General features: G+C 61.0%; 65 protein-coding genes and 1 tRNA gene (2 of these 66 running past the window's edge). 26 read left to right on the forward strand and 40 right to left on the reverse strand.

The window, feature by feature from the left end:
* The 3 genes from HY247_00335 to HY247_00345 form a co-directional block, all read right to left on the reverse strand.
* Positions 1–154: the 5' end (the start) of a hypothetical protein gene (locus HY247_00335; protein ID QQG48807.1), read on the reverse strand. 644 nt of this gene lie to the left of the window's left edge; only the first 154 of its 798 coding nucleotides appear in the window; the start codon lies at positions 152–154; its stop codon lies off the left edge, out of view.
* A 37-nt stretch (positions 155–191) separates the two neighbouring features.
* Positions 192–677, reverse strand: coding sequence for a GNAT family N-acetyltransferase (locus HY247_00340; protein QQG48808.1), 486 nt, complete (start codon positions 675–677; stop codon positions 192–194).
* A 74-nt stretch (positions 678–751) separates the two neighbouring features.
* On the reverse strand, positions 752–973 hold the full coding sequence (locus tag HY247_00345; GenBank protein ID QQG49500.1) for an SHOCT domain-containing protein: 222 nt from the start codon (positions 971–973) through the stop codon (positions 752–754).
* A gap of 272 nt (positions 974–1,245) precedes the next feature.
* Between HY247_00345 and HY247_00350 the strand changes: the two genes are divergently transcribed.
* The 3 genes from HY247_00350 to HY247_00360 are packed head-to-tail and all read left to right on the forward strand — an operon-like array spanning position 1,246 to position 3,376.
* Positions 1,246–1,680 carry a PadR family transcriptional regulator gene (locus HY247_00350; GenBank protein ID QQG48809.1) on the forward strand — a complete coding sequence of 145 codons (435 nt, stop codon included), beginning with the start codon at positions 1,246–1,248 and terminating at the stop codon, positions 1,678–1,680.
* Positions 1,681–1,699: 19 nt separating this feature from the next.
* A complete protein-coding gene (locus HY247_00355) occupies positions 1,700–2,374 on the forward strand; it encodes a DUF47 family protein (protein QQG48810.1) in 675 nt (224 codons plus the stop codon).
* 9 nt (positions 2,375–2,383) lie between these two features.
* Positions 2,384–3,376 (forward strand): inorganic phosphate transporter, encoded by a 993-nt coding sequence (locus tag HY247_00360; GenBank protein ID QQG48811.1) that lies wholly within the window; start codon positions 2,384–2,386, stop codon positions 3,374–3,376.
* A 9-nt stretch (positions 3,377–3,385) separates the two neighbouring features.
* Here HY247_00360 and HY247_00365 read toward each other — a convergent pair whose 3' ends face one another.
* Positions 3,386–3,787: an acyl-CoA thioesterase gene (locus tag HY247_00365; protein ID QQG48812.1), complete on the reverse strand. Its 402-nt coding sequence runs from the start codon at positions 3,785–3,787 to the stop codon at positions 3,386–3,388.
* Between the two features lie 104 nt (positions 3,788–3,891).
* Between HY247_00365 and HY247_00370 the strand changes: the two genes are divergently transcribed.
* Positions 3,892–4,377 (forward strand): flavin reductase family protein, encoded by a 486-nt coding sequence (locus HY247_00370; GenBank protein ID QQG49501.1) that lies wholly within the window; start codon positions 3,892–3,894, stop codon positions 4,375–4,377.
* Positions 4,378–4,380: 3 nt separating this feature from the next.
* Here HY247_00370 and hpaD read toward each other — a convergent pair whose 3' ends face one another.
* From hpaD to HY247_00385, 3 genes are read right to left on the reverse strand one after another with little or no spacing between them, the layout of a single operon-like run.
* Positions 4,381–5,388 (reverse strand): 3,4-dihydroxyphenylacetate 2,3-dioxygenase, encoded by a 1,008-nt coding sequence (gene hpaD / locus HY247_00375; GenBank protein ID QQG48813.1) that lies wholly within the window; start codon positions 5,386–5,388, stop codon positions 4,381–4,383.
* A 2-nt stretch (positions 5,389–5,390) separates the two neighbouring features.
* The gene (gene hpaB, locus HY247_00380) at positions 5,391–6,842 is read right to left on the reverse strand and encodes a 4-hydroxyphenylacetate 3-monooxygenase, oxygenase component (GenBank protein QQG48814.1); all 1,452 of its coding nucleotides are present in this window, start codon (positions 6,840–6,842) and stop codon (positions 5,391–5,393) included.
* A gap of 43 nt (positions 6,843–6,885) precedes the next feature.
* The gene (locus HY247_00385; GenBank protein QQG48815.1) at positions 6,886–7,737 is read right to left on the reverse strand and encodes a fumarylacetoacetate hydrolase family protein; all 852 of its coding nucleotides are present in this window, start codon (positions 7,735–7,737) and stop codon (positions 6,886–6,888) included.
* Between the two features lie 130 nt (positions 7,738–7,867).
* Between HY247_00385 and HY247_00390 the strand changes: the two genes are divergently transcribed.
* Complete coding sequence (locus HY247_00390) at positions 7,868–8,629, forward strand: acetoacetate decarboxylase family protein (GenBank protein ID QQG48816.1); 762 nt, start codon at positions 7,868–7,870, stop codon at positions 8,627–8,629.
* A gap of 24 nt (positions 8,630–8,653) precedes the next feature.
* Entirely contained in the window at positions 8,654–10,141 is a 1,488-nt protein-coding gene (locus tag HY247_00395; protein ID QQG48817.1) for an aldehyde dehydrogenase, read from the forward strand.
* Positions 10,142–10,148: 7 nt separating this feature from the next.
* Here the strand turns inward: HY247_00395 and HY247_00400 are convergent, their stop codons facing one another.
* Positions 10,149–11,276 (reverse strand): saccharopine dehydrogenase NADP-binding domain-containing protein, encoded by a 1,128-nt coding sequence (locus HY247_00400; protein QQG48818.1) that lies wholly within the window; start codon positions 11,274–11,276, stop codon positions 10,149–10,151.
* Between the two features lie 74 nt (positions 11,277–11,350).
* On the opposite strand from HY247_00400, the gene HY247_00405 reads away from it, so the two are divergent.
* On the forward strand, positions 11,351–11,896 hold the full coding sequence (locus HY247_00405) for a CBS domain-containing protein (protein ID QQG48819.1): 546 nt from the start codon (positions 11,351–11,353) through the stop codon (positions 11,894–11,896).
* On the opposite strand, the gene HY247_00410 is transcribed toward HY247_00405, so the two are convergent.
* Together HY247_00410 and HY247_00415 are read right to left on the reverse strand one after the other, a co-directional pair.
* Positions 11,897–13,252, reverse strand: a complete 1,356-nt coding sequence (locus HY247_00410) for a M20/M25/M40 family metallo-hydrolase (GenBank protein ID QQG48820.1) — start codon at positions 13,250–13,252, stop codon at positions 11,897–11,899. It lies immediately after the preceding gene.
* A gap of 76 nt (positions 13,253–13,328) precedes the next feature.
* A complete protein-coding gene (locus tag HY247_00415; protein QQG48821.1) occupies positions 13,329–13,478 on the reverse strand; it encodes a YHS domain-containing protein in 150 nt (49 codons plus the stop codon).
* Between the two features lie 61 nt (positions 13,479–13,539).
* Here HY247_00415 and HY247_00420 point away from each other — a divergent pair, with 61 nt between their 5' ends.
* From HY247_00420 to HY247_00430, 3 genes are all read left to right on the forward strand, one after another.
* On the forward strand, positions 13,540–15,618 hold the full coding sequence (locus tag HY247_00420; protein QQG48822.1) for a heavy metal translocating P-type ATPase: 2,079 nt from the start codon (positions 13,540–13,542) through the stop codon (positions 15,616–15,618).
* Positions 15,619–15,682: 64 nt separating this feature from the next.
* Positions 15,683–17,014, forward strand: coding sequence for an NADP-dependent malic enzyme (locus HY247_00425; GenBank protein QQG48823.1), 1,332 nt, complete (start codon positions 15,683–15,685; stop codon positions 17,012–17,014).
* A 34-nt stretch (positions 17,015–17,048) separates the two neighbouring features.
* Positions 17,049–17,513, forward strand: a complete 465-nt coding sequence (locus tag HY247_00430) for a GNAT family N-acetyltransferase (protein QQG48824.1) — start codon at positions 17,049–17,051, stop codon at positions 17,511–17,513.
* Here the strand turns inward: HY247_00430 and HY247_00435 are convergent.
* From HY247_00435 to HY247_00445, 3 genes are all read right to left on the reverse strand, one after another.
* Positions 17,507–17,659 (reverse strand): hypothetical protein, encoded by a 153-nt coding sequence (locus HY247_00435; GenBank protein QQG48825.1) that lies wholly within the window; start codon positions 17,657–17,659, stop codon positions 17,507–17,509. The two genes, HY247_00430 and HY247_00435, sit on opposite strands and share 7 nt — an antisense overlap.
* A gap of 70 nt (positions 17,660–17,729) precedes the next feature.
* Positions 17,730–18,461 (reverse strand): hypothetical protein, encoded by a 732-nt coding sequence (locus tag HY247_00440; GenBank protein ID QQG48826.1) that lies wholly within the window; start codon positions 18,459–18,461, stop codon positions 17,730–17,732.
* A 12-nt stretch (positions 18,462–18,473) separates the two neighbouring features.
* Complete coding sequence (locus tag HY247_00445; protein ID QQG48827.1) at positions 18,474–18,947, reverse strand: peroxiredoxin; 474 nt, start codon at positions 18,945–18,947, stop codon at positions 18,474–18,476.
* A gap of 62 nt (positions 18,948–19,009) precedes the next feature.
* On the opposite strand from HY247_00445, the gene HY247_00450 reads away from it, so the two are divergent.
* Positions 19,010–19,855, forward strand: coding sequence for an amidohydrolase (locus tag HY247_00450; GenBank protein QQG48828.1), 846 nt, complete (start codon positions 19,010–19,012; stop codon positions 19,853–19,855).
* On the opposite strand, the gene HY247_00455 is transcribed toward HY247_00450, so the two are convergent.
* Positions 19,852–20,286, reverse strand: a complete 435-nt coding sequence (locus HY247_00455) for a DUF2203 domain-containing protein (protein ID QQG49502.1) — start codon at positions 20,284–20,286, stop codon at positions 19,852–19,854. The two genes, HY247_00450 and HY247_00455, sit on opposite strands and share 4 nt — an antisense overlap.
* A 118-nt stretch (positions 20,287–20,404) precedes the next feature.
* On the opposite strand from HY247_00455, the gene HY247_00460 reads away from it, so the two are divergent.
* Positions 20,405–20,935 carry a cob(I)yrinic acid a,c-diamide adenosyltransferase gene (locus tag HY247_00460; protein ID QQG48829.1) on the forward strand — a complete coding sequence of 177 codons (531 nt, stop codon included), beginning with the start codon at positions 20,405–20,407 and terminating at the stop codon, positions 20,933–20,935.
* Here the strand turns inward: HY247_00460 and HY247_00465 are convergent, their stop codons facing one another.
* Together HY247_00465 and HY247_00470 are read right to left on the reverse strand one after the other, a co-directional pair.
* A complete protein-coding gene (locus HY247_00465) occupies positions 20,936–22,396 on the reverse strand; it encodes an aldehyde dehydrogenase family protein (GenBank protein QQG48830.1) in 1,461 nt (486 codons plus the stop codon). It abuts the gene before it with no gap.
* Between the two features lie 33 nt (positions 22,397–22,429).
* A complete protein-coding gene (locus tag HY247_00470) occupies positions 22,430–23,629 on the reverse strand; it encodes a thiolase family protein (GenBank protein ID QQG48831.1) in 1,200 nt (399 codons plus the stop codon).
* A 142-nt stretch (positions 23,630–23,771) separates the two neighbouring features.
* Here HY247_00470 and HY247_00475 point away from each other — a divergent pair, with 142 nt between their 5' ends.
* On the forward strand, positions 23,772–25,076 hold the full coding sequence (locus HY247_00475; protein ID QQG48832.1) for an MFS transporter: 1,305 nt from the start codon (positions 23,772–23,774) through the stop codon (positions 25,074–25,076).
* A 9-nt stretch (positions 25,077–25,085) separates the two neighbouring features.
* Here the strand turns inward: HY247_00475 and HY247_00480 are convergent, their stop codons facing one another.
* From HY247_00480 to HY247_00500, 5 genes are read right to left on the reverse strand one after another with little or no spacing between them, the layout of a single operon-like run.
* A complete protein-coding gene (locus HY247_00480) occupies positions 25,086–25,598 on the reverse strand; it encodes a hypothetical protein (GenBank protein ID QQG48833.1) in 513 nt (170 codons plus the stop codon).
* A gap of 16 nt (positions 25,599–25,614) precedes the next feature.
* Positions 25,615–25,890: a hypothetical protein gene (locus tag HY247_00485; protein QQG48834.1), complete on the reverse strand. Its 276-nt coding sequence runs from the start codon at positions 25,888–25,890 to the stop codon at positions 25,615–25,617.
* 10 nt (positions 25,891–25,900) lie between these two features.
* The gene (locus tag HY247_00490; protein QQG48835.1) at positions 25,901–26,701 is read right to left on the reverse strand and encodes an enoyl-CoA hydratase/isomerase family protein; all 801 of its coding nucleotides are present in this window, start codon (positions 26,699–26,701) and stop codon (positions 25,901–25,903) included.
* Positions 26,698–27,474, reverse strand: coding sequence for an enoyl-CoA hydratase/isomerase family protein (locus tag HY247_00495; GenBank protein QQG48836.1), 777 nt, complete (start codon positions 27,472–27,474; stop codon positions 26,698–26,700). The genes HY247_00490 and HY247_00495 overlap by 4 nt, the downstream gene beginning before the upstream one ends.
* Positions 27,475–27,513: 39 nt before the next feature.
* Positions 27,514–27,966, reverse strand: coding sequence for a GNAT family acetyltransferase (locus HY247_00500; GenBank protein QQG48837.1), 453 nt, complete (start codon positions 27,964–27,966; stop codon positions 27,514–27,516).
* Between the two features lie 55 nt (positions 27,967–28,021).
* Between HY247_00500 and HY247_00505 the strand changes: the two genes are divergently transcribed.
* The gene (locus HY247_00505) at positions 28,022–28,426 is read left to right on the forward strand and encodes an acyl-CoA thioesterase (GenBank protein ID QQG48838.1); all 405 of its coding nucleotides are present in this window, start codon (positions 28,022–28,024) and stop codon (positions 28,424–28,426) included.
* Here HY247_00505 and HY247_00510 read toward each other — a convergent pair.
* The 3 genes from HY247_00510 to HY247_00520 are packed head-to-tail and all read right to left on the reverse strand — an operon-like array spanning position 28,413 to position 31,408.
* A complete protein-coding gene (locus tag HY247_00510; GenBank protein ID QQG48839.1) occupies positions 28,413–29,300 on the reverse strand; it encodes a 3-hydroxyacyl-CoA dehydrogenase family protein in 888 nt (295 codons plus the stop codon). The genes HY247_00505 and HY247_00510 overlap by 14 nt on opposite strands.
* 24 nt (positions 29,301–29,324) lie before the next feature.
* Entirely contained in the window at positions 29,325–30,179 is an 855-nt protein-coding gene (locus HY247_00515; GenBank protein ID QQG48840.1) for a GNAT family N-acetyltransferase, read from the reverse strand.
* Between the two features lie 8 nt (positions 30,180–30,187).
* Positions 30,188–31,408 carry an MFS transporter gene (locus HY247_00520; protein ID QQG48841.1) on the reverse strand — a complete coding sequence of 407 codons (1,221 nt, stop codon included), beginning with the start codon at positions 31,406–31,408 and terminating at the stop codon, positions 30,188–30,190.
* 104 nt (positions 31,409–31,512) lie between these two features.
* Here HY247_00520 and HY247_00525 point away from each other — a divergent pair.
* Positions 31,513–31,607: transfer RNA gene (locus tag HY247_00525), tRNA-Ser, on the forward strand.
* Positions 31,608–31,622: 15 nt separating this feature from the next.
* Here HY247_00525 and HY247_00530 read toward each other — a convergent pair.
* The 5 genes from HY247_00530 to HY247_00550 all read right to left on the reverse strand — a co-directional run bounded on the left by HY247_00530 (position 31,623) and on the right by HY247_00550 (position 36,291).
* Positions 31,623–32,462: a hypothetical protein gene (locus HY247_00530; GenBank protein ID QQG48842.1), complete on the reverse strand. Its 840-nt coding sequence runs from the start codon at positions 32,460–32,462 to the stop codon at positions 31,623–31,625.
* Between the two features lie 5 nt (positions 32,463–32,467).
* Positions 32,468–33,637, reverse strand: coding sequence for a hypothetical protein (locus HY247_00535; protein QQG48843.1), 1,170 nt, complete (start codon positions 33,635–33,637; stop codon positions 32,468–32,470).
* Positions 33,638–33,720: 83 nt separating this feature from the next.
* Positions 33,721–34,572 (reverse strand): metal ABC transporter permease, encoded by an 852-nt coding sequence (locus HY247_00540; GenBank protein ID QQG48844.1) that lies wholly within the window; start codon positions 34,570–34,572, stop codon positions 33,721–33,723.
* On the reverse strand, positions 34,565–35,338 hold the full coding sequence (locus HY247_00545) for a metal ABC transporter ATP-binding protein (GenBank protein QQG48845.1): 774 nt from the start codon (positions 35,336–35,338) through the stop codon (positions 34,565–34,567). The genes HY247_00540 and HY247_00545 overlap by 8 nt, the downstream gene beginning before the upstream one ends.
* Entirely contained in the window at positions 35,338–36,291 is a 954-nt protein-coding gene (locus HY247_00550; GenBank protein ID QQG48846.1) for a zinc ABC transporter substrate-binding protein, read from the reverse strand. Before HY247_00550 ends, HY247_00545 begins: the two co-directional genes overlap by 1 nt.
* A 158-nt stretch (positions 36,292–36,449) precedes the next feature.
* Here HY247_00550 and HY247_00555 point away from each other — a divergent pair, with 158 nt between their 5' ends.
* Positions 36,450–36,833: a CopG family ribbon-helix-helix protein gene (locus HY247_00555; GenBank protein QQG48847.1), complete on the forward strand. Its 384-nt coding sequence runs from the start codon at positions 36,450–36,452 to the stop codon at positions 36,831–36,833.
* 24 nt (positions 36,834–36,857) lie between these two features.
* Here the strand turns inward: HY247_00555 and HY247_00560 are convergent, their stop codons facing one another.
* The 5 genes from HY247_00560 to HY247_00580 all read right to left on the reverse strand — a co-directional run bounded on the left by HY247_00560 (position 36,858) and on the right by HY247_00580 (position 40,438).
* The gene (locus HY247_00560) at positions 36,858–37,790 is read right to left on the reverse strand and encodes a magnesium transporter CorA family protein (protein QQG48848.1); all 933 of its coding nucleotides are present in this window, start codon (positions 37,788–37,790) and stop codon (positions 36,858–36,860) included.
* Positions 37,791–37,869: 79 nt separating this feature from the next.
* Complete coding sequence (locus HY247_00565) at positions 37,870–38,163, reverse strand: hypothetical protein (GenBank protein QQG48849.1); 294 nt, start codon at positions 38,161–38,163, stop codon at positions 37,870–37,872.
* A gap of 3 nt (positions 38,164–38,166) precedes the next feature.
* Entirely contained in the window at positions 38,167–38,466 is a 300-nt protein-coding gene (locus tag HY247_00570; protein QQG48850.1) for a hypothetical protein, read from the reverse strand.
* A gap of 9 nt (positions 38,467–38,475) precedes the next feature.
* Positions 38,476–38,760: a hypothetical protein gene (locus HY247_00575; protein QQG48851.1), complete on the reverse strand. Its 285-nt coding sequence runs from the start codon at positions 38,758–38,760 to the stop codon at positions 38,476–38,478.
* A gap of 85 nt (positions 38,761–38,845) precedes the next feature.
* Positions 38,846–40,438 carry a DUF87 domain-containing protein gene (locus tag HY247_00580; GenBank protein QQG48852.1) on the reverse strand — a complete coding sequence of 531 codons (1,593 nt, stop codon included), beginning with the start codon at positions 40,436–40,438 and terminating at the stop codon, positions 38,846–38,848.
* 113 nt (positions 40,439–40,551) lie between these two features.
* On the opposite strand from HY247_00580, the gene HY247_00585 reads away from it, so the two are divergent.
* Genes HY247_00585 through HY247_00595 form a run of 3 tightly spaced genes read left to right on the forward strand, consistent with a single transcriptional unit; the run spans position 40,552 to position 42,862 of the window.
* Entirely contained in the window at positions 40,552–41,010 is a 459-nt protein-coding gene (locus HY247_00585; protein ID QQG48853.1) for a PaaI family thioesterase, read from the forward strand.
* Between the two features lie 48 nt (positions 41,011–41,058).
* Positions 41,059–42,444: an Asp-tRNA(Asn)/Glu-tRNA(Gln) amidotransferase subunit GatA gene (gatA, locus tag HY247_00590; GenBank protein QQG48854.1), complete on the forward strand. Its 1,386-nt coding sequence runs from the start codon at positions 41,059–41,061 to the stop codon at positions 42,442–42,444.
* Positions 42,445–42,496: 52 nt separating this feature from the next.
* Positions 42,497–42,862: a hypothetical protein gene (locus HY247_00595; GenBank protein QQG48855.1), complete on the forward strand. Its 366-nt coding sequence runs from the start codon at positions 42,497–42,499 to the stop codon at positions 42,860–42,862.
* Here the strand turns inward: HY247_00595 and HY247_00600 are convergent.
* From HY247_00600 to pyrB, 3 genes are read right to left on the reverse strand one after another with little or no spacing between them, the layout of a single operon-like run.
* Positions 42,855–44,123 carry a dihydroorotase family protein gene (locus HY247_00600; GenBank protein ID QQG48856.1) on the reverse strand — a complete coding sequence of 423 codons (1,269 nt, stop codon included), beginning with the start codon at positions 44,121–44,123 and terminating at the stop codon, positions 42,855–42,857. The two genes, HY247_00595 and HY247_00600, sit on opposite strands and share 8 nt — an antisense overlap.
* Positions 44,124–44,130: 7 nt before the next feature.
* The gene (locus tag HY247_00605) at positions 44,131–44,619 is read right to left on the reverse strand and encodes an aspartate carbamoyltransferase regulatory subunit (GenBank protein ID QQG48857.1); all 489 of its coding nucleotides are present in this window, start codon (positions 44,617–44,619) and stop codon (positions 44,131–44,133) included.
* Positions 44,620–45,558, reverse strand: coding sequence for an aspartate carbamoyltransferase (pyrB, locus tag HY247_00610; protein ID QQG48858.1), 939 nt, complete (start codon positions 45,556–45,558; stop codon positions 44,620–44,622).
* Between the two features lie 175 nt (positions 45,559–45,733).
* Here pyrB and carA point away from each other — a divergent pair, with 175 nt between their 5' ends.
* The 5 genes from carA (at position 45,734) to HY247_00635 (ending at position 51,920) form a co-directional block, all read left to right on the forward strand.
* Positions 45,734–46,906, forward strand: a complete 1,173-nt coding sequence (gene carA / locus HY247_00615) for a glutamine-hydrolyzing carbamoyl-phosphate synthase small subunit (protein QQG49503.1) — start codon at positions 45,734–45,736, stop codon at positions 46,904–46,906.
* 108 nt (positions 46,907–47,014) lie between these two features.
* Complete coding sequence (gene carB / locus HY247_00620; GenBank protein ID QQG49504.1) at positions 47,015–50,029, forward strand: carbamoyl-phosphate synthase (glutamine-hydrolyzing) large subunit; 3,015 nt, start codon at positions 47,015–47,017, stop codon at positions 50,027–50,029.
* A 7-nt stretch (positions 50,030–50,036) separates the two neighbouring features.
* On the forward strand, positions 50,037–50,567 hold the full coding sequence (locus HY247_00625) for an NUDIX domain-containing protein (GenBank protein ID QQG48859.1): 531 nt from the start codon (positions 50,037–50,039) through the stop codon (positions 50,565–50,567).
* A 32-nt stretch (positions 50,568–50,599) separates the two neighbouring features.
* Positions 50,600–50,995, forward strand: coding sequence for a hypothetical protein (locus HY247_00630; protein QQG48860.1), 396 nt, complete (start codon positions 50,600–50,602; stop codon positions 50,993–50,995).
* A gap of 31 nt (positions 50,996–51,026) precedes the next feature.
* Complete coding sequence (locus HY247_00635; protein ID QQG48861.1) at positions 51,027–51,920, forward strand: NAD-dependent epimerase/dehydratase family protein; 894 nt, start codon at positions 51,027–51,029, stop codon at positions 51,918–51,920.
* Positions 51,921–51,922: 2 nt separating this feature from the next.
* On the opposite strand, the gene HY247_00640 is transcribed toward HY247_00635, so the two are convergent.
* Positions 51,923–52,717, reverse strand: coding sequence for a DUF2182 domain-containing protein (locus tag HY247_00640; protein ID QQG48862.1), 795 nt, complete (start codon positions 52,715–52,717; stop codon positions 51,923–51,925).
* Positions 52,718–52,844: 127 nt separating this feature from the next.
* Here HY247_00640 and HY247_00645 point away from each other — a divergent pair, with 127 nt between their 5' ends.
* Positions 52,845–53,495, forward strand: coding sequence for a DUF1326 domain-containing protein (locus HY247_00645; protein QQG48863.1), 651 nt, complete (start codon positions 52,845–52,847; stop codon positions 53,493–53,495).
* Here the strand turns inward: HY247_00645 and tfb are convergent, their stop codons facing one another.
* Positions 53,496–54,434 carry a transcription initiation factor IIB gene (gene tfb, locus HY247_00650; GenBank protein ID QQG48864.1) on the reverse strand — a complete coding sequence of 313 codons (939 nt, stop codon included), beginning with the start codon at positions 54,432–54,434 and terminating at the stop codon, positions 53,496–53,498.
* Positions 54,435–54,527: 93 nt separating this feature from the next.
* On the reverse strand, positions 54,528–55,019 hold the full coding sequence (locus HY247_00655) for a hypothetical protein (GenBank protein QQG48865.1): 492 nt from the start codon (positions 55,017–55,019) through the stop codon (positions 54,528–54,530).
* A 106-nt stretch (positions 55,020–55,125) separates the two neighbouring features.
* Here HY247_00655 and HY247_00660 point away from each other — a divergent pair, with 106 nt between their 5' ends.
* Positions 55,126–55,862 carry the 5' portion of an IS6 family transposase gene (locus HY247_00660; protein QQG48866.1) on the forward strand. Its footprint extends 163 nt past the window's final position, so only the first 737 of its 900 coding nucleotides appear in the window; it begins with the start codon at positions 55,126–55,128; its stop codon lies beyond the right edge, outside the window.

Consider the following 55,862-nt stretch of genomic DNA (forward strand, 5'->3'; position numbering starts at 1 on the left):
TCGGGCACGAGACATTCCTCAGTCTCGAAGAGGCCACAATCGCGCTGCTGGACGCTGCGAAGGTGAATGCGGGAGCCACCGCGAGGGCAGCAAACGCCCCGATTAGGACGAGAGTGGCTAAGCGCTTCGCAACTGATTGCCTGTTCGTGCGCAATCTGGAGCTGGAAGAATAAATAAAGCTTCAGGTAGTGTCAGTCGCTTCGTCTCACCAGAGCACCTAGCCTCTCTTCATCCAGCCTGAAGACCTCCCATTCATCGAGCTTTCTGGCTCCAAGGCTCTCATAGAACTTCGCCGCCTTCTGGTTCCATCGGAGGACAGCCCACTCCATCCGTCCGCACCTCTCGGCCAAGGCTTCCCTGGCACACCACGAAAAGAGGGCCATCCCGGCCCCCTCTCTCCTGTGCCCCTCCTTGACGTAGAGGTCCTCTAGGTACAAGGTAGGTCTCGCGAGGAACGACGAGTATGTGTAAAAGTACAGCGCGTAGCCAACTGGCTCTTCTCCCACTTCGGCGATGACCAGCCTCAGTTTGTCCTTGTCGAAAACGTCCCGAAGGATCCTCGACTTCGCCTCTTCCGACGGCGGCTCGAGCTTCTCGAACCTGGCCAGCTCTCCAAGAAGGCTCAAGAATTGTTCCGAGTCTCCTCTCCTAGCCCTCCTGACTTTGACCTTGGCCAATACAGGAAGGGCGCACACTCGGCGAAATAAGGAAATCACCTTAGCGCAAGTGAAAAACAGAAGGGAGACCTGGATTAGTGATGCTGTTCCAGGTCCTTCGACATCTGTTCGAACTGGTCCTTCGTGATTTCGCCCCTCGCGTACCTCTCCCTGAGGATCTCACCGGCCTCGTCTCGGTGGTGCCAGCGTCCACTCCGGTACCCCCATCCCCACGGGAAGAAAGCGAATCTAGCGATCAGGAAGATGAAGAACACGAAGAAGAAGAACCCGAATGGGAAGAAGTATGGGTACCGCATTCCTCCGACGTACCCGAAGCCTGCTGTTGGATAGAGCGCGTTCACAACTATCGCCGCGATGAAGATTAACAGGACGAATGCAATGAACGCTCCGAAGAGGGGAATGAGTGCCCTTCTCGACCTGGGACTGAGCTCGAACTTGGTAGTCTCTTGCGTATTTCTCGCCTCCTGGTCGTGCCATGCCGGACGGGGATTCTTAAGAATATCGGAAAAACGATATTGCTTCTCACCCATCCCCCAAGGATAAATATCGAATATCCGAATGACCCAACGTGTGGTCCTTTCGTTTCGCCATGCACAGGAAGCGGGGGCTCCGCATGATGATCATGTCTCTCCTCTCGTCCTCGCCCAAGAACGGGGTAGAGCTCATGGACGGGATTGAAGCGATGACCAGGGGCTGGTGGCGTCCTTCTCCTGGGTCCATCTACCCCCTCCTCAAGAGCCTCAAGCAAGAAGGCCTCGTCAAGCCTAGGGACGATGGAAGGTACGAGCTGACAGGAAAGGCACGCGTCGAGATCGAGGTCGCCTTCGGCCCATCCATGCGGGCACCCAAGAACCTTGAGGGCATGACCGACGAGGTCGAGAGCTTCGTCACCTACGTCGAGGAGCTGGCTGCTTCGAACAGACCCGAGCTTGGACCATCGGCCGACAGAATCAGGTCTCTCGCGCAGCGCCTCCAGTCTGCGGTCGAAGGACCTTCGTCCTGAGGTAGGCCGAGACCTAGGCATGTACGCCGGGAAAGGATATTACGACGCCGAACTCGACGAACCTTACATGGGCTTCAAGGAATGGATTATCCCGCAGGACAAGGCCTTCTTCGACCTGCTGTCCGAAGAATCGGCCAACGTCCTCGAAGGGTCCAAGAAGCTTGAGGAGGCCGTCCGTTCCTTCGACAGGATGGAGGAAAGGAGGAAGGAATTCAAGGAGATTGAGCACAAGGGCGACGAGATAGTCCACCAGATCTACGAGCGCGTCAACAGGAGCTTCATCACGCCGATCGACCAGGAGGACCTCACGAAGCTGGCATCGCTCTATGACGACGTCCTCGACTACATGTACGCCGTCATGAACAGGCTGATTCTCTACGAGATTGCAGGCCCTACCGAGTCTATGATGAGGTTCGCAGGGATAGTCAGGGCCTCCGTCGAGGAGATACACCAGGCCTTCATCTCGATGAGGAAGCTCGACAAGACGGAGATAGACAAGCGGTGCATCGAGGTGGACAGGCTCGAAAACGAGGCAGACGCCCTTCTTAACGACGCCGTAGCCTCCCTGTTCAAGAGCCCGGACGTGATCAGCATCTTGAAGCTGAAGGAGATATACGAGCACCTCGAGACAGTGACCGACCGCTGCGAGGATCTGAGCTTCGTCCTTCGCGACATCCTGATCAAGCACACCTAGGTGGGGCCAATGGACGCCCAGACGCTCTACGTCTTCGGAATAATCCTAGTGGCCTACTCCTTCGATTTCATCAACGGCTTTCACGATGCAGCCAACTCCGTCTCGACGGTCATCTCCACTAGAGTCCTTCCGCCTTGGGCTGCGGTCTCAATGGCGGCCGTCTTCAACTTCATCGCCTTCGGAGTCCTCGGGGTCGGGGTGGCGACGACTGTCGGGAAGGGGATAATCAGCTCGAGCGTCGTGGGTCCCAACCTCATCCTCTCCGCCTTAATTGGGGCGATCACCTGGGACCTCTTCACCTGGTACCTTGGCCTTCCCTCCAGCTCATCTCATGCACTCATCGGAGGATTGGTCGGTTCTGCAGTCATGAAGGCGGGCACTGGGTCTCTGGTCTGGGCCGGGCTCCAGAAGGTCCTCACATTCATGGTCGTGTCCCCTCTGGTCGGTTTCTTGCTTGCGTTCGGGCTGATGTCCTTGTTGATCAGAGTCTTCTTCAAGAGGCCCCTCGCGGTCGTAAACAGGTACTTCCGCAGGCTGCAACTGGTCTCGTCCGCCCTCGTGAGCTTGAGCCACGGAAGCAACGACGCCCAGAAGACCATGGGAGTGGTGACAGCACTGCTCTTCTCCGTCGGGTGGATCGGCACCTTCGAGGTCCCGTTCGTCGTGGCCGTCCTTGCTGCATCCTCCATCGCTCTCGGGACCCTCTTCGGGGGCTGGCGGATCATCAGGACCCTAGGATTCAGGATGACCAAGCTGGACCCCGTCCACGGATTCTCGATCGAGACTGCGTCTGCGGCAACCATCATAGCGTCGACAATCTACCAAATACCCGTCAGCACCACTCACGTTGTCAGCGGAGGAGTCATCGGGTCTGGAGCGACCATGGGTGCGTCTATGGTGAAGTGGGGAATCGCGAGGCGTATTGTGTGGGCATGGATCATCACGATCCCTGCTGCAGCAATCGTCGCGGCCGCGTCCTACCTAGTCATCAGCCTGGTCTAGGGAACATCGTCATCCGAACCTCAGCAGACGCTTCCTGATGTCCTCGGGAATCTTGGCCGCTCCTCCAACATCCTTGACCATGACGTCGGTCACCTCCCCCTCGGCGATCCTCTTCCTCCCCTTGGTAATCGTGTGCCTGTATTCGACGCTTGCGTTTCCCAGGCGGGCCACCTCCACACGCACTGTGAACTTGTCGTCGAATTTCAGGGACGAGAGGTACCGGCACGCCGCCTTCGCAGCCACGAACCCGAGCTTGCGCCTCCGGAGGAACTCGAGGGTTATCCCGGCCTTCCTCAGCATCTCGAGCCTGGCCAGGTCAAAGTAGGAGAAGTACTGGCCATAGTAGACCACGCCGAGGGCATCGGTCTCCGAGAGCCTCACGCGAATCGCCATACCGAACCCCCGCGCCATCCCCTTCGACGCCGTCCGAACAATCTTTTAACAGGTTCGAGGCTCGATGAAGGAGCCACCGGTTGAAGTCTGTCGATCCTCTGCAGGACGGGTTGAAGCGCGCGATGCGGATCTACCCGCAGGGCGTTACGGTCGTTACCACCCTATCCGCGGACGGGCCTAAAGGAATCACGGTCTCCTCTTTCACGAGCGTTTCACTCGACCCTCCACTGGTGCTCATCTCAATTGCGAAGGGCTCCGCCCTCCACGACTTGTTCCGGGGCGCCGAAGCGTTCGCAGTCAACTTCCTCGCGGACGACCAGAAGTCGGTCTCCGACAGGTTCGCCGGTCGCGTGGAGCTGGAGGACCGGTTCCAGGGCCTCAAGTTCACCAGCGGAAAGGCAGGCTCTCCGATAATTGACGGCGCGCGCGCGTCAATCGAGTGCCGGAGGTGGCAGGTCTACGATGGTGGCGACCACTCGATCATCGTAGGGGAGGTGGTCGACGCAAAGTCGCTAAATTCGAAGAGGCCGCTGGTCTACTATACGCAACTGTACACCACGACTGAGAAGACCGAGTATCCGGCCCCGCCCTCGGACATCGTCTGGTAGCCTTCAGCGGGCCGACATCAGGTAGTCGGGCCTGTCCTGGATCTTTGGAGAGCTCAGCTCCGCGAACCGACCGCTCCTACGCGACCTGACAAGCATCGCATCGTTGAACCAACTGGCTGGGGTGGGCGCTCCCCAGAAGGTCTGCCTCTGGGGGTCGTTGAGCTTCCATCGGACCGGCTTCCAGTCCGGGTCTGCGCTGAGATAGTCGCCCGTGTACAGCTCTATGCGGTTCCCGTCAGGGTCCCTAAGGTAGAGGAAGAAGGCGTTCGATACGCCATGTCTCCCAGGGCCTCTCTCCATGCTCTCGAGATACCCCGCCGACGCGAGCAGGTCTGCGCAGTCCATGATCGCGGCCCTGTCCGGCACTGTGAACCCGGCGTGGTGCACCCTCGGTCCATTTCCAGTCGTGAGCGCGAGGTCGTGGCAGGTGTGCTTCCTTCTCAGCCAGGCGGCCCACATCTCAGGCTGCGGTCCTTCAGTCTCGGTCGTTTCAGTGCAACCGAAGCCGAGCGACTCCGTGTACCATTCGTAGGCCGATGCCACGTCTGGAAGCATTATGTTGAAGTGGTCCAGCCTCATCACCTTGGCACCACGGTAGTCTGTGTACTTCTGCAGCTTCCATTCGACTTCATCCATCTTTGAGTAGAACTCCACCGGGAACCCGAACTGGTCCTCCACCAGCACTGCCCTGCCCTGCCCCTTCTCCTCTCCCTCAGACACCCAAGCAGTGCTCCCACCCTTCGACTTCGCCAGCCTCTCGATCGCTTCCAGCCCTCCCTCCTCCGAGATCCTGAACGCAAGGTGTCCCACTCCAGGGGCCTCCGACTTTGTGAGGAGGAGCGAGTGATGACGCCTGTCCTCCAGACCCCTCAAGTAGATTCGAGTGCTGTCCTCCTCAGTCACCACGAACCCGAGCGCCTCTGCGTAGAACCTCCTCGCCCTATCCAGGTCGGTAACCAGGAATTCTATGTGCCCCGCCTTGACGATCTCGAACCCCGGACTCTCCGTCAAAGTCAATCCTTCCTGTGGAGCAGGTCCCTGACCCTCTGTTTGTACGGCTCGCGGTCGTACCAGTTGTAGTAGGCGCTGGCCATCCTCACCGGGTCGCCGAAGAAGAACCTCTCATAGAGCTCTTGCCTTCCGCCGAACGAGCTCCCGGCGACGTCCCAGGCCAGCTTGAAGAGCCGGATCCTCTCCTCCGCATCAGCGAGCTTTGCCTGATAGTACCTGTCTACATCCGGCCTGACGTCGGACTTCAGGACCTCCTCGGGCGGGATGGCCATCAGCCCGCTGGCTCCTATCTGCTTTATGACCACCGCGAGGTTCGGCGCAACGCGCGGCCAGAGGTTCCTGGCAGTGTTGATTGGCACGTAGTCTGGGGTGAGCAGGCCCCACTTGTTCTGTTTGGCGTTCGCTTCGCTCCAGTTCAAGAGCGCTTTCATGGATTCCACCGTGATGAGGACATCGGCCACCTTCTCTTGGACGTGTGGGAACTGATCTGCCCCGATCGTCTCGGCGACAAGGGAGACGAGTCCCGCCACGAACTCCGCCTTCGCGACCTCTCGTACGGTCGCCTGATGGGCCATGAAGACGATCGCGTCGGTGGCCTCGCTGACCTTGTTAGCCTTCTCAGGGTCCTCGAGGATGAAGACCCTGTCCCACGGCACGAGCACGTCGTCGAAGACTACGACCGCATCCTGCTCGTCGAACCTGGCTGCGAGTGGATGGTCGTACTTCGACTCGGCAGCGAACGACTCCCTGCAAATGAACTTCAGGCCTCTTGCGCTGACGGGCAGGGCGAACGCGATGGAGTACGGCATGTCGTCCTGGCCCGACCTCACCACCGTCGAAGGGAAGACCATGATCTCGTCCGCGATGGGCAGGGTCGCGAGCATCCTTGCCCCCCTGATCACCACCCCCTCTGACTTCTTTTCCAGCACCCTGGCAGCCGTGAAGGGGTCGGCCTGCTTCGAAGGCCCAACACCCCTGTTGTTCTGAGGGTTGATCAGGGTGTGGGTCAGAACGAGGTCGTTTTCCCTGATGAATTCGTAGTAGTTCCTGATGTTCTGGCCGTAGTCGCGCCCGTCCGCGGCTCCGAAGAAGTCCGAGGCGGCGGCCATAGCCATTATCGAGCTGTTGAGGTAGTCGGCAGTCCGTCCAAGCATGCCCCCCGAAAAGTCGGCCCACCTCTTCATCGCTCCCCTCCTCTTAGCGAGGTCTCCGACACTTTTCGGCTGCAGGAAGCTCGCGCCCACCCTCTTTCCGCTGGTAGGCGACCCGTAGGTCATCTCCTCTCTCGTCGCCTCGTCGACCTGCATGTCGTAAAGGGCAGCGAGAGACTTTGCTACGCTCGCGAACGCCTTGTGCTTCGAAACCTCCCCCGTAACCCTCTCATTGCCATACCACAGCTCTCTCCTGGTCGAGTCAAGCCTCTGGATGAATTCCTTCCCGCTCTTCGCGCCCAAATCTCCAACGCCTACCTTCGACTTCTATCCGACCGCCCGGACTCTACTTTAGCTTTCCCAGAAGTCCTTCCTCCCTGACCACCGGATTGGTGAGCGTTCCAATCCCTTCGATAGACAGGTCCAACGTCCCCAGGGCCATTGGAAGTATGTATTCGGTCGGGTCGAGGTCCCCGATTGCCTCCCTGGTCCACCCGACGCTCCCGCACGAGACCACATCACCCGGCTCCAGAGTCAAGAAACCACTCACGTACGACGCAATCTCGGCCGGCCCGAAGATGTACTCAGACGTGTTGCCTTCCTGGACCTTCTTCCCTGCGAAACTCGTCGACATCGCCTTGCCCAAAGGATCCCCAAACTCATCCTGCGTGACTATCCAGGGTCCTATGGGGCAGAAGGTGTCGTGATTCTTAGACCTGAACAACGGACCCCTGAGGGTTCTTCTGGAGATGACTCCAGTACTGGGGTCCCTCCTGTAGGCCTCGTAGGCGTCCTCCTTCGAGTCTTTCGGCGCGGTCACGTCGTTGAGGATGGTGTATCCGAGGATCCTCCTTCTCGCCTCTCCGGGGCTGACGCGCGAAATCCTTTCGCCGATGACGGCGGCCAGCTCAACCTCCGGCCTGATGCCAGACTCGGGTGCGACGATTGCCTCTCCGGGCCCTGTCACCGAGTTGGGAGCCTTCATGTCGAGCCTAGGTCTCTCTAGCCTGACCTCTGGGCCGCCGAGCATGCCTATGGTGTTCACTATCGCGGCTACAATCTTCCCAGGTCTGCCAACTGGGGGCCCCAATACCACTTCCCCAAGTGAGAACTGCCGACCCCGACCCAGCTTGGTCGCACCGTCCATCCCTGATTCGAGAGCCTCGACGAGGCTGACCCCCCGACCCAGTTCAAACACACTCCCGCCCTCTACCGAACCCAGAGAGGTCTCTGCCCCAGGCTCAGAGCGGGGACGGAAGGCGCAGAGCTTCACGATGACCAGCGAATCATGAAGCCTTTTTACCTTTGGCGAATGTCGACACGAAGGATTGCTCGAGCATCCACTAACCCCAGGAGAGACTTCTGCGATTGAGAAAGGGCCCTGGCACTACGGCGCTGACTACGTCACGGTCTACTTCCGTGGCGACCGAAACAAACTGAGCGACCTCATCCCTGAGCCGTTCGAGGTTGCGGACGGCCAGTGCATGGCATACGCCTGCGAAATAATCTCAGTCGCAGAGGGGAGGTCTGCAATGGTGTGGACTGACCCGGACAGGACAACCTACCAGGAGGCTGCGCTCGGCGTCAAAGTAAGACACTCAGGCACATCCGGGGTCTTCTTCCCTGTGATGTGGGTCACGACCGAGTGGTCTCTTCTCCGAGGCCTCCTGAACGGATACCAAAAGCGCCTCGCAGACAAGATCCGCCTGACCAAACTTCACCCTCTGAACCCCGGCCTCTCCCCAGCTGGTCCAGGGAGAAGTTTCTCCGGGTTCTGCGTGAAGGGCTCTGAGAAGCTGCTCTCGGTCAGGGTAGACGTCGATAGAGCAGGCACATCCGGGGACCTCCCGGCCTTCGGCCCCACCTACGGCCTCAGGTCCTTTCCCAGGACCAGTGACACCCAGTCCTTGGTCAAAGAGCCAGTGGAAATACTGAAGTCCAACTCGAGGGTCTCCGACGTCTGGCTGGGCAGGGGCTCAGTGGAGCTCAGAATGGACGTAGGGCCCATCGAGGAAGCTACTGGTGCAGTCTACAGATCAGGCTTCACGATCTCTGGCTCGAAGTCCCTCTCATCTCGACACACTTTATAACGACTCGAGCCTTCGAGAGCCAAGATGCAGGCCAAACACGCGGTCCGCACCTACTCTAACTTCATCGGCGGCCGCTGGCTAGAGTCCCAGGGGGGGACCCTCTCCACCAGCGACCCGGCGACCGGCCGCACGGTCTCCAAGGCTGCCCAGTCGACGCAGGACGACGCGGCCCAGGCGGTCGAAGAGGCGAGGAAGGCCTTCGACTCTGGGGTCTGGAGTTCTAAGCGGCCCGGCGACAGGGCCAAGGCGATCAGAGAAATCTCGGAGCTCCTCAGGAGGGAGGTCGAATCGCTCGCGGTGCTCCTCACCCTTGAGACCGGCAAGCCTCTGGCAGACTCAAGGGGGGAGCTCTCCAACGCGGCCAATGTCCTCGAATACTACGCCTCCGCCGCGAGGCACATCGTCGGCAGGGTTCCAAGATACACGGGGTCAGACGTCAGCCTGGTCGTGCACGAACCCGTTGGTGTCTGCGGACTCATTGTCCCATGGAACTCTCCCATCTCCTTGCTCTCGTGGAAGCTGGGGCCTGCCCTTGCTGCCGGGTGCACGGTCGTGATCAAGCCCGCGACCTACACCTCCGGGGTCTCGATGGAATTTGTGAAGCTCCTCAGCTCGATAGAGGGCATACCCGCGGGCGTCGTCAACGCGGTAACGGGTCCAGGAGAGTCCGTCGGTTCCGAGATTGTGAGAAGCCCGCACGTCGACAAGGTCTCCTTCACCGGCTCCACTGAGACTGGAAAGAAGATCATGGAGATCGCCTCCTCGAACCTCAAGAAGGTCAACCTCGAGTGTGGCGGAAAGTCCGCCGATATCGTCTTCGACGACGCCAACCTCGAAGCTGCTTTGCCGAGCGCAGTCTGGTCCATCTTCAGGAGCGCCGGGCAGTCTTGCAATGCCGGCTCCCGACTCCTCGTCCAGGACACCATCTACGATTCGTTCATGAAGGAATACAGGCGGGCGGCCGAGGCGATCAGGGTCGGCAACGGGATGGATCCCCAGACCGAGATGGGACCAATCATCTCAGAGTCTCAGATGAAGCGCGTCCTCTCCTACATCCAGTCCGGGCAGGACGACAGCGCACGCCTGACCTCGGGTGGGAGCCGGATAGTCGAAGGCGACTACGCAAAGGGCTTCTTCGTCCAGCCCACGGTCTTCGAAGGTGTTGAAAGGCACATGCGCATCTTCCAGGAGGAGATCTTCGGCCCGGTCGTCTGCGTACTCCCCTTCAGGGACGAGGAAGACGCGATCTCAATCGCCAACGACACCAAGTTCGGCCTCGCCGGCGACATCTGGTCGAAGAGCCTGGTCAGGACAATGAAGGTCTCCCAAGGAGTCAGGGCTGGTACTCTGTGGGTCAACAGGCACCTTAACCCAGGCCCCGAGGTCCCCTTCGGGGGCTACAAGCAGAGCGGAGTAGGGAGGGAGACGGGCATGGAGGGCCTCAGGGAGTTCCTCCAGACCAAGCACATCAGCCTACAGCTTACGGATTCCTTCGAAAGGGTCCGCAGGTAATCGCTCTTCAGCCCCGGGTGGTCTCGATCTGCACGCCCCTCCGCCTCAACTCCGCCAACAGATGCCCGACGCTCTCTCCCCTTACCAGGGTCTCGGGCGGCACGACTCCTCTCCCTTCCAACTTGCCCGAACCGACCATCTGGGCTACGATCGAGGCAGTGTAGCCCGTCGTCTTGCCCATCGAAGTCACTCCAGTCGACTCGTCATACCTGTCGACCATGTCGTACCTCATCCACTTCTCACCCGACTTGGCCTCGACTCTCATGACCGTCAAGTCTCTCGGGTCGCCCTCCGAGAGCTTCTTTCCCAGCACGCTCCACGACATCTCTAGCGGGGAGAGGTTCGCCCCTCCGAACTTGACCGCCTCCTTCGAGAAGAACCCCGACTCGATGAACAGGTTCATCCGCTCAGCGTGCCCCGGATACCTCAGTGTCTTCTCGTCGAGAACCCTCATCCCCTTCATGGTGTAAACTAGTGACGCGAGGCCGTCTGTGCAGAAGGCCTCGAGCCTTCCGACGGGGTCGGGGAACTCGACCGGCTCAACCGTGTCGAAGGGCTTGACCCTGACCAACTTCCCCTCCCTGTAGACCCTCGCTTCGTCGATGTACTCCCTCAGCAGGCCTACGATTGAGAAGACAAGACGGTACCCGAACGGGGGGACCGGCTTCTGCGGCAGCCCTCCCACCATGATGTGCCCTTCATCGCCTCCACCGAGCTCTTCGAGGCCCCGCGCCAGCAAGATCCCGCCGAGTCCCGGCGCGACCCCGCAACCCGGCACCAAGAGCGCCCCAGACTTCTGTGCCGCCTCGCCCAGCTCCATCTGCTCGTCCTCGAAGGCTATGTTGACCATCTTCGCCCCCGCCCTGACCGCGGCCAGGTCAGAAGAGTGCACGACACCGTGGGGCAGGGCAGACACCGCGACGTCGAACGCCCCCAGGAACTTCGCGACCCCGCCCACGTCCTTCAAGTCGAGCACTCGGGTCGACAGGCTTCCTCCTTTAGAACGGGCCTTCACGGCTTCGAGCTTCGAAGGGTCGATGTCGGCGACCACGACTTCACTTATGCCCCCAGAGCGGGACAGGTCGAGAGCCACGACCGAGCCCATCATGCCGGCCCCTAAGACGGCTGCCTTCACGCGGCTAGTTCGGCTCCTCGGGTTTATGAATTGAGCCGCAACATCTTAAGTAGAGGCAGAGGCGTGTGAATCCTGTGGGCCTCCGAGAGTCCCTCGACGATCCAATCTCAAAGTACACCTCCACATCCTACACGAAAGTGAGCGTTGAAGACTCGGTCATGACCGCTGCCAAGGTCATGATGAAGGCCGGAAGCACCGAGGCCATAGTGGTCCGCGACGGGTCCCCCGCCGGGGTCGTGACAGAGCGCGACATCCTCTACAAGGTCGTGGCAGTCGGCTCGGATGCCTCAGTCGTAGACGTTGAGCAAGTGATGAGCTCCCCCATCCAGTCCATCGAGGAGTCCTCCAAGGTCGGAGACGCGATAGCAAAGATGACCAAGCTGGGCCTGCGCAGGCTCGGCGTCACGAGAGAGGGCATGCTGGTCGGATTGGTCACTCAGAAGGCTCTCGTCGCCGGCGGCCTCAACAAGAGCGTCGGCCTCCCCGAGCTGGTCTCGCCCACCCAGATCTCCTGTCCATACTGCGACGCGGTCATGAAGGACCGGGCAGAACTCTCCAAACACATCGACCAGGTCCATCTGGGCCTCGGCCTCCTCGAAGGAAACCTGAGCAACTGGTAGCTAATTCGCGAACTGTTCTACCGTCTCTGCGATCCACAGGATCCCTTTGTGGAGCAGGTCCAGCCTCAAGTTCTCGTTGGGGGCATGTATCGCGCTGTCCTCAGCTGAGACCCCGATGTCCACCGAAGGCATCCCATAGGTCCTCGTGAAGATATAGAGGGGGCCCGTGCCGGGAGAGCTCAGCTCCACCACCGGCTCCTTGCCGTAGACCTTTGACGCGGCCCTTATCGCGGCCTGTGCGAACGGGTCCTTGTACGAAGTCCTCGCCGCAGGCTCCATGCTCTCCAGCTGCATCTCGACGTCGGAGAAGCCCTTGTCGTCGATGTACTTCCTCATCTTCTTCCACAGGTCGGCCGGGTCCTGGTTCGGCACCAGGCGGAAGTCCATCTTGGCGTGTATCTCCTTGGGGAGGACCGTCTTGGACCCTGGCCCTGTGTACCCCGCCCAGATTCCGGCTATGTTCCCGGTCGGCCTCTGGACGAGGGCTTTCTTGGCCACGTCCGCGGTCATCTTCCCTACGAATTCCTTGGCCCCGTATGTCTTCTTGAACTCCTCACCTTCGAACGGCATCTTCTGCAGCACCCCGACCTCGTCCTCAGACAGGGTCTCGACCCCGTCGTACCAGCCCGGCACAAGGACCCTCTCGTTCTCGTCCTTGAGCAGGTTGAGCATCCTGACCAGCCTCCAGGGGGCGCTGGGGAGCGCAGCGGCGTAGCTGCTATGGGCGTCCTGGGAGAGCGAGCTGAGCACGAACTCCAAGTAGATCATCCCCTTGACCCCGAGGATCACCTTCGGGCGGTCCTGGAGGTCCACGGTCCCGAACTCCCACACGACCGCGTCGGCCTTGAAGAGCTCGCTATTCTTCGAAATGTACTCCTCCAGGTGCACGCTGCCCGTCTCCTCCTCGCCTTCGAAGCAGAACTTGATGTTGCAGGGAGGCTCTCCCGACGTCTTCAGATACGACTCGACCAGCTTGAGCCTCGATACGAGCTCTCCCTTGTCGTCCGACACTCCTCGCCCGTATATCCTCCCGTCCCTGATCTCAGGCTTGAAGGGAGGGGACTTCCAGAGCTCGAGCGGCTCCTCTGGCTGGACGTCGTAGTGGTTGTAGAACAAGACCGTCTTCTTGGATTTCGTCGACTTCACTTCGCCGTAAACGAGAGGTGCGACCCCCTCCTGCTTCAGGACCTTGGTGGTCGCTCCGATCTCACTGAGCATCTTTTCGACCAAGACCGCGCACTCCTCGACTCCTTCCTTCCTCGCCGAGACGCTCCTCTGAGATGCGAGGGCGATGATCTGCTTCGCGAACGAGTTCAGGTTGCTCTTGACATACTCCTGATACTTCGCGTCTACCAAGGTCTCAGCTCGAACCCTGCCCCGCGCGCCTCAGGAAATAAAGATGAGTCTATGCGGGGGAGAGAGTGCCAGCCAACTAGGCGTGGTGCGCGTACCGGTGCGGGTCCTTGTCGAAGGTGTTCTTACACCCAGGCGAACAGAAGTAGAACTTGACGCCGTCGTGCTCTGAGGTGAACCTCGCCTTGGATTCGTCCACGAACATCCCACATATAGGGTCCTTTGCCAACCAAGGGCCGTCTTCCTCTCATATTATATGAGGGTTTGAGCGCGGGGTTCATCAGATTCCGATGGCCAAAGACCCCATCTGCGGGATGTATGTCGAAGAGGGCCCCGACGCCCTCAGCTCCGTCCAGAGAGGGTCCACTTTCTACTTCTGCAGTGACACCTGCCTCCAGACCTTCGTCGCCCCGGGAGAGGAGCTCTCTCTCCTCAAGAAACTGACGATCCTCAGCTTCGCCCTCGGCACGCCCACGCTCCTGCTCACTTGGTTCCAATTTCTCCCCCTCGGCTCTCTGAACGGGCTGGTCCTCCTCGCCCTCGCCACTCCCGTCCAGTTCGTCGCGGGCTGGATGTTCTACCGCGGGGCTTGGCACGCGATAAGGGCCCGAGCCGCCAACATGGACACGCTCACCGCGATAGGCACGAGCGCGGCCTGGCTCTACAGCGCGATCGTCGTCCTTGCGCCGGGGCTACTGCCTGACGGGACGTACTTCGACGTTTCCGCGTTAATCATCGGGTTCATCTTACTGGGCAAGGTCCTCGAGAACACGATGAGGGGAAGGGCCTCAGAGTCGGTGAGGAGGCTCTTGGACCTCAGGCCCAAGACCGCCACCGTCGTATCGGGCGCCACGGAGAAGCAGGTGCCTGTCGAAGAGGTAGTCGTCGGCGACCTCGTGAGGGTGAAGCCTGGTGAAAGCATTCCTACCGACGGGGAGATCGTGGACGGCTCTGGGTCGCTCGATGAGAAGATGCTGACCGGCGAAAGTATGCCGGTGGACAAGAGGCAGGGGGAGGGGGTCTTCGGCGGGACCGTCAACCTCACCGGCTTGCTGACCATAAGGGCGACTAAGGTCGGGAGCGACACAGCCCTCGCTCAGATTGTGAAGCTGGTCGAGGACGCCCAGGCTGGCCAGGCTCCCGTCCAGCGACTGGCCGACCGGATATCGGCCTACTTCGTGCCTCTAGTGGTCTTCGTGGCTGTGGCCTCGATGGCGGCCTGGTACTTCACGGGCGCCGGCCTTCTTCGGGGATTCACCGCCTTCGTCGCCGTCCTGATCATCGCGTGTCCGTGCGCCCTCGGACTGGCCACACCGGCCGCGCTTGTCGTCGGGACCGGAAAGGGGGCTTCGAACGGAATCCTGATCAAGGGCGGAGAGACACTCGAGAGAGCGAACGGGGTCGACACTGTGGTCTTCGACAAGACCGGGACCCTCACGCTGGGGAGGCCCGAACTGACGGACGCAGAAGCGGTCGGCGACGTCACCGAGGAGGAGCTCCTCGGGCTCGCAGCTTCAGCCGAGTCGGGCTCGGAGCACCCCATAGGAAGGGCCCTCATTGAATCCGCGAAGGCACACAAGCTCAGGATAGAGAGGCCGACCTCATTCGAGGCAGTGCCCGGAAAGGGGGTCAGGGCGACGGTCGGCAAGGCCAGGGTCTCCGTGGGTAACAGGGCCCTCCTCCGGGACGACGGGGTCGAGGCGGGGCTTGCAGAGACGTCAGCCTCTGAACTTGAGGGGGCAGGGAAGACCGCCATGTTCGTAGTGATCAACGGGAAGGTCGCCGGCATTCTGGCCGTCGCGGACACCGTCAAGCCCGACGCTGCCGCCACTGTCTCGGCTCTGAGACGGATGGGTCTCAGGGTCATGATGGTCACGGGGGACAATGAGAAGACCGCCCGCTCCATAGGTTCCCAGGTTGGCATCGAGGAGGTCCTCTCGGGGGTCCTGCCTGGTCAGAAGGCGGAGACCATAGCCAAGCTCAAGCAGGAAGGGAGGGTCGTCGCAATGGTGGGCGACGGAATCAACGACGCACCGGCGCTCGCCAAGGCAGACCTGGGCATCGCAATAGGAAGCGGGACCGACGTCGCGATCGAGACAGCCGGCATCGTCCTGATCAAGGACTCCCTCAGCGGCGTTGCGGGGGCCCTGAAGCTCAGCAGGGCCACGATGCGCAAGATCAAGCAGAACCTGTTCTGGGCCTTCGCCTACAACGCCGTGCTGGTCCCGGTGGCCGCCACCGGGTTCCTGAACCCGATCCTGGCCGGCGTAGCGATGGCTTTCAGCTCGGTGAGCGTCGTCGGTAACTCCCTCGCCCTGAACTCGGTCAAGCTCGCCGTCCCCGACTCTGGCGCCGGCAAACAGACTTGATCGAACGGGGCGCTCGCTCCGGCCACTGAGAGAGCACAAATAACTCCGCCCTGCGGCGCTTCTTATGCCCAGGCGGAAGCGAGTGGGAGACCCCTCCAAAGAGGCCCTGAAGCTCTCCAAGTTCTACGGGGCAAAGGTCACCTCTGCTCCAAACGTCCCCGTGCGGTCGCTGAGCGACTTCTCGATCTGGTACACCCCTGGGGTCGCCGCCGTCTCTCGGGCCATCGCCTCGGACCCCGACCTCGCCTTCGAGTACACGGGCCGCTGGAACACTGTCGCAATCCTCACCGACGGAAGCCGGGTCCTGGGGCTGGGGAAGATCGGGCCGGTGGCCGCACTCCCGGTCATGGAAGGGAAGGCCCTGATCTACAACTACCTCGGGGGCGTCAACGCAGTCCCCCTTCCTGTCCAGACTGGCTCGGAGGAGGAGCTCATCGCGTTCGCCAGGGCCCTCGAGCCTGCGGTGGGAGGCATCAACCTCGAGGACATCGAGTCTCCGAAGTGTTTCGAAGTCCTGGACACGCTGAGGGGGAAGATGGCCGTCCCCGTATGGCACGACGACCAGCAGGGAACAGCGGGGGTCGTGCTGGCTGGCCTCTTCAACGCCCTCGAGCTAACGGACAGGAAGCTGAGGGGGTCAAGGATAGTCCTTCTTGGAGCGGGTGCGGCGAACGTTGCTGCGGTCAGGCTCCTCACCGAGGCCGGGGCCGACCCTCACGACATCATCGTCCTCGACTCCAAGGGCATCCTACAGTTAGAGAGGGAGGACGTCGACCAGCTTTCTCTGCGGAACCGATGGAAGTACGACATAGCCCTGACCACCAACGGCGACCGCAGGACCGGCGGGGTCGACGACGCGCTGGCAGGCGCTGACGTCCTCGTGGCCGCCGCGGGGCAGGGACCTCATCTCGTCCGCCGCTCCGACGTCTCGCTCATGAACAAACGGGCGATCGCTTTCTTCCTGGCCAACCCTGTCCCGGAGATGCTCCCCTCAGACGCCATCGCAGCTGGCGTCGAGATAGTCGCGACGGGGCGCTCGGACTTTCCCAACCAGGTCAACAACAGCCTCCTCTTCCCTGCCATCTTCCGCGGGGCCCTCGATGTCAGGGCGAGGACGATCACGGACGCGATGGTCATCGCAGCCGCCAACGAGCTCGCCGCCTTCGCCAGGAGACGCGGAATCGACTCGACGCACATCCTCCCTACGATGGTCGAATGGGAAGTCTATCCTCGGGTTGCTGCTACCGTTGGCCAAGCAGCGGTCAAAGGCGGTCAGGCCAGGAAGAAACTGACCTGGAAGGAGTCGCTGCGGAGCGCGACCGACACGATAGACCGCGCCCGGCAGACGATGGCGGTACTCAGAAGGAGCGGAGTCATACGTGAGCCCCCTGCGTAAGCCTAAATCCGCTCGACCCTCACCTCGGGGAAGCATGAAGGTCAGGCGCGCCAGGAGGTCGGACGTCCCGGCTGTCGCAGAGCTGATCGTCAGGACCAAGCGGCTCAACAACGAGTTCGACCCACTCTTCGCCCTAGTCCCAGACGCCAAGGCAAGAGCGCGGAAGTACGCTACCTCGTCACTCACCTCGCCCCAGGACCTCCTGCTTGTCGCCACCGACGGAGAGAAGGTCGTCGGGGTCATCAGGGCCGAACTCAGGGAGCGGATCTTCTACAAGCCCCACAGAGAGGGCCTGATCACCGACTTCTACATCCTCCCAGAGTTCAGACGGAAGGCCCTCGGGGCAGAGATGCTCCAGGCGGCTTCCAGGGCCCTGAAGAAGATGGGCGCAGAGATCATAGTCGGAGAGGTCCCATCCCGGAACGAGATAGCGATGAAATTCTACGCCAAGCGCGGCTTCCGGCCGCTCGTCCAGCTCTTCGGGACCAGCCCTCAGTAGTCCAATAGACTGCCCAGGCTTGGGCTCGAACAGGCCCCCATGATCAGCCCGCACCTATAGCAGACTAGCCTGCCCCCGTCGCACCTGGGTGCGTGCTCATGTGTCCTGACGCAGTTTGCCTCGGCTTCGACAGCAAAGAGGCGCATCTAGTCGAGCGCGACGGCGGGTTCCGTATTTAACCTTAGGCGATAGGGTAACTCGCATTCGTCGTTTGCCTTAGTGCTTCCTTCCGCCCATGGCCGCCACCCTCCCGTGGCCCTCTATCTCGAGGACTGTGTCAAACGACCTTGGGTCCTCCAGCTTGACCCCTCCGGAGGTCCCCCACTCGCGGAAGGAGCCGTCGTCTGCGACATCCGCCCTGAGAGTGTGGACCGAGTTGTTGGCCATGGTCCTCGTCTTGCCTGTAAAGTCCTTCCCGTCCACGAGCACCTTGATGGCCTCTGGGTCTTCGCTGGTGAACTCTATTCTCCTCGTGTACCTCGAGTAGAACCTCCCCATCAGCAGCCCGAAGAGGATGGTCCATGCGGGGTAGAAGAAAGCGAACTCGAGGTCGACCGGCGGACCTTGGTAGACGAGAGCCAGATTGAACGGCACGAGCAGGGCGGCCCCGACGAGAACCGCGACTACTGCTGACTTGATGGAGCTCCTTCTCCCGGGCAGCCCGTCGTAGGCAGCGCCGAAGATGCCCGCAAAGGCCAGGACCACGAAGAACCCCAGGAATGCCGCGTATGGTACGTAGAGGGAGAGCACGGACGTGTAGCAGTCGTCGAGGCTGGTGGCGTTGGCGCCGGCTCCTGCCACGCAGGTCTGCGGGAAGGACTTTGAGATCTGAGCCAGCACATCCGGCTTGTACGCGACCAGGGTCGCAACATTGAACGCGGCGAGCCCAGCTACGTAGACAATCCCCGCGACCGTCCCGGACTTTATCCCTGCGAAGAACGAGCCCAACCAGGCCCGGACCTACGCTGAGATTGCTTGCAGGACCTCCGCCTCGTGTCCGTCTACCTTGACGCGCCTGAAGATCTTCTTGATCCTTCCGTCCGCACCGATCACGAACGTGGACCTCTCTGTGCCCCAGTAGGTCTTCCCGTAGTTGTTCTTGAGCCTCCAGGTGTCATAGAGCTTGTGCGCGACCAGGTCGACGTCGCTCAGGAGCGTGAAGTTGAGAGAGTACTTGTCGGTGAACTTCTTGTGAGACTCGAGCGAGTCCTTGCTCACCCCAAGGATGACCGCGTCCAGCCCCTCGAACTTCGGAAGGTTGTCCCTGAAGGCGCACGCCTCCCTGACGCACCCCGGCGTGTCGTCCTCGGGGTAGAAGTAGAGGACCACTTCCTTACCTCTCAGGGCGCTCAGCCTGACCGCTTCGCCCGACGTGCTTGGAAGCGAGATGTCCGGCGCCAAGTCCCCTTCCGAGAGCCCCTTCTGTTCCTCCATGGGAGCCCGGCAATCGGGGGCGCAAAAAAACTTAATGATTGTCGCCCGAACGGCGCAGAACCGTGCCCTTCGACTGCCACGTCCATCCTTGGACCCTGGAATTCATGAAGAAGAACGGCCCGATCATGAAGGCATGCGACTTCTTCAAAGTCGACACGGCCAAGCTCCCCAGAACCACCGGGCAGCTGCTCGAGGAGATGGAGGCAGCCGGCGTCGAGAAAGCCATAATCCTCGGACAGGACACCCACGCGACCCAGAACAAGAACTTCAAGAACTACACTATCCGCAACGACGAGCTCTCGGCTCTCGCGAGGAAGTCGGGCGAGAAGCTCGTCGCATTCGCTGGGGTCGACCCTAACGCGGGCAGGGACGCTGTAAGAGAGCTCCGCCGGGCCTTCAAGGACCTCGCTATGAGGGGACTGAAGATCCACAGCAGCGCCAACTCTGTGTATCCAAACGATGAAAGGCTGATGTTCCCGATCTACGACCTCTGCCAGGAAGTAGGGGCCCCGATCCTCTTCCACACCGGGACCACGGGCCTTGGGGACTGCGAGATCAAGTATAGCAAGCCCGAGTTCCTCGACGAGGTCTGCCAGCGCTTCCCTGACCTGAGGGTCGTGATGGCCCACATGGGCTGGCCCTGGGCCGACGTTGCCATAGCCATCGCGCTGAGGAACCCCAACGTCTTCATCGACGTATCTGGGTGGAAGCCGAGGTACATCCCCTCCGGGGTCCTTCCCTACCTGAACGGGATTCTGAAGGACCGCTTCATGTTCGGCACCGACTACCCAATGCTGAGACAGAAGGAGTGGATGGAGGACTTCGACGCCAACCTGCGTCCTAGACTCAAGCCCGGGGTCTCGGATCTTCTGCTCCAGCGCAACGCGGAGAGGCTCCTTGCCCGCTAGGGCTGAATGAGCTGGATCTTCAGGGACCTACGGCCGTTGTACCCCTCAGTGGGCTTGTGCCAGTATGAGACCAACGACTCCCCGTACCTCCAGCAGAGCAGGACGTTCTCGCCGTACCTCTCAGCCGGGAAGTCCACGAGCCCAAAGTCGAGGTCCTTCACTATGACCCCCAGGTCTTCGAGCTCCGCGAGCTTCTGGGTCATGCCTTCGACGAGCGCGTCAAGCAGGGCCGCCTTCTCGGCGACCTCGGCGGTCTTGAACCCAAGTAGGTTGTACCTCTCCATCTCCTGGTGCAGCGTGCTCAGGACCTTCTTCCGCTCGATCAGTTCCTTGACCTTCGGCTTGATGTCGGAGAGGAGCTTGGACGCTTCCTGCGGGGTGAAGAGGTGCTTGTCCTTGAAGTCGAACGACGTTTTGTGACTCGCCGCTATCTTGCTCTAAGTTGCTGATAAATTCCTTCCTACTGGAAAATATGCGACCAATGTGTAAGATTCTTTGACACCAATCTTCCCGCATCTCTTATAATTCTCGGCTCGCGGAGCGACCCGCATGTACACGCGCAGGGGCGACCGCGGAGAGACCTCGCTCTTCGGGCCCAAGCGGGTTCGGAAGGACGCTCCGCTCGTGGAGGCGTACGGCACGATCGACGAGCTGAGCAGCTTCATCGGGGTCGCAATCTCGACCGCGAAGGACCGGGAGGTCGTCTCATCCCTCAAGACCGTCCAGAAGCTCCTGTTCGTCGCCGGCGCCGACGCTGCGAGCCCTTCTCTCAAGACCAAGGCCAGCAGGATCACCGAGGCGGACACCCAGACCATTGAGAGGATGACTGACGACCTCCTCGCGAAACTCCCTTCTCTGAGGAACTTCATCCTGCCGGGCGGCACGCCAACGGCTGCCTCCATTCAGGCCGCAAGGACGGTCTGCAGGAGGGCCGAACGGCGGATCGTGGCGGCGTCGGAGGCCGAGAGGGTCAACCCAGAACTGGTCCCCTTCTTCAACCGACTCTCCTCCTACCTCTTCAACCTCTCAAGGTTCGCCAACATGAAAGCCGGGAGAAAGGAAGAACTCTGGAGGGGCTGACTAGTCCAGGTTGACGGACACGTTCTTGACCCTCACGTAGGAGTTGATGGCGTCCATCCCCTGCTCGGAGCTGTTCCCGCTCCGCTTGAACCCGCCGAACGGAGTCTGCGGGAAGGTGATGGGCTCCTCGTTGACAGTCACAATGCCTGACTCCAGGCTCCCGGCGACCCTGTGGGCCCTGCTCAGGTCCTTGGTCCAGACGCCGGCCCACAGGCCGTACTCGGCGTCGTTGGCCTTCTCCACAGCGTCCGCCTGCCCCGAGAATCCGGTCACGGTGAGGACCGGACCAAAGATCTCCTCGCGCGCGACCTTCATGTCCTGAGTGACTTCATCCAGGATGGTCGGGCTGAAGAAGAACCCCTGTCCTAGCCCTGGGAGGTCGGGCTTCGACCCACCGACTGCCACCTTCGCTCCCTCCGAGACCCCGGTTTGGACGTACCCTGACACCCTCTCACGATGCTGCGCGGAGACCAGAGGGCCCATGGCAGTCTCTGGCTGGAGCCCGTCGCCCAGCTTCATCGCGCGGGCCCCTTCGACGAGCATCGACACGAAAGAGTCCTTCACGCTCTCCTCCACCAGGAGCCTTGAACCTGCCCAGCACATCTGACCCGCATTCGTAAAGATCCCGTTGAGGACTCCCTTGGCCGCCTTTGAGAGGTCCGCGTCGCCGAAGACGATGTTCGGATTCTTCCCTCCTAACTCCAACACCACTCTTGAAAGGCTCCCGGACGCGAGCTCCATCACCTTCATCCCGGTTTCGACAGATCCTGTGACCGCCACGAGCCTGACGTCCGGGTTCTTCGCAAGAGCACCTCCGACCTCATCCCCGCCCCCCGTGACTACATTGACGACTCCGTCAGGGACCCCTGCTGCCTTGCAGATTTCTGCGAACTTCAGTAGCGTGAGGGGTGTGAGCGAGGCAGGCTTGGCGACGACCGTGTTGCCTGCCGCGAGAGCCGGAGCCATGCTCCTTGCCGCCATGACCAGCGGGTAGTTCCACGGGACGATGTGGGCCGTGACCCCGAGGGGCTCCTTGACCGTGTAGTCCAGCCTGTTGCCCGGGACTGGGATGGTGCTTCCTTGGACTTTGTCCGCCAGTCCCGCGAAGTACTCAAAGTGCCTGGCCGACATCGCGACGTCCCCTTTCGCCTGCCCTAGCGGCTTGCCGTTGTTCATGGTCTCCGTCTGGGCCAGATAGGTCATGCCTTCCCTGAGCAACTGCGCGATCTTGTACAGAATCCGCCCCCTCTTGCTGGGGTCCATCGTTCTCCAGGACGGGTCCTCGAACGCCGCCTTCGCCGCCTCTACGGCAGCGTCCGCGTCCTGGGCGCCGCCTTTGGAGACAGCCGCCAGCTGGCTACCCAGGGCAGGGTTGAGGACCGAGTACGTCTGGCCCGACCGCGACGGGACCCACTTTCCGCCGATGAACATCTGAAACTGAGGAAGTGCCTCTGCTTGCATTCTGGCTTTCGCTCTCTCCCCGGAAGATAACTCTTACCCGACCAACTCGAATGCCGTCGAGATCCCCTGACCGACGCCTATGCACATGGTCGCAAGCCCGTACTTAGTCCCCGTCCTCCTCATCTCATGGAGGAGAGTGGTCGCGATCCTGGCGCCGCTGCAGCCCAGAGGGTGCCCCAGAGCTATGGCACCCCCGTTGGGATTCATCTTCTCCTCCTCGAACGCGGGCATCTCAGCCATGCAGGCCAAGACTTGCGCAGCGAAGGCTTCGTTAAGTTCTATGATTCCGAACTCCTCCAACGACATGGACAGCCTGGAGAGGAGCTTTCTGGTGGAGTAGACGGGCCCGATCCCCATGTAGGATGGGTGGACCCCCGCGGTTGCCGAACCGAGGACCCTTGCAATGGGTCTGAGCCCTTTCTCTTTGGCGTAGCCTTCCTCTGACAAGACCAAGGCCGCGGCCCCGTCGTTGATTCCTGACGAATTTCCTGGAGTTACGGTGCCGTTGCGTCTGAATACCGGTTTCAGAGCCGCAAGCTTCTCTATAGAAGTGTCCTTCCGGGGCCCCTCGTCTGCCTCGATTCCCTCGGGATGCTCCAGGGTCTTCACCTGAGTCATTTCCTGTTTGAACTTCTGTGCAGACGTCGCCTCAACCGCCTTCCTATGACTCCTGAAGGCGAACTCGTCCTGCGCGGAGCGGGGGACTCCATACTTCTCCGCGAGGTTCTCAGCCGTCTCTCCCATTGAAATCGGAGGATACTCTTCCGGAAAGGCCGAGTTCACGAACCTCCAGCCTATCGTTGAGTCGACAAGTGAGACTCCTCCCCTCCCGTAGCCGACCTCCGGCTTCAAGGCGACTAGGGGCGCTCTGGTCATGCTCTCGACACCGCCCGTGAGAACCAGCCTGCCTTCCCCGGACCAAATCACCCTGGCGCCTGAGTTCAGAGCCTCAAGCCCTGACCCGCAGAGCCTGTTGACAGTCGCGGCAGGCACATCGTAGGGAATTCCGGCCAGTAGGGTGGCCATCCTTGCGACGTTCCTGTTATCCTCGCCTCCCTGGTTCGAGCATCCAAAGTACGCGTCGTCCAAAGACGCCGGGTCGATCTTTGTCCTTCCCACCACATCTTTAATCGCGAGAGCGCCGAGGTCGTCCGGCCGGACAGATTTCAGGATACCTCCGTACTTCCCGATCGGTGTCCTCACTGCGCCAAGGACGACTACTTGCCGGTCCACGATTTTCCGCGGGCTTGCCGTCTTAATGTTCTTTCCCTCTCCAGTACCATCACAACAAGTGGTCACCTAAAGTGAGCCAAGTATAATACCGCCACTTCATCGACCAAACGAAGTTGGCGAACACAGTCCAAGGCGCTACGCATTGACTCAGGCTAGCCAGGCTGACCCGGCCACTGTCAGGGCTCCTTCTCTCTTCCACCACTATGATTTCATGAAACTGTGGATTGGGGAGTCCATCTCCGTCTTCGGGAGCCAGTTCTCGCCAATTGCAATTCTATTCGTCGCTACCAACACCCTGAACTTCCAGCCCATTCAGTTCGGAATCCTCGCCGCCCTCGGGACGCTTGCCTTTCTAGTGTTCGGGCTTCCGGTTGGGGTCTGGGCGGACAGGAAGAGGAGGAAGAGGACCATGATCGGCGCCGACGTGGGACGGGCCGTGATTCTCCTGGCGATCCCACTCGCCGCGATTTTCGGAGGCCTCTCTGCGGAGCTCCTCTACGCTGTCGCGTTGACGACAGGCATCCTCACGGTCTTCTTTGAGATATGCTACCAGTCCTATTTGCCGACTCTGGTAGAGCGCCGTCAGCTCGTCGAGGCTAACAGCAAGCTTCAGGCAAGCGCTGCCTCCGCCCAGACCACTGGCCCAACCCTCGCGACGGTGGTGATTTCGCTGATTTCCGCCCCAGCCGCCATCGTCGGGGACGTGATCGGCTACTTCAGCTCCGCCGCTTTCCTCACTTCAATCAGGAGGCCCGAGGTGGTGGTTCCGATGAGAGAGGGGCGCTCCGCCTTGATGGACATCAAGGAGGGCCTCGCCGTAGTCTTCGGGGACGCCAGGCTAAGGTCGATCGCAGGAAGCACCGCCACCGCAAACCTGTTCTCTAGCGCTTGGGGGGCAATCCTCTTCCCGTATCTCATTCGGGAACTGGGCCTTCCTCTAGTCGAGCTGGGGGTCATCTTCTCGATAGGAGCGGCCGGAGGGATTCTAGGGGCAATCGTCGCTTCCAGAATCGCCAAGAACATTGGCGTGGGAACCACCGTCATCCTCTCGGCCTTCGTGTTCAGCCTCCTCCAGACTCCCCTCTACTTCGTGTCGTCCTCTAACGCCTTCTTCTTGCTCGTACCGGCCTTCTTCGGCGCCAGCCTAGGCAGCGTCGTCTACAACGTGGGCCAGGTCAGCTTCCGGCAGGCTCTGGTCTCAGTCGAGCTTCAAGGGAGGATGAACGCGACCATGAGGACCCTCGTCTGGGGCACCCTCCCTATCGGCGGACTCCTAGGTGGGCTACTCGGTCAGCTCTATGGCTATCACACTGCTATCGGGATAGCTGTCGCCGGAGGGATGCTGGCCTTCCTCTGGGTCCTCTTCTCCCCGGTGAGGGGAATCAAAGATATCCCCAATGCCCCGCTCATCTCGTCCAATCCCGAAGGGACCTTGAAGTCTGTCTAGTGAACGACGCTATCTGATTACGCCCAGAGCTTCGACAACTATCCCACGCTTCTCCAACTCTCTCAGGAAGACATTGATCCCGATCGAGTCACCAGCCATATGGCCCAGGACGACCAGGTTCCCTTCGCACTCTCTCTTTAGCCGCTGAACCTCATCGTAGTCAACGTGGAGGTACACAACCGTGTCGACCCCGTGCTCGAAGTATGCCTTTGCGACCGGATACCCGCCGTTGGTGCCCGCTGCGAAGACCAGTACCCAGTTTCCCAACCGCCTACCGGGCCCTCCCATCCTCACTTCGATCTTCGTCTTGGCGCTCTTGAATTCAGGGATTCCGCTGAGTGCTTTGACCATGCGCCCCACTGAGCCGCCTTCCGCTCTCGAAATCGCCTTTAGCAGCAAGTCCCTCGTCACCTGGTCGATAGGAAGATGGATGTTCATGAACGGCATTCCAAGTCTCCTCGCAAAGTCCACTTCATGCATGTAGTTCGCCGGATGGGCACGAAAGTCCAGCTTAGACACCAATTGGGAGGTCGCATCCTCAGCAGTGCGTCTCGGCACATGTTTTGTCGAGCATGAAGTCCACGTGCCTACGGACAACCTTGGAGAAGGTAAGCCTGGCCGGGCCGACCGGATGGTGGGCGATTAACAGGTCGTAGCCCTCCTGTTTGGCGAGTAGGAGCTCCGGGGCTCCCGCGTCGATCGCGAACAGCACCTTTCTGATTCTACGTCCCGGCACCCAGATGCCGCTGTCTGCGGGCACATCCTTCAGCCCCGCCAGGTCGAGCGCGAGGCGCATGACGCCCGTTGTGTCCACGGGCCCTCTCCTATTGCCCTGAGAAGCTGGGCTCTCTCTTCTCGAAGAAGGCCTTGACTCCCTCGACGTGGTCGCGCGTCCTTCCGGCCACGTCCTGCAGGTAGGTTTCGTACTCGAGGGCCGAGTCCATGTCCACCACTATCGCGCGGTTCAACGCCCTCTTCGTGAGCCCCAATGCCCGGGTGGGCCCTCTTGCGAGCCGCTCTGCAATCCGCCCAAGCTCTTCTACGAACTTGTCCTCCGGGAAGACCCAGTTAACCAGCCCTAGGTTCATCGCCACCTTCGAGTCGATCGGCTCTCCGAGGAGGCCGACCTCCATTGCCTTTGCCAGCCCGAGGATCCTGGTGAGCCAGAAGCTCGTCCCGGAGTCGGGCGCGAGCCCGACCTTGATGAAAGCTTCGTGGAACGTTGCCTTCTCGGAGGCGACCCTCAGGTCGCAGGCGAGGGCGAGCCCGAGGCCAGCGCCAGCGGCGACCCCGTTTATTCCTGCTACGATGGGCTTCTCCATCTTCCTCATCCTCTGGACTATCGGGTTGTACTTTCGCTTCAGCACCTCTCCCAAGAGCATCGGCTTGCCGCTGTCGTATGCCGCACGATTCGTGTTGAGGTCCTCACCGACCGAGAAGGCCCTCCCCTCGCCCGTGAGGACCAGGCACCTCGCTTCAGCCGACTTCTCTCCCTCCTTGAGCGCCTCCATGAGGTCCGTGCCCATCTGCTCGTTGAACGCGTTGAGCTTGTCGGGCCTGTTGAGGGATATCCACTGGACCCCGTTCCTGACCTCCGTCTTTACCGTCTGGTAGTCCACACTCATCGACCAGTGAATTCCGGCTTTCGCTTCTCCAGGAACGCCTTCATCCCCTCTCTCTTGTCCTCGGAGGCAAAAAGCAGGTAGAAGAGCTCCCTCTCAAAGTCCAGGCCGTCGCTGAGCCCCATCTCGAACGCCTTGTTGACCGCCATCTTCGCAAGCCTCACGGCCACCGGGGACTTCGCCGCTATCTCGCCAGCTACCTTCTTCGCCTCGGTCAGGTAGGCTTCCTTCGGCACGACCCTGCTGACCAGTCCCAGGGCCTTCGCGTCCTCCGCCCCGATCCTGCGGCCTGAAAGGACCATCTCCATCGCCTTGTACTTCCCGACGGCGCGGGTGAGCCTCTGGGTCCCCCCTCCTCCCGGCATCACACCGATGTCGATCTCAGGCTGCCCGAGCTGTATGGTCTCGGACGCGATTAGCACGTCGCAGCTCATGGCCAGCTCAAGCCCTCCTCCGAGCACGAAGCCGCTGAGGGCGCCCACGATAGGCTTCGGGTACTTGCCGACCTTGTCCCAGAGTGGGAAGAAGTGCCCGGTCATGGCCATCTGGACGGCTGTGATGTCCGCCATCTCCTTGATGTCGGCCCCGGCAGAAAATGCGCGCTCGCTCCCTGTGATGACAAGGCATCTGACCTCCTCGTCCTTGTCGAAGTCCTCGAGGGCGGCTATCAACTCCGTGACCATCTTGGTGTTCAGCGCGTTGAGAGCTTCCGGCCTGTTGAGAGCTATGACACCCAGGCTCCCCTCCTTCGAAACTACCAGAGTCTCGTACGGCACGGCCCTTCCGCCCCGGCTGATTGTAATAAAGCGTAGCGCCTACTTCGAAGCCTTCGCGAACCGTCCGAGTGAGTCTTCCCTGAGGACCTTCCCGTGGAGGGTCAGAGCCTCGTGGTGCCCATAGCCCATCTCATCGAAGAACGCCAGGGACGCCCCGTTCCAGCTGAAGACGACCGCGTTGACCTTCGAGACCCCCTTCCTCCTCATCCTCTTCTCGACCTCTGTGACAAGCTCCCTGGCGATTCCCCTCCGCTGGTACTCCGGAAGAACGCCGAGGTGGTAGATCCACCCTCTGCGCCCGTCCCAGGCTCCCAGCACTGTCCCCACGATCCTCCCTCCCTCTTCTGCGACGAGGAAGAGTTCGCGGTCCCTCCTCAACTTCTTCCTGACCTCCTCCCTCCCGTCACCGCGGCTCGCCTTCAGACCGCTCTTATCCCAGACCCCCCTGACCTCTTCGTAGTCGTCCATGCGAAAACCTCTGAGCCTCGCCATGCCCCGGCCTCGCGAGCACCCCACGTTAAAAGTCGAGAAGAACCACCGCATGAGCATGGGAAGCTGGCACGAGTCCCGACTCAGAGTCCGGTTCGAGGAGACCGACACGATGCAGGTGGTATACTACGGCAAGTTCTTCGTCTGGATGGAGGTGGGGAGGGTCAACCTGATGCGTGACATCGGGCTGCCGTACGGCGACTGGGAGAAGCAAGGACTTGCGATCCCCGTCGTCCAGGCTCATGCGGACTACCGGGCGTCCGCCCACTTCGACGAGGAGATACTTGTGAAGACCCGCGTGTCTGAGGTCGGAAACAGGTCGGTGAAGTTCGAAAACGAAGTCCACAGGCTCCCTGAGGGTGAGTTGCTGTGCACCGGGCATACCGTGCACGCTCTCACGGGCAAGGGCGGCTTGGCGGTCGTCTTCTCGGAAGAACTGAGGCAGAGGCTTATTTCGTCTTAGACGAGCCGGGCGAGCCCCACTCGTAGAAGCCCTTGCCGCTCTTGCGCCCCAGCATCCCCGCCCTGACCATCTCCTTCAGGAGGGGCGGCGGACGATACTTCGAATCTTGGAACTCCTCCATGAACACCTGTGTGATGTTCAACGTCGTGTCGAGGCCTACGTAGTCCAGCAGCTGTAGCGGCCCCATGGGCCAGTTCAGTCCCAGCTTGACTGCCTTGTCGATGTCTTCGGGCTCCGCAACTCCTTCCTGAACGAGGAAGATGGCCTCGTTGAGCGCGGGCACCAGCATCCTGTTTACGATGAATCCAGGCGAATCCTTCTTGCAAAGGACCGTCTCTTTGCCCATCTTGGTGGAGACGCTCCTCACCAGGCTGACGGTCTCGTCCGAGGTCTTCTTTCCCTTTATGATCTCGACCAGGCTCATGAGCTGAGGCGGGTTGAAGAAGTGCATCCCGCAGACGTTGGCCGGGTTCTTCGTCGCCGAAGCGAGCAGGGTGATGCTGATCGAGGATGTGTTCGACGCAATCACTGCGTCCTCGGGAAGGAGGGCGGCCACGTTCCTGTAGAGCTCAAGCTTCAGCTTCGGGTCCTCTGTCGCTGCCTCGATGACGAGCTGGCTCCCCTTCAGTGCGGCGGCCAGGTCAGTCGTAGGATGGATCCTTGAGATCGCGGCCTCTCCCTGCTCCTTCGTGAGCCGGCCTTTCTCGACGAACTTCGTTACGCTACCGGAGATCATCTGCATCCCCCTGTCAACGAACTCCTGCTTGACGTCTAACAGAGAGACATCGTACCCGCCGACCTGTGCGGCGACCTGGGCAATCCCGTGCCCCATGAGCCCCGCTCCAAGGACGGCGATCTTCCTTACTTCGGCCATAGAAGCCCCGCCGTGCCGATGGTTTTAACCCTTGGCGGCGCTTCTCTCGAAAAGTATCAGCGAGCCCATCCGGGTGAAGGCCCTCCGCCTGAGGTCTCCGATTATGGGGCTTCCTTGAGCGAGGTACACGAGCCTCCTTCTTGGGCGCACCTTTCCCTCGAGGGAGAGCGCGTGCCTTACCACCCGAGAGGAGTCTGCGAGAGGGCCCCCTGCGAAGCAGACCTGCCTCCACTGTTCCCCTCCTTCCCCGCCCACCCGAGTCACCGCGACTCCCTTCCCGGAGTGCCAGACTGCGCCTTCGCGAACGAGCCCTCCGATCACTCCAGGCGTCAGGGAGGCAGCGGCGAAACCGTCCCAGAAGACCCCCGAGCCCATCTTGAACTCCTTGGTGCCCCTGATCAGCCTCACCAGCTTCTTCTCGTCTCCTCCTTCGGCCCTCCTGACCGTCGGGTCGCCCTCGAGCCTCCTCTTCGGGGCCTCGTACACGCTGATCCTAGACGCTTCCTTGAACTTCATCCTTGCGATCTGCCTATGAGCCGTGTGGTTCCTCGAACCGCTCGTCAGCCTGAAGGTCTTCACGCCCTTGGCCCTCGCCAGGCGCATGGAGTTCTCCCCGAGCAGCGATGCCAGGCCCTGACCCCGATACTTTGGGTGGACCCTCACCCCCTCGAACCACGCCGACCCGTCCTCGAGGATGCGAAACCTGTTCATCCCGACGGGCACTCCCCCGACCTCCACCACAAACATGCTTCCCTTCCTATCGCCGAGCCAGTCGTCCCAGACCTGGGGGATGTAGTCGTGCCCTCCCCAGATCCCCCGGATGAACTTCATCAGCTCAGACCTGTCTGAAGGCCTTGCCTTCCTCACGACCGCTCGCATCCAGGCTCTCAAGGCCGCTCTGGGCGTAATAACCGATTCGCGACCTGCGTCGCCGGAGGGGCCTGGACCCGTCCGCCCTTTGCCGCCTCCAGCGCGCCTGCGGGCAGCCTGAGGTGAAGCAGGGCCGCGAAGGCGCGTCCGGCAGCAGACACTACGTAGAGGATGGCGAGCGACTCCCACAGGCCCAGTCCTGAGCTCACCAGAGTGAGCAGGTATGCGGACAGAAGGGAGCCGAACATCGTGGTCACGCCCGTGACCACGTTGAACTCCGCGCCCCTCCTGCCGCGTTGCCCCGTCGGCGAGATGTCGAAGAGATAGGCCGCGAAGGCCACGTTGAGCAGGGCGTTGGTGAAGCCCGAGAAGACGTTCAGGACGTAGAGCTCCCACGGGGCGCCGATCACCATGTAAGCTAGAGGGTAGACGACCAGTCCCATCCTCCCCCAGAAGACCCACTTCCGCTTGTCGCTGTCCACCAGCCTCCCTACCAGTGGCTGGAACGCGATGGTAGAGGCGACCGCGATGACCTGTGACACTGCGAACTCGAGCAGGGTCATGTTCACGATCTTGACGGTGGTTATTGTGAAGAGTGGCCATGCGAAACCCCAGAAGAGCCCGTAGACTGCCGTCACCCCGTAGTAGAGCCTCAGCCTCGAGACACCAGGGGCGGTCATCTCTCCCTTCTCGACCGTCTGCTCCCTCTGGCCCTTCAGTACGAACGCGGAGGCCAGGAAGACGGCTCCAGACAGCAGGTCCAGGATCACGTACTTGTTGTCCACAGCCGCGATCGGGGTCGCGACCAGGAGCCCTGCAAGCGCCCCTATGCCCGAGAGCCTCGCGAAGGTCGAGAGGAAAGAGCCCCTCCCCTCTCCTTCTGAAGCCTCGCCGAGGAACGCAGTCCATCCCGCCTGATAGAAACCAAGGCCCAAGGTTATCGCGGTCCAGGAGACAGCCAAAGCAAGGTTGTCGGAGATCCCCGCGGTCCCGACCCAAAGAGCCCCGACGAAGACGCTGAAGAGCGTCGCCATCAAGATGCGCTTCCCGAATCTGTCGGCGACTCCTCCGCCAAGGAGCTGAGCGACGGAAGAGGCGAGGGTGCTGATCGCCTGCACGTACCCGATCAGCAGGTTGCTCGCTCCGGAGGCTGTCTCGTTGTAGCCCACGAAGGGGCCCGCCAGGTTGCTCGCGAGGGAGTTGAGCAGGGCGTGTACCTTGAGCCGTGTGCCCTTCAAGGAAAACTATTGCCCGCCGCCTTCGGCCCCTCTATCAACCTGTCTCGGCGCCAAGGCTTCTAGCGCTTATGAAGGGGCAGGCGCGCCGAAGCGCGTCGGATTGCGCCGGGGTGGCAGAGTGGTTAATGCGCGGGCCTTGAGAATGCACGGGAAAGCCCGTGACCTTCGGGTCGCGTGGGTTCGAATCCTACCCCCGGCGCCTCTTCTTGCCACTTCATCGGGCTGGCTGGTCGATCCTGAATATCTCGACCTCGCCTGCCACGTTCTTGAGCTCGGTCAAGCCTAGCTCCGTGACGTGGCTCTCCAGCTTGTTCCAGACTTGGTCGAAGACCTGGCGAGAGATGCAGATGCCTCCCGGCTCGGCCGCCGTGTGTATCCTGGACGCTATGTTGACCGCATCGCCGACTATGTCCCTCCCGTCCCTCTCCACGTCCCCCACATGAATCCCAATCCTCAGCATCACCTGCCCGCTCTTCCCTGCCTTCGAATTCCTGCTCCTCACCGCCTTCTGGATCTCGACCGCGCACAGACTGGCCTCCAGGGCGCTCGCGAACTCGACCATGAACGCGTCCCCCATTGTCTTGACCTCCCTCCCGTGGAACCTCGGAAGGAGGGACCTGACGATCGTCTGTTGTTCTCCCCTCAGCTTCAGGGCGTTCTTCTCGTCTTTCTGGGCCAGAGAAGTGTAGCCGACCACGTCGGTGAACATTATCGCAGCGAGCCCTCTTGTCGGAGCTTCCTTGAAAGTCTCCAAGAACCCGTTCATCTTCCAGTACGTCTCGAGGAAGTCGAGGCCTCTCTGTGAGGCCGCATATCTTGTCTCTCCATCTTCCTGCGAGACCCTGGCAAGTCCAAAGTCGCAGAGCTCCTGGATCATGAGCCTGAGCCTGTCGATGGGGACCCCGACCGCGTATGAGATCCTGGTGATCCTTCCCCCGCCCGGATATCTCCTGACGACCTCCAGTATCTCCGCGTAGATGTCCAGCTTGGTCCTCTTGGAGGTCTGGCCGGGCTCGTCTCCCCTCTCTCCGCCACGGGACGTCCTTGGCCTCACCAGCCTCAGATTGGGGGCTCGGGCAGGGCGTCCACCTTCTTCGGGGGCACGTCCAGGCGGACCGCCCTGCCGAGGCTGAGCTCCTTCGTGTAGTTGACCTCCTTTGCAGTGCACCCGTCCTCGATCTCCACACTCTCCGCGAAGACCCTTCCCATCCTTGACACCTTCTTCGCCCTGAAGTCCTTCGCGTAGACGTCTTCCACCGTGCAGCCCTTCTCAAGCTCCACCTCGTCAGCGACCAGGGCCCCCTTTGCCCTCGACCCCTTCCCCATGGAAATCGCGCGGGCCCTCAGACCCAATGCGGTCTCGACCTCCCTGCCCACTGCTACTTCACCTGATAGTACCGCTTTCTTCGCCTTGAACGAGCCTCCGACGCTCAGGCTGTGCCCCACCATGTCTTCCCGCACCTCGACCTTCCCTCCCACGCTGAGGTCCTCCGTAAGGGTCAGCTTCCCCTCGACCTCGAGCCTCCCTCCCACCTGGATGCTTCCGCCTTCGTAGTCCCCTACTATCCTTACCTCCCCTCCTGCTTTGATCTCCTCGCATTTCATCGAGCCGTTGGCCGTTAGTCTCCCGCCGACCTTGATCGACTCCCCGACGCAGTCGCCCTGCACCTCGATCAGTCCTCCGACCTTGCACTCTTCGAAGACGACCTTTGAGATCATCAGCAGGGTTCCGCCTACTTTGATCTCTCCAGTGACCCTTCCCGAGCCGATCTCCGCCTTGCCTCCAACGTCCAGGTCACCCAGGGATACGATCCCGGGCGCAGAGACCATCCCTCCGACCCTGACGCTCGCCGAGTCGAACGCCCCGGCCACATCCAGGGAGCCTCCCACGCTCACCTCGGGTGAAGTCAAAGAGCCTCCCACCGAAGCGCGCCCACCGACCTCGACCTCTGAGGCTGTGAGGTCCCCCTTCACGTAGAGCGCGTCGTCGACCTCTATCGACCCGTGGGCCCTCAGCGACCCGTTGGCCCTGACCATCCCGTCCTCAGACTCCATCGCCAGGCACTCTAGGTCGCACTCAATCTCCGCGTCGCCCTCCAGCTTGACAGTCCCGCTCACTTTCACCCCTGCGCCCGCCCTGCCTCTTATCACCGCCCCATCCTCGACCTCGAGGTCGCCGTCGACGTCCCCTAGGCTCTCCTCGCGTCCCCTCTCCACCCTGGTCGTCATCTGTCACTTCTAGGTGGTGGCCGCTCTTTATAGTTGGCTCACGGCAAGTAATCACTTATTGTGACTGCTTGGCCGGCTCGCCCTTAGGGCTGTCTTCGGGCGCCCTCGGCGGGAGTGCGGAGGTTCACGAAGAGCCACTTGCCCGCCCCGACCGCTAGGAAGACCCCGAGGGCTGCCACCACGATCATCGCTCCCGAGGCCACGTCGAGCACTATTGAGCCGAAGAGCCCGAAGACGACGCTCGCGACCCCCACAGCCACCGAGAGATAGACGGTCTGTCTGAAGGACCTGCTGACCTGGAGGCTCGTCAGGCCGGGCAGCACGATGAGGGCCGCGATCAGCAGGACGCCGACGACGGGCACTGAGACTATGACGCTTATCCCCGCGAGGGCGCTGAAGAGGTAGTCGTAGACCCAGGTCCTCACGCCCGAGGCCCTCGCCTGGGTCTCGTCAAACGTCACGTAGACAAGCTCCTTGAAGATCAGAGACAAGACCGCGAGCGTAACAGCGAGGACCCCCAGAGCCACGTAGATCTGCGTGTTGGTGACCAGAAGTATGCTCCCGAAGAGGAGGCTCTCGAGGTTGAACCCGTACGCGTGAGAAAGGCTGATGAGCACAGTGCCGAAGCCGAGGCCCATCACTAGGAAGAGCGCAACCGCCGCATCGGGAGGTATCCTCCGCGTTCGCTGGGACTTCGTTATGCCCAGCGAGGCGAGGACCGCGACAACGGCCCCGCCCCAAACCGGAGGAACGCCCAGGTAGAGACCCAGGGCCAATCCCCCGTAGGACGAGTGGGCGAGGCCGTCCCCCAACAGCGAAACGCGCTTGAGGACCACGAAGACGCTGAGGACCGAAGTCAGGACCGCTATGATGACTGCGATAACGAACGCCCGTTGGATGAATGCCTGCCCCAGGAGCTGAAGGAGGTCAGGCATGCTCGTCGTGCCTCACCACTTCGACCGGGTACCCATAGACTTCCGAGAGCGCGGAGCTCTTCACGAACTCCGAAGTCGTGCCGTGGAAGAACACGGTGCCGTTCAGGCACGCGACCCTGTTGGAGTACCGTGTGACAACCCCGATGTCGTGCGAAGCAAGGACTACGGTGATCCCATGGTCCTTGTTCAGGTGCCCGAGAGTCTCGTAGAACTCCGCCGAGGACCGAGAGTCGACCCCGCTCGTCGGCTCGTCCAGAATCATGAGGTCGGGGTCGCCCACCAGGGCCTTTGCGAGGAAGACGCGTTGCGACTGCCCGCCGGAGAGCTCGCCGATCCTCCTGTCCCTCAGTTCCTGGATGCCCAAGTGCTCCAGGGTCCTCTCTACAGCTTCCCTGTCCTCTCTCCCAAACCTCCTGAACGGGGAAGTCCTGGCGACCCGCCCCATCAGGACGGTCTCAAAGACTGTGGACGGGAAGTTTACGTCTGATGCTATTGCCTTCTGGGGCACGTAGCCGACCCTCCTGAGGGCCTCCGGAGACAGCGGCTTCCCGAAGACCTCCACCGACCCGGTCGTGGGCCTCACCAGCCCGAGCATGGCGCCGATCATAGTCGTCTTGCCCGACCCGTTCGGCCCCACCAGGCCCAAGAAGTCCTTCCGGTTGACCTCTAGTGAAACTCCCTGAAGGGCCGCGAATCCGTTAGCAAAGACAACGCCGACGTCGCTGAGGCTGACTATGACCTCCTGTTGCGGAGTCTCTTCTTGCATCAGCAGTCCGCCTGGTTCAGCGCCTGGAGCAGTGAGTAAATGTCCAGCTGGAACTTTGCCAGATAGGTGGCGCCAGCGTTCGAATCGGACCCGGAGAGGCCCTCGATGGGGTCGAGTATCCAGACGTGCGCTCTCGTCTGGCTCGCAACCGCCTCCATCGGCGCCGGGTTCTCCAGGGACTCCGCGAACGCCACGCACAGATGATTCTGGTTGATGGCTGCGACCGCGTTGGAGATCTCAGTGGGAGTCGGCTCTCCCTCGAAGGGGCCCGCGATTGCCACCTGGTTGAGGCCGTACTCCCTGGCAAGATACGCGAAGGCCAGATGGAACGAGACGAATGTCCTGGTCGCGACGTCAGACGTGCCCGTCCTAATCTCCCGGTCCAGGTACTGGAACTTCCCGATCAGGGAGTCCGCGTTGGATGTGAAGTACTGCCGGTCGGCCTGGTCCGCCCTAGTCAGCCCTTCAAGGATGTTCCTCACCTGAATTTGGGCAAGGACTGGGTCGTTCCATACGTGGGGGTCGACCGTGCGATTGCCCTCCTGGAACTCTGAAGGGACCCTGATGAGCGGGATCCCCTCGCTCGAGTTGACCAGGATTAGCTTCGGGTTTCCCGCAGCGGCCACAAGTGCTGGGAGCCAAGGCTCGAGTCCTGCTCCGTTGAAGACAAGGACATCGGCATTCTGGACCGCGGAGACTGCGCTCGGAGTCGGCTCGAACTCGTGTACGTCTACCGCCAACGGCACCAACAGGTCGACCTCCCCCTTCACCCCCAGCACGTCTTTCGCATCGTCATACAGGGGGAGGAATGTGGCGAGGACCTTCAGGCCTCCCTCACCCCCGTTGCTCTGGGGCGCTCGCCCGACCGATGAACCTGCGGCATACCCCGCAAGCCCCGAACCGAGAATCAACAGCGCAACGACTGCGACCTGCGCGACGGCCCTGTTATTCAAATTGACTCTGTTCTTAATTCGAAGTTGATAAATGCTGAGGTTGTCTTATTAACTCCGCCGACCCGGTCGCAGGCGACGAAATCCTACCCACTCAGGCCAAGACCGAGTTATTATCAATCAGTCAGAAGCTTATATCACTCTTAAGACCCATGCTGGGCGTGCCGATAATAAGCCTCTCGTTCCCCGAAAAGCTCCTCGCAGAGATGGACGGCCTCCAGAAGAGCTCGGCATTCACAGGCAGGTCTGAGCTCGTCCGCGCCGCCATCAGGATGATGATGGACGACGCACGCGAGAAGTCGACCCTGTCAGGGGAGATTAATGGATTGGTCGTCGTGACCCACGACCAAGAACAGGAGGAGCCTGTGACCAAGCTAAAGCACAGGTTCGAGGACATAATCCGGACCCACATCCACAGCAAGACGAGCTCCTCGGTCTGCGTCGAGCTCTTCCTGGTCCACGGAAGCGCCAAGAAGGTCGTGGACATGACAAAGTCCTTCCAGGCCGAGGACAAGATGAAGAGCGCCAAGTTCATCCCGATATAGCCCGCTCCGCAGCGGGGAGCCCAGTTACAGCCAGCCCTTGCGCCTAAAGTACGTGACCATCCCGAGAGCCGAGACTAGGCAGAGGGCCATCAACAGGATGAAGCTCGTGTAGGGCCCGAGGAAGGTCGGGGGCTCGTTCTGGATCCCTCCGGGCAGGGGGATGTTCATTCCGTATATCGCTCCGACCACAGTGACCGGAATAGTGATGGTGAAGATCACTGTCAGGACCGTCAGGACCTTGTTTGTCAGCTCCGTGCTGAGAACGTAGTCGGTGTCCTTGAAGATCTCGATCGTCTCCTGGGCTTCGTTGAGGACCTCCCATGCCTTCTCTGCGTGCTCAGCGACGTCCCCAAAGTACTTCGAGAGGTCCTCGTTCGTGAAAGACTTCGTCTTCGCCCAGAGCTCGACGGGCAGCGCTCTGAGGGGAGATATCATCCTCCTGAGGTCCGCTATGGCCCTCCTCAGCCTGCTCAGCTCCATGGCCACCGACTTCCTCTCGTCGAAGACCTTGTCCTCGATCTCGTCCATGTCGCCCCTGACCTTGCTGAGGATGGGGTACAGGTCGTCCACCAGGACGTCCAGGATATTGTGGACCACCCTGGGTGTCGAGTCCATGCCGTCCATCCGTAGCTTCTGGCTCTCCATGTAGTTGAGGAAGAGGCTGGTGAGCCGCTTCACATCGGTCCCGTGTATCGTGACGACGTAGTCTCTCCCTATGAACATAGATACCTGTGCCTTGACGACCAGCCGGCGCTTCTCGTCGTAGTTCGGGATGTGGAAGAGTACGAAGACGTGGTCCTCGTGCACCTCTATCTTTGGGAGCTGCCTGCGGGAGAGGCAATCGTCGAGGTTGAGCGGATGGAAGGGGTGGTCTCTCGAGAGCAGTTCTATGTCTTGCCTGGTCGGGCTCTCAACGTCAGTCCAGTTGACCCCCGCCTGCTCGACTACTTGCATCATGCCCGCTGCCCCACCTCCGCGTCCTCGGGCCGGATTATACGCTCTTCGAGGGTCATCGCTGGCTATCGCTTTCGTCAGGCTACCTTGCCTGCGCCCGTTTCACGGCGGCGACGACCTGTTCCAGTGAGAGGCCCTCTTGAGCCTCCGCCCCCGAGACCCTGAAGATCTCCTGCTCGATGAGCACGATCATGTGGTCGGCCCCGGCTTTGAAGGTCTTCCTTAGCATCCTCTCGTATACCTTCGGGTTCCTAGAAACGAGGCCTGAGTCGAAGTAGAACTCTATCGACCTGGCGGTCGAATCTCCAAAGTTCTTCCTCAGCGAGTCACTTACGGCCTTTGCTATGATGTCGTCCACCGAAGCCTGGGTCATCATGGATCACTTTGCCCTCAGGAATCCGTAGATGCGGTATGCCAGGAATCCCGTCAGGAGGACCATCGAGACGCTGTGAACCTCCAGCCCGTAGTCCGCGAGCCAGGACAGGTCGACTATCCCTATGGTCCAGAGGATCCGCGGGAGCTCAGCCGCGAAAATGATCAGGACGACCACGAACATCTGCCCTTGCAGGCTCCTCAGCGACCTCGACTTCATCGCCAGGATGGCGAACGTCAGGAACGCGAAGATCACCAGGACGAGTGAGATGTATTCACCTGTCTGAGTAATCGGTTCTAGGCTCATAGGTCCGACCTATCCCGAAGTCCTGTAGAGGTAAACGCCGAAGACGATCAACACAAGATAGCTCACCGGCTCTAAGAGTCCGTCCGAGAGGAAGTCGAGCACCTCGATGCCATAGACCTCGTTCAGGGCGCCCATTAGGTGGTACAGCCCGTGCAGCACGAAGAAGGACGCGAGGAGCAGCCCCAAAACCCGCAGCCTGGGCACCGGGATCTTCATGGCCACCACCGCCGAGGGCACTGAGACGCCAAGGATTAGAAGCGCGTCTGAGGCGTTCAGCAACATCTCTAGGGTCAATTGCAGGGTCTGGGCCGCGACTGGCGAGTCTTAAACATGCGTGAAGCGGGGCCCGCGAAACCTCGGTGATGATACGACTCCGCCTCTAGAGCGAGAGCTCTTTCCCGGTCTTCCCGTCGACCAGCACGTGTCTCCTCTTCCTCCTGAGGGCCAGGTCCACTTTGAAGACCGGGTAGAGCAAGGTCTCGAAACTTGCGAGGTCCGACCCCTGCCAGAGCCCCTTGACCACTTCCCTGAGAGCTTCTTCATCGAAGCTCGCAGGCTGGACGGCTGCATCTCCTACCTTCACCTGCCCAACCTCCAATCCCGCGATGTCTGACGGCTCCTCAGGCAGGTCGACGAGCCTCCTGTAGAGCTTCTTCCTTCCCAGTTCGACCGTCCTTACGAGCCGCTTCTGGTTGAGCAGGTTGAGCAACCGCGAGACCGTCGTCCCCGGAATCCCCACACCGCTCGCTATGTCGAGGGCGCTGGTGTCCGAGTCGGGGGCGACCTCCCTGAGCACCTCGACCTGGAGTGCCGAGAGCCCGATCAGGCGCTCAAACCCCTTCTTCGCCTCGAGGCCTTTGTTGACCTGGACCCTCTTCCCGGTCAGCCCATCGAGCATGACGTAGGCGGTCTCGAATCTCCTCCTCAGGACACCCTTCCGTACCCTGACCCCAACTTGGACCAGCGTCCTGAACTGCGCTTCCACCTTTGTCACCGTCTCCTTGGGACCGAATATTCCGAAGGACCTCTCCCTCCTTACGAACCCGGAGATGTCGTCGGCCCATATCGATGGCTCGATACCCATACTTGCATTGCCATTCGCGCGTTCCTCCCCAGCCGGCGCAGTCCCGGCCGCCGGGACCCCCTTTGCCCCTCCGCTCACATACTTGTGGATGACCCTCTTCACGAGCGCCGGGGTGACCCCTCCGTGCCTCGTGATCCTGCTCCTCACAGCGACCAGCTTCGGAACTTCCGAGAACCCGCCCATGGCGAAGAACCTCCCTGAGCTGAGAGATGTCAGCTCCTTCGGCAAGCCCCTCCCGGGGAAGAACTGTGCAACCGACTGAAGGTCGTTCTGAATGATCAGCTTTCCGATGAGCTGATTCGCGCACTGGCTCAACACGTTCTTGTCGACAAGAGAAGGCCTCTGCGTGCAGATCATCATCCCCATCCCCCTCTTCCTCCCCCTCCTCGCGACTTCGCCGAAGATCGGGATCCTCTCGCCCGCCTGCGGAACGAACTTGTCCGCCTCCTCCACGACGACGAGATAGGGCGTCCGCCTCTCAGTCAGCGTCGCATAGAGCGCCGTCAGGAACTCGGCCACCTTCTCCTTGGGGTCCGGCAGGTCAGACACGTCCAGAATTAGCGGGGAGATGTCTGGGGCCTGCTTGGCGAGATCGGCGAGGTCGAGACCCTCCCACGCCAAGTCGCATCCAGGCTCCTCTCCCACCCATATCGCCTCGAACTTCTCCTTGATCCCAGAGTACTCGCCCTCGGTGTCTATGATGCAGAAGGGGACGCCGTCTCTGCAGAGCTCCTCGCAGAGTACGCCGACCGCGTAGCTCTTCCCGCTCCCTGAGCTTCCGATTACGCAGGTCCTCCCTGTCGCGACCAGCTCTGCAGGGACTCGCAGAGGCCCGACGTCTGTGCTCCCCAGAAGGAGACCCCCTGATTCCTTCTCTTCGGAGCTCACTGCGCAGCCTCCCTGTCCGATTCAACGGAGTTGTCCAATCTTCCCAGAACCACGGGCGACGAACCCTTTATCAGAATAAACCCTTCGCCGAGAGCCTCCCCGAGGAGGACAAATTGGAGAGCCTTCAGAAGCGATACTCACCCAACAGCGTCTGCTACGGATGCGGCCCGAAGAACCCCCATGGCCTCCACTTAGACAGCACCCCACAAGGAGACACCCTCGTGGCGGACTGGACTCCTCAGCCTTACCACTCGGCCTTCGCCGACTTTGCGAGCGGTGGGATCGTCTCCGTCCTGCTCGACTGCCACGGCAACTGGACCGCAGCCCACACCCTCATGAAGTCTAGGAACCTCGACGCTCCTCCGGGGACAGTCACGGCGGAGCTGACTGTGAAGTTCCTCAGGCCGACCCCGCTCGTCCCATGGCATCTTGGAGCCTGGCCCACGAAGATCGACGGCGACAAGGTGTGGGTAGAGGGCTCTCTCGAGGCGAACGCGAAGCAGACAGCGACGATGACGGGCCTCTTCGTGGCAGTCAAGGAGGGGCACCCGGCCTTCCACAGGTGGAAATAACCACGTTGCGAGACTGATAAGAGGAGTCTCCGACCCCCCACCTTCGCATTGAAGTCCATCAGAGAATCAGCGACCGAGTTCGCGAAGGGCACCTCGTCGCCGACCGCCCTCCTCGAAGACATGCTCTACCGGATCGAACGCCTAAACCCGCAGCTGAACTGCTACATCACCGTCCTGGGCGAATCGGCAATGGAGGCAGCGCTCGAGTCTGAGAAGCGGCTCGCCGAGGGGTCGCCTCTCGGGCCTCTGGACGGAATCCCCGTTGCGGTCAAGGACCTGATCTACATCAGAGGAGTGAGGTGTACAGCAGGCTCCAAGATCCTGTCCGAGAGCCTCGCGCCGTACGACGCGCCCGCGGTCACGCGCCTGAAGTCTGCAGGCGCAGTCCTCATCGGGACTACCAACCTCCACGAGTTCGCGGCCGGCGTGACCAGCGAGAACCCACACTTCGGCCCCGTGCGCAACCCCTGGGACACGAAGAGAATCCCCGGAGGCTCGAGCGGAGGCTCGGCGGCCGCCGTAGCCTCTGGCTTGGCCCTCGCTGCTCTCGGGACCGACACCGCAGGCTCGGTAAGGGTCCCTGCCGCGCTGTGCGGGACCCTCGGCCTGAAGCCCACCTATGGCAGGGTCAGCCGCCTCGGGGTCGTCCCCCTCGCTCCCTCCTTTGACACCGTCGGCACGATCACCTCATGCGCTTGGGACGCAGCTGCCCTCCTTGGGACGCTCGCGGGGCATCAGGAGGGCGATCTGACCACGGCCACTGACCCCGTGCAAAACTATCTTGGCGCCATGGGCGCCCGGGTGCCGACAAGGGTGGGGGTGCCTCGAAACTTCTTCTTTGACACACTTTCAGACGGGGTCCGGACTGCCTTCGAGGCCTTCGTAGGTCGTCTCCCCGACCTGGGTTTTCCTGTCACCCAGACGGACCTTCGGGGCGCAGACAGGGCCTACCCGGCGTGGCTTCCTGTGAGACTCGCAGAGGCAACCTCCTTCCATCTGAGGTGGCTGGAAGCGACTCCCGAGCTCTACGGGGAGGATGTCAGGAGGTCGCTTGAGCTTGGAAAGAGCGTCCTCGCGGTGGACTATGTGGGGGCACTCAACTCTCGCCCCGGACTCATCGAAGGGTTCCTAGCCTCAATGAAAGACGTCGACCTGCTCGTCGTGCCTACGACCTGCGTAGCCGCGCCTTCTATAGGGCAGACGAAGGTCCAGGCCGGAGGCACGGAGCTGGACGTCCGAACTGCGCTCATCCGCCTGACGACTCCATTCAACCTCGCAGGCTTCCCTGCCGTCTCGGTTCCCTGCGGGATGGCGGAGGGCCTTCCCGTGGGCGCCCAGATCGTCGGCAAGCCCTTCGAGGAGGCAAGGGTGCTCTCACTCGCCAACGCCCTCGAAGAAAAGTTCGGCCCGTATCCCTCGCCTTCCTCGGCTTGAAGCGAAGGGAACGCGTTAATAATCGGCCTCAACCGGAACCCGAAGCAGACTCTTGAAGGCAACTTGGGGCGTCGGAGCTGCCCTGTCAATCCTCATTCCCGTCGCGCTTTCCCTCTTCCAGGTCCTCGACCCTGTGCATTCCTTCTCGCTGATCCTCCTGCTTCTTGGGCTCTGGACGCTGGTGGCAGGTCTGGTGATAATGAACGCCGAGGACCGGAACTACTACGTCGGCTGGGGCATAGTGCTCGCCGTGATCTCCCTCTTTGCCTACCTTCCCCTCAGCTACACCTTCGGGTTGATAGTAGTCGCAGTCATAGTGGTCATCCTCATCAACGTGTACACCGGCCAGACCGGGAAGGTCGCCTCCGCGACTCCCGGGCCTCCCCAGCCTGCAGGCGGCTCTCCTGCACCTAACTGACCAACTCGTAGCCGCTCAGGAGCGGTTCTCCTCCCCTGATCGTCCACTTGACCCTGCCTGGGAACTCGTACCCCTCATAGGGCGACCAGCCGCACTTGGTCTGCAGATCCTCGGACTTCACCTTCTCGGGGGAAGCAGGGTCCAGTATCGCAAAGTCTCCCCGCATTCCGACCTCCACCCTCCCCCTGTCACTGAGGCCGAGGAACTCCGCCGGGGATGCCGCAGCCGCCCTGCAGAGGGTCACTGGGTCGACCCCCTGGTCCCTGAGCAGCCAGCTGACCAGGTGCCCGTAGTCGTCGAGTCCCGGGACCCCTGCCAGGCCGAGTTCCTCCTTCTCCTCCCTTCCATGGGGCGCATGGTCGGTCACAAGGAAGGAGACCTTCCCTGTCTTTAGCCCATCCACAATCGCCTCCCTGTCCACCTCTTCCCTAAGAGGCGGGTTCGTCTTCAACAGCCCGTTCCTCTTCATGGCCTCTCTGTTGAAGAACAGGTGATGCAGAGCCGCCTCGCAGCTCACCCTGAGCCCGCGCGCTCTAGCCTGGAGCACCGCATCCACAGCCCCCTCCGAGGACGCGTGGCAGACGTTTACCCTCGCGCTCGTCCCTTCCCCCAGGCCCGAAATCGCAGTCCTCACCGACTCCACCTCCGCTTCCACAGGCCTCAAGTCGCTGTAGAGGTCGGCCCTCTCCACCCCTGAGAGCTTAGACTCCATGAGGTCGATCGTCGCCTGATCTTCGCAGTGAAGGCTCACCGGCAAGCCAGAGCGCGCCGCTGCCGAGTAGAGCTCACCCAACCTCCCTGCCGGGAAGATCAGGCCTCCGGTCGACCGCGCCAGGTAGGCCTTGTATCCGGATGCAATCCCCGCCACCTCCGGGATGGGCTGTTTCCCCACAACTCCGGCGTAGAGTTTCACGTCCACGAGCGACTTCGCGGACAGCCGCCTCTTTTCGAGCAGCGCCTCGCGGGTAGTAGTCGGGATCCGATTGTTCGGCATGTCGGCCACGGTGGTCACCCCCCCGTGCAGCGCAGCTCGAGAGCCGGTTCGAAAGTCCTCCTTCTCCTCCCAGCCCGGCTCCCTCATGTGGACGTGCGCGTCCACGAAGCCAGGGAAGATCAGACACCTCCCGGCCTTGACCCTCCTCGACCCCTTGACCCCCTGCCTCCTGACTTCTGCTATCATCCCGTCCGTGACCCCGACCTCAAGTTCCTGCACCTCAACGGGGCCCACGACCCTCCCCTCGAGGACGAGGTCGTGCTCCATGGCCGTACTAGGTCCTCACGTACTCCGGGACCCTGTCGAACCCGAGCACGGCGTCGCAGTACTGGCACTGGAGCAGCCTGTCCTTTTTCAGGGTCGTGAACCTCGGCACGACCGGCTCCCTCTCTGCGTTGGTGATGCAGAGGACCTCCGGGCACCTCACCCTCCCCTCAATCGCGTCCGGGACGCGAGCCTCGTACTTCGAGACCTTCCACTCCGAGATGTAGTTGACCGTAATGGTCGGGAAGACCAGGGTCAGTATGTCCGCGTCCCTCTCGTCCACGTGCCAGCGGTCGATCTTGATCACGTCCTTCCTTCCGAGCGTCTTGCTCTCGACGTTCTGGAGAATCGCGACAGAGACATCGGCCTGCATCCTCGCCAGCTTGTCAAGTCTCAGGACCTGCGAGACCGTGTCGGCCTTCCAGTCCGGGATGTGGTCCACCACTGTCCCCTCCTCGATCTTCCTGACCAGCATGCTCTCGCCCTCCTTTCCAGCCAACTACTTCCCACCTCCGAGTATCAGGCTCATCAGCACCATCCGCAGCGGCAGGCCTCCCGCCGCCTGAACAAAGTACTGCGCGTAGTTGGTCGCGTCGAGCTCAGTCGCAAGCTCGTCCACCCTCGGCAGCGGGTGGAGGACCTTCAGTGAGGGCTTCGCCTCGCGCAGCGCCTCAAGGTTGACCTCGTACATCCCCTTGACCCTCTCGAACTCGGTGGGGTCGGGGATCCTCTCCTTCTGGATCCTTGTGACATAGAGAACGTCCAGCTTCCCCGCAACCGCCTTCAGGGCGCTCTCTTTCTTCGGAGTCATCCCTCGCTGCTTCAAGAATTGTCCGACCTCCGGCCTCATCTGCAGGGCGTCAGGGGCGATGAAGGTCAGGTCGACGTCGTAGTTTGAGAGCGCGTATGCGAGAGAGGACGAGGTCCTCCCATACCTCAGGTCGCCCAACATCCCCACCTTCAGGCCGTCGATCTTGCCGAACGCCTTCTTGATCGCGTATAGGTCCACCATTGCCTGGGTCGGGTGTTCCCTGCTGCCGTCGCCGGCGTTGATCACGGGTACTCCGCTGACCTCCGCAGCGAACCTCGCGGCTCCCATCCTGGGGTGCCTTATCACGAAGCAGTCGGCGCCATAACCTTCGAACATCTTCACCGTGTCGTTGAGCGTCTCTCCCTTTGAGACCGAGGTCCCAGACGTGCCCGCGAAGCCGGAGACCTTCATCCCGAGCTTTTCTGCAGCTATCTGGAAGGTCGAGTAGGTCCTTGTGGACGGCTCGAAGAACAGGAGCACGGCGAGCTTTCCTCCCAGCACCCCGTCGAGGCTTCCCGGGTGCTTCTCCAGCGAATCTACCGATTGCAGGATGAGGTCCAGGTGCTCTCTCTTGAAGTCGCGGACGCTGACGACGTCCCTTCCCAGGAAGTCAGCGCTGGGCTTCATCCTGACAGCCCCTCGGTGGTGGGGCTTTTGACTATTCGCGCATCGGAATGTCTCTCCTGTTGGTTCTCAACGGCCTCGAACTGCGACTGAATGATGAACCCGATTTCTCTCAAACGGACGACGCAATTTAAGCCTTCATCGCCAAACCCTTAAATCCGCAACGCCGGTGCGTTTCATTCTTAGAGTGTCCAGGGAACGAAAGGATGCGCTTCTGCTCCTCGAGGACGGCTCTACCTTCTTCGGCAAGGCCTTCGGCTCTGAAAAGGACTCAATCGGCGAGGTCGTCTTCAACACCGGAATGGTCGGATACTGCGAATCGATGACCGACCCGTCCTACGCGGGCCAGATCCTCTGCTTCACCTACCCTCTCCTGGGCAACTACGGCGTCCCAGACTACAAGGACCTGGACGGGTTCGGGCTGCCCAGATCGTTCGAATCCAACTCGATCAAAGTCAAGGGGATAGTAGTGCAGGAGGCGTGCGAGAGGCCGAGCCACTGGGCATCCAGGAGGTCCCTCTCGCAGTGGATGGAGGCCGAGGGGATTCCAGGAATCGAAGGCGTCGACACCAGGGCCCTCGTCACGAGGCTCCGCGAGTCTGGCGTCATGATGGGGGTCCTGGCCAACGGGGACGCGGCAGAGGACAGGGAGAAGCTCTCTGGCATGCTTCAGAAGGCCTCGAAGTACTCTAGCACGAACTTCGTAAAGGGCGTCTCGGTGACCAAGCCCCTCGCCCACGGCGACTCTGAAAGGAACGTCGTCTTGATCGACTGCGGCACCAAGCTCGGCATCGTCAGGAACTTGTTGAGCAGAGGGTTCAGGGTGGTCAGGGTCCCTTATGACGCGAAGTACTCCGATGTCATGAAGCACGACCCCGAAGGGGTGGTGATCAGCAACGGTCCCGGCGACCCTCAGATCTGCGTCGAGACCGCTGCGACCGTCGGGGCCCTGGTGGAATCCGAGGTCCCTGTCCTGGGTATCTGCTTCGGGGAACAGATCGTCGGAATGTCGCAGGGGGCCACCACGTTCAAGCTGAAGTACGGCCACAGAGGCCAGAACAAGCCCTGCGTGGAGGTGGCCACAAAGCGCGGGTACGTCACCAGCCAAAACCACGGATATTCGATAGAGCACAAGTCGCTGCAGAAGACGGAGCTGAGGCCCTGGTTCGTCAACGCAGACGACAAGACCATCGAGGGGGTGATGCACAAGTCCAAGCCGTGCATGGCAGTCCAGTTCCACCCGGAGGCGACTCCCGGGCCGTACGACACGAACTTCGTCTTCGACAGGTTCGTCGAGGCAACAAATGGCAAGCTCAAAAGAGGTGAGGAGATTCGAAGCGTGAACAGGTGAAGCGGGCCCTCGTAATAGGGAGCGGGGCAATCAAGGTCGGAGAAGCAGGCGAAAGCTGGTAGAACCAGCCGCAAGTTCGACTACTCCGGCAGCCAGTGCCTCAAGGCCCTGAAGGAAGAGGGCGTCGAGTCTGTGCTCGTCAACCCCAACATAGCCACGATACAGACCAGCCCCCAGTTCTCGGACCGCATACACTTCGTCCCCATCTCGGTCGAGTCGGTCACCCGGGTCATTGAGAAGGAACGGCCCGACGCGATACTCCTCGGCTTCGGGGGCCAGACGGCCCTGAACTGCGGGATAGAGCTCGCCGAGAAGGGGGTCCTCGAGAAGTACGGGATTCGGGTCCTAGGCACCCAGATCAGGGGGATCCAGCTGACCGAGGACAGGGACCTCTTCAAGAAGACGATGCTCGGGGCGGGCATACCCGTGCCGACCAGCACGGCCGTCTACTCTGCCGACGAGGCGAGGCGGGTCGCCCGCGAGCTGGGGTATCCGGTCATCGTCCGCGTGGCCTACACCCTGGGCGGAAAAGGAGGGGGTGTCGCCAGGTCGGACCTTGAGCTTGGGCAGATTGCCGAGAGGGGGCTCAACAGCTCGCTCACCCACCAGGTCCTCGTCGAAGAGTACCTGGGCGGCTGGAAGCAGGTCGAGTACGAAATCATGCGCGACGCTGCCGACAACAGCGTCATCATCTGCAACATGGAGAACATGCTCGGGATGAGGGTCCACACTGGGGACAACATCGTGGTCGCGCCGTCGCAGACCCTGAACAACTCGGAGTACCACAAGCTCAGGACTGCTTCGCTCCTTGCGGCACGGACCTGCGGGATAGTCGGGGAGTGCAACATCCAGTTCGCGCTACACCCCGAGTCCGAGAGGTACGCCGCGATCGAGATCAACGCGAGGCTCTCGAGGTCCTCGGCCCTCGCCTCGAAGGCGACCGGTTACCCTCTCGCCTACATCGCGACCAAGCTCGCGCTGGGATACGACCTGACAGAGCTCAAGAACAAGGTCTCCGGGGTCACGACGGCGCTCTTCGAGCCGTCGCTCGACTACCTCGTCGTCAAGATGCCACGCTGGGACACGGACAAGTTCGACGGCGCCTCCAGGACGATCGGCACCTCAATGAAGTCGATCGGCGAGGTAATGGCGATAGGGCGGGGCTTCGAAGAGGCGATCCAGAAGGCAGCGAGGATGGCCAACCCGCAGAATGACGGCGTGGTTAGAACCAGGCCCGGATTCTCCTCGAAGGCTGCGGCCCTCGAGAAGCTCCAGCACCCGACGGACACCATCACCTTCGACCTCGTAGATGCGCTGAGGGCCGGCGTACCTGTCGAGCAAGTAGCCTCCGAAAGCGAGGTCGACCCATGGTTCGTCTACAAGTTCAAGAACGTGGTCGACTTCCACGGGCGCCTCGAGACGCTCCCTCCAGGAACGGTCCCCAACCGCGACACCCTCTCGAAGGCGAAGAAGCTCGGGTTCTCCGACCGCCAGTTGGGGGACCTCCTGGGGGTGGACGAGGACATCGTCCGCGACTCGAGGGTAAGGATGGGCGTAGTCCCCGCAACAAAGATCATCGACACCCTCGCCGCCGAGTGGCCTTCTAAGACCAACTACCTCTACCAGACCTTTGACGCGTCTGTCGACGAGGCCCCCTCGACCGACAAGCGCAAGGTGATCGTCCTGGGCGCCGGGCCCTACAGGATCGGGAGCTCGGTCGAATTTGACTGGGGGACGATGAACATGGCCTGGGCACTGAAGGACAACGGGATCCAGGAAGTGATAGTCGTCAACTGCAACCCCGAGACTGTGTCAACCGACTTCGACATGAGCGACAGGCTCTACTTCGAGGAGCTGTCCGTCGAGCGGCTCCTCTCGATATACGACAAGGAGAAGCCGGAGGGGATAGTCCTCTGCGTCGGGGGGCAGACTCCCAACGACCTGGCGCAGGCCCTCGAAAAACGCGGGGTCACGATACTGGGTACATCCTCGCAGTCGATAGAGACGGCCGAAGACCGGTCCAAGTTCAGCGCACTCCTCGACCGTCTCGGGATACCTCAGCCTGGGTGGGGCAGCTTCCGTTCGCCAGCGCAGGCAGCAACCTTCTGCGCCAGGGTCGGGTACCCTGTCGTCGTCAGGCCCTCCCATGTACTAAGCGGCTCCGCGATGCGCGTCATCTGGGACCCTTCCGAGCTCGAAACCTACATCACGAAAGCGGCCATGGTCAACCCGGACTACCCGGTCACCGTCAGCGAGTTCATCGAGGGGGCCCGCGAGGTTGAGGTCGACGCCGTCTCCGACGGAGCCAATACCGTCATCGGAGCGATAATCGAGCACGTCCAGAACGCGGGCGTACACTCGGGAGACGCGATCATGTCGATACCGACCGTCTCCATAGGCAGGGCCGCGAAAGAGAAGATCAGGACCTACACCAGAAGCATCGCCCGGGAGCTGAAGGCGATGGGTCCTCTCAACATCCAGTTCCTCGTCAGGGGGATGTCGGTCTACGTGATCGAGTGCAACCTCAGGGCCTCGAGGTCCCTTCCCTTCGTCTCGAAGGCGACAGGGGTCAACCTCATCGACCTGGTCGCCCCGGTCATGGTCGGGGGCAAGCTGAAGAGGAAGGCAGACGTAGAAGAGCCCAAGCTGTACGCGGTGAAGGCCCCCCAGTTCTCTTTCCTCCAGATGGACGGCGCGGACCCGAGGCTCGGGGTCGAGATGAGGTCAACAGGAGAAGTGGCGTGCTTCGGGAGCACCTTCGCGGAGGCCCTCTCTCAGGCGTTCCTGGCCTCAGGCCACAAGATCCCAAAGGAGGGGGACGGGGGGCTGATGCTCTTCGAGCCCTGGCAGGACCCCGGAGCCGCCGCGGGACTCATCTCCAAGTTCGGAGAGAAGGGGATCGCGGTCACCTCTCTGAGCGACGCCTCCTCGCAGTCGCAGGTGGACGGTGCGGCAAGGATGATCTCTGACGGCAAGGCCTCCTTCGTCCTCTCCTTCAACACAAATTCGAACACGACTTCGGAGAGGATGAGGGCAATCAGGCGGAAGGCCGTCGACCTCCAGGTGCAGATCATATCCACCAAGGAGGAAGCGGAAGCCCTCCTCCTCTGCGTCGGGGGCTGACCTTCGAATGGCCACCGAGCTCATAGAGATCGTCGATGAGAAGGACAGGCCGGTGGGAAGCGCCATGCTCTCCGAAGCCCTCGAAGAGGGACTGCTCCACAGGGCTGTGGCCGTCCTCGTCGAGAGGAAGGGGGGCAGGTTCCTGCTCCAGCAGCGGAACAAGAGAGACCTGTGGCAGCCTGGCCTCTGGACTCTGTCATGCACGGGACACGTGCGCATCGGCGAAACGTACCTGGAGGCAGCACGCCGCGAGCTGAAAGAAGAGCTGGGGCTCAGGTCGTCCCTAAAGCCAGTCTCAAAGATCCTCCTCGCTCCGATCAAGAGCGGGTCTCTCACCGAACACGAGTGGGTGGTGCTATTTCACTCGGCCTCCAATGCCAGGGCCCGAATCGACCCGGTCGAGCTCGAGCAGGTCAAGGACTACAGCCTGGCTTCACTTGAAAGGCTCGCCGGGTCTAAGCGGCTCACGAAGGACGCCAGGATACTCCTGCGCATCTTCCTGCGGTCCCGTCTTCGGAAGGCGAAACGCTCCCGATGACGCTTTTATACGGTCAGGCGGACGAGGATTTGTTGGACTTTCGGCTCGAGGTATCATCCCTACTTTCGAGCGGGTCCCGCGTGATTATCATCGCGGAGAAGGACGTCGACCTTAGGAGTTCCGCGGTAGACAACAGGATGTTCTTCCTCGCGATCGCAGACGGCTCGCTTGCCGGTGGCGGGAGGGGCGGAGGGTTTGGAGAGAGGAAGGTCGCGAGAGTGTCCGCCTACGCGGGCGTAGCGGGGTCTTGGTCAAAGCTTTACGATACCGAGGACGGAGAGAAGGCGTCGCTCTTCGAGATACCCTACTATGTCTCCCGCATCCCAATCACCCTCGCCGACGGCGCCGAGTCGATGGGGTATGGCGTCGTCGAGCCCGAGCTAGTGAAGAAGATGTCCGATTTGGCAGGAATCGGTTCGCCACCTTGAAATACGGTTGGGGCTGCTCTGGCCGACCGAGATGAAGGTCCTCATCACTGGGGCCTCAGGCATGGTGGGCAGGAACCTCGTCTCGTACTTCGAATCAAAGGGCGTCCATGCACTCCCTACCGACCTGTCAGGGTGGGATACCTCCGGCGACCTTCTCGACAAAGAGTTCGTGTTCAACCGTCTTGGTTCGATGGAGTTCGACGCCATCATCCATCTGGCCGCGATAACCGAGATCAAGAAGACCATCGAGGAACCTCGGCTGTGCTTCGAAGTTAACTGCGTCGGCACCCTCAACATGCTCGAGCTTGCGCACAGGAAGAAGGTGAACCGGTTCCTCTGCGCCTCTAGCGCCAACGTCTTCGGGGCTCCCAAGGCCAACCCAGTGACTGAGGATTCCCCCTTCGACCCGCGTGTCCCCTACGACTACTCCAAGGTGATCTGCGAGAGTCTGGCCTCAAGCTTCCACAAGACGAAGGGGCTCCCGGTCGCCGTGACAAGGAGCTGGTTGCTCTTTGGCGAATACGACCAGCCCAGCCGGGCCACGATCCGGTTCATCAGGGCCTGCCTGAAGGACGAGCCGCTCACGCTCTTCAACGAGGGCAAGGACACGACCTCTCCTACCCACGCCCTGAACTTCGCCAAGCTCGCTCTCACCATACTGACCGAAGAGAAAGCCATCGGCCAGGCCTTCAACTTCGGCGGTGAGAGACCCGTGACCATCAGGGAGCTCGCCGAGACCGTCAAAGAGCTGACAGCCTCAAAGTCCAAACTGGTCCTTGCCCCACCGAGAAGCGACTTGGAGAAGGACCCCCAAGTGAGCTACCCTTCCCTTGCGAAAGTCGAGAAGCTTCTTGGGTACTCTCCCGAGCTCACTCTTGAGGCTGGACTCGAGCGGACTATCGAGTGGGTCAGAAAGCAGACCTGAGTCTACCCTAGCATAGGAAGGAGCAGTATCAGGCCGCCCGCCCCTATGAAGCCGACCGCCACCGCCCTCTCGAACCAGGCGGCACCCCTGACCACGACCTTCTCGAGCCCGATCACTCCCGCGAGCGCAGCCATGTACGGAAGGCTCATCGCTCCCACTGCGAGCATGACGAGCATGAAGGTCCAGCAGCACGACACGCAATAGAATCCATGAGTGATTCCCATCCGGAGGCTCCCGGACAGGCCCCTGCGCAGGTGGACTGTGAAGAACGTCAGCGGAGAGACACAATGCGTGAGCGCGGTGAGCTTCATAGGCGAGAGCTGGTAGGCCCCAGCCAGAATCAGGACCAGACTGGGGCCTAGGTAAACCAGCGAGGCGGACGCCGCGGACGTTCCCGCCAGCCAGAGAGCGACGTACACGGCAAGATACGCCAAGGCACCGAGGGCTGCATAGACCCCCACGTAGCCCAGTAGGAATAGTGATGTGCCCACAGTCTTGGCGAGGCGAGGATCCGGCTCGTCCTCGGCGACCATCCGGTTGTAGAAGACAACGATCGGGACCATCGCGGGGAACATCATCGCGACCATGCCGACCACCCAGATCAGTTCGAATAGAGCGACCGATGCCGGCAGAAGGGAGGACACCATGGAGGCGACACCAACTGTCCCCGTGCCGGTCGGCCCAGTCCCCCCCAGGTAGTACGTTGCTACCCAGGAAGCCCCCGCCACCGAAAGAAGGATCGCGCTCACGGAGAGCGACAACCTGTCAGCAGTCACGATTGGAGGCTCATTGGGCAAGAATGCAGGACGGCGCGCCAGTTTTCCTAGTTAAGTCGTTTCGCGGCGCCCTACTCCCCTTTGCACCTGTGCGGCGCGATGAGCTCCATCTCGTTCTTTATTAGAAAGAATCAGGAGGGAGCGACGCTTGGCGGGCAAGCCACAGAGTCAGAAAGCTATGCAGCAAGTTCAGTGGCACTACAAGGCTGACATCGTGACCACTTGCAACTGCGATTGGGGATGCCCGTGCAACTTCGACGCTCCCCCCACCTTCGGATACTGCAACGGCGGGTGGGCCCTAGCCATTCACCAGGGACACTACAGGGATGTCAAGCTGGACGGCCTGCACTTTGCGTACATGGCTATGTGGCCCAAGGCCATCCATGAAGGGCGCGGAACAGGGAAGTTGTTCATCGACGAGGCCGCATCCAAGGCGCAGAGGGACGCGCTCGAACAGATCCTGATGGGCAAGGCCGGAGGCATTCCCTGGCCCCTGTTCGCGAAGACCATTGACAAGTGGCTCGAGAGTTCATTCGTGAAATTCGATTGGAAGTTCGACGGCTCCAGGACTCGGTACAAAGCCGGGGACGCAGTATTGGTTGCGCTCGAGCCCATCAGAAACCCGGTCACCGGAGCGGAGATGGACGCGAAGATATCCTTGCCCCAAGCCCTAACCTGCCACGAACTGAACATGACCTCCACGAGGTCGTTCTCTGTCTTTACGAGCGGGATGAAGATCGCATCGCCGGGCAAGAATGGCTGGTACGGCTCGGCAGAGCACGGCGCTGTTCTGGTCTAGCTAGATTCCGAGGACTTCTCTCAGGCCCTTGTACCTGTTCCTGATCGTGACCTCGGTGACTCCTGCCGCCTCTGCGACGTCCTTCTGAGTCTTCTCTTCTCCCTCAAGAGTGCACGCGACGTACAGTGCGGACGCCGCTAGGCCCATGGGGTCCTTACCTGCCGAGATGCCCATCTTCTTGGCCATGAATAGAATCTCCCGCGCCCTCCTCTGCGTCTTCTCAGACATCTTAGCCCTCGAGGCGATTCCAGACACGCACCTCGATGCCTCTGCGACTGGCATCTTGAAGTCCATCTCCCTGTGCAGTAGCCTGTACGACCTCGCGAGGTCCTTCTTCTTGACGTTGGTCACAGCCGCCACGTCCTTGAGGGTCCTCGGGATTTCGCCGTCTCTGCAGGCTGCGTAGAGCGACGCTGCCATTATCGCAGTTATGGACCTCCCTCTGACCAGGCCTCTCTCCAGCGCCTTCCTGTAGAAGTAAGCCGCCTTCTCTGTCACCGCGTCTGACACGTTGAGTTTGTCGGTGTACCTTCGTAGCTCGCTGAACGCCTGCTTCAGGTTCCTGTCGGACGACTCGCGGGCCTGGCTCCTCCTGTCCCACGTCCTCATTCTCTCCACCGTGGACTTCATCGAGCCTGAGAGCGACCTGCCCGAGGCGTCCTTGTTGAGCGTCCCAATCACAGTGGCAAGCCCCATGTCGTGAATCGCAATCGAGGTCGGTATCCCGGTCCTGCTGCGGTCGCCCTTCTCATCGCCAGAGAAGGACCTCCACTCCGGGCCCATGTCGACGATTTTCTCCTTCACGACCAGCCCGCAGTCGCTGCAGTAGAGCTCGGCCCCGGAGCCATCCATGAGCATCTTGCCCTTCCCGCATCGTGGGCACTTGTCCGAGTTCCTCTCCTGCCTAAGGAGCCGCGAAAAGTTGGTACTAGAGGTCATTTTGCACCGGAGAAGACACATCCCAGAGTCCTTGTATATAAGGGGCGAACCTTTGGGATTCTGTTAACTTATCTGCGCAGTTGGGGTGTTATTCTAAGACACGGCGAGAGTCAAACTACCTTCAACTGATGTATCTTCGAGATGCAAGACTATGAAGACCTTGAAGAGTCCTCCCGAAGAAGGCGTTTTGACATTGACGCACATTGGACTACTCTCCCTTCTTGAAAAGTAGAATTGAGGCAGACTCACATAGCGATAGTTAGCGAATCGTCCCGTTGTTGCTTCAGGAAATAGTTGAATGATTGCTACGGGGCTACCTTCTGCCTCTGCTTTGGTTAGGGTAAACGACGATGGAACATACACGAAACCAGCCTCTATCTTCCTTCCTTGGCCACGACTTTGATTTGTAATCTCAATGCAGATTTTTCGGTCTTCTCCCATGTTCAGATGCAGCTTGTCGGACTTATCAGCGAAGGTGAAGTCGAAACGCGCCCGATAGTAACGCCTGAAGAGTGCCCCGCCGACTATGCCTACGCCTCCCAATGCTGCAACCGCCGTGAGGGCGAGTAGTAATTCGTCCGCCAATTGAACATCACTACCCACCTAACCATCTTTAAGCGGTTGCCAGAGTCCCAAGTATGTCCATTAAGACATATATACTGACATATCCATACGGATATGCGCGAGAAACATGACTTGCAAATACTGCCTCTCGGAAACGACAAGGCCAGATGGTTCGGCCAAGGGCAGCAAACTCCTTCGATGTCTTACCTGTGGGAAGAGATACGTCGAGAATGGCAACCTTCCCAAGATGAGAGTAAACAAACACGCCATCACGACCGCCATCTCCCTCTACTACGAAGGCCTTAGCGTCAGGAAGGTTTCAAGGCAACTGGAAAGCATCTTCGGGGAGAAGGTAAGCCAAGTCGCCGTTTGGAAGTGGGTCCAGAAATACTCGAAGCTGGTTAGCGAATACACCAAGACACTTAGCCCGAACATCGGCGGGAAGTGGCATCACGACGAGACGGTAATCAGATGCGACGGCCGGAACGAATGGTTCTGGGAGATGATTGATGAAGAAACTCGGTTCTTGGTGGCGTCCCACCTGTCAGGGACAAGATCGCTTCAGGACACAATCACGGTATTCAGGAAGGCCGTAGAGACGGCCAAGGGGAGGCCCCAAGCTCTCTTCGTAGACGGTTCTATGCAGTATGACGCCGCCTTCAACAAGGTCTTCTATACACGATACAAGGCCGCTCAGGTCGAGTTGGTCAAGAGGATAGGCATCCGTTCAAGAGAGACCAACAACATCGTCGAGAGGCTTCACGAGACGGTCAAAGAGCGAGTAAGGCCGATGCGCGGGTTCAAGAACGAGGACTCGGCCAGAATCATCCTGGATGGCTATGTAGTCAATTACAACTTCGCCCG

Source organism: archaeon, from assembly GCA_016432545.1.
Lineage (GTDB): Archaea > Thermoproteota > Nitrososphaeria > Nitrososphaerales > Gagatemarchaeaceae > UBA183.

Bases quoted from the DNA above. Each gene is read 5' to 3' on its own strand.
- HY247_00345 (QQG49500.1), bottom strand. From the start codon at position 973: ATGCGGTACCCATACTTCTTCCCATTCGGGTTCTTCTTCTTCGTGTTC.
- HY247_00355 (QQG48810.1), top strand. From the start codon at position 1,700: ATGTACGCCGGGAAAGGATATTACGACGCCGAACTCGACGAACCTTAC.
- HY247_00360 (QQG48811.1), top strand. From the start codon at position 2,384: ATGGACGCCCAGACGCTCTACGTCTTCGGAATAATCCTAGTGGCCTAC.
- HY247_00365 (QQG48812.1), bottom strand. From the start codon at position 3,787: ATGGCGCGGGGGTTCGGTATGGCGATTCGCGTGAGGCTCTCGGAGACC.
- HY247_00370 (QQG49501.1), top strand. From the start codon at position 3,892: ATGCGGATCTACCCGCAGGGCGTTACGGTCGTTACCACCCTATCCGCG.
- HY247_00395 (QQG48817.1), top strand. From the start codon at position 8,654: ATGCAGGCCAAACACGCGGTCCGCACCTACTCTAACTTCATCGGCGGC.
- HY247_00420 (QQG48822.1), top strand. From the start codon at position 13,540: ATGGCCAAAGACCCCATCTGCGGGATGTATGTCGAAGAGGGCCCCGAC.
- HY247_00425 (QQG48823.1), top strand. From the start codon at position 15,683: ATGCCCAGGCGGAAGCGAGTGGGAGACCCCTCCAAAGAGGCCCTGAAG.
- HY247_00430 (QQG48824.1), top strand. From the start codon at position 17,049: ATGAAGGTCAGGCGCGCCAGGAGGTCGGACGTCCCGGCTGTCGCAGAG.
- HY247_00435 (QQG48825.1), bottom strand. From the start codon at position 17,659: ATGCGCCTCTTTGCTGTCGAAGCCGAGGCAAACTGCGTCAGGACACAT.
- HY247_00445 (QQG48827.1), bottom strand. From the start codon at position 18,947: ATGGAGGAACAGAAGGGGCTCTCGGAAGGGGACTTGGCGCCGGACATC.
- HY247_00460 (QQG48829.1), top strand. From the start codon at position 20,405: ATGTACACGCGCAGGGGCGACCGCGGAGAGACCTCGCTCTTCGGGCCC.
- HY247_00465 (QQG48830.1), bottom strand. From the start codon at position 22,396: ATGCAAGCAGAGGCACTTCCTCAGTTTCAGATGTTCATCGGCGGAAAG.
- HY247_00490 (QQG48835.1), bottom strand. From the start codon at position 26,701: ATGAGTGTGGACTACCAGACGGTAAAGACGGAGGTCAGGAACGGGGTC.
- HY247_00500 (QQG48837.1), bottom strand. From the start codon at position 27,966: ATGGCGAGGCTCAGAGGTTTTCGCATGGACGACTACGAAGAGGTCAGG.
- HY247_00505 (QQG48838.1), top strand. From the start codon at position 28,022: ATGGGAAGCTGGCACGAGTCCCGACTCAGAGTCCGGTTCGAGGAGACC.
- HY247_00510 (QQG48839.1), bottom strand. From the start codon at position 29,300: ATGGCCGAAGTAAGGAAGATCGCCGTCCTTGGAGCGGGGCTCATGGGG.
- HY247_00515 (QQG48840.1), bottom strand. From the start codon at position 30,179: ATGCGAGCGGTCGTGAGGAAGGCAAGGCCTTCAGACAGGTCTGAGCTG.
- HY247_00535 (QQG48843.1), bottom strand. From the start codon at position 33,637: ATGACGACCAGGGTGGAGAGGGGACGCGAGGAGAGCCTAGGGGACGTC.
- HY247_00540 (QQG48844.1), bottom strand. From the start codon at position 34,572: ATGCCTGACCTCCTTCAGCTCCTGGGGCAGGCATTCATCCAACGGGCG.
- HY247_00545 (QQG48845.1), bottom strand. From the start codon at position 35,338: ATGCAAGAAGAGACTCCGCAACAGGAGGTCATAGTCAGCCTCAGCGAC.
- HY247_00560 (QQG48848.1), bottom strand. From the start codon at position 37,790: ATGATGCAAGTAGTCGAGCAGGCGGGGGTCAACTGGACTGACGTTGAG.
- HY247_00565 (QQG48849.1), bottom strand. From the start codon at position 38,163: ATGATGACCCAGGCTTCGGTGGACGACATCATAGCAAAGGCCGTAAGT.
- HY247_00570 (QQG48850.1), bottom strand. From the start codon at position 38,466: ATGAGCCTAGAACCGATTACTCAGACAGGTGAATACATCTCACTCGTC.
- HY247_00600 (QQG48856.1), bottom strand. From the start codon at position 44,123: ATGGAGCACGACCTCGTCCTCGAGGGGAGGGTCGTGGGCCCCGTTGAG.
- pyrB (QQG48858.1), bottom strand. From the start codon at position 45,558: ATGAAGCCCAGCGCTGACTTCCTGGGAAGGGACGTCGTCAGCGTCCGC.
- HY247_00625 (QQG48859.1), top strand. From the start codon at position 50,037: ATGGCCACCGAGCTCATAGAGATCGTCGATGAGAAGGACAGGCCGGTG.
- HY247_00635 (QQG48861.1), top strand. From the start codon at position 51,027: ATGAAGGTCCTCATCACTGGGGCCTCAGGCATGGTGGGCAGGAACCTC.
- tfb (QQG48864.1), bottom strand. From the start codon at position 54,434: ATGACCTCTAGTACCAACTTTTCGCGGCTCCTTAGGCAGGAGAGGAAC.